The sequence below is a fragment of the Pararhodobacter sp. SW119 genome (genome assembly GCF_017811755.1).
Taxonomy (GTDB): domain Bacteria; phylum Pseudomonadota; class Alphaproteobacteria; order Rhodobacterales; family Rhodobacteraceae; genus Pararhodobacter.
Map to the genome: position 1 here is coordinate 1 of NZ_JADDJF010000029.1, position 40,433 is coordinate 40,433.

41 protein-coding genes and 1 riboswitch are annotated in these 40,433 nt (G+C 67.7%); of the genes, 24 read left to right on the top strand and 17 right to left on the bottom strand.

Annotated elements, in window-relative coordinates:
- Positions 1–683 (bottom strand): IS1 family transposase (locus IM708_RS14555; RefSeq protein WP_348524980.1); only part of this gene is annotated, 683 nt, incomplete at its 3' end.
- Positions 684–821: 138 nt separating this feature from the next.
- Here IM708_RS14555 and IM708_RS14560 point away from each other — a divergent pair.
- The 3 genes from IM708_RS14560 to IM708_RS14570 all read left to right on the top strand — a co-directional run bounded on the left by IM708_RS14560 (position 822) and on the right by IM708_RS14570 (position 1,966).
- On the top strand, positions 822–1,190 hold the full coding sequence (locus IM708_RS14560; RefSeq protein ID WP_280860673.1) for a type II toxin-antitoxin system RelE/ParE family toxin: 369 nt from the start codon (positions 822–824) through the stop codon (positions 1,188–1,190).
- Positions 1,153–1,686, top strand: a complete 534-nt coding sequence (locus IM708_RS14565; RefSeq protein WP_209427308.1) for a helix-turn-helix transcriptional regulator — start codon at positions 1,153–1,155, stop codon at positions 1,684–1,686. Before IM708_RS14560 ends, IM708_RS14565 begins: the two co-directional genes overlap by 38 nt.
- A 61-nt stretch (positions 1,687–1,747) precedes the next feature.
- Positions 1,748–1,966: a hypothetical protein gene (locus IM708_RS14570; RefSeq protein ID WP_209427309.1), complete on the top strand. Its 219-nt coding sequence runs from the start codon at positions 1,748–1,750 to the stop codon at positions 1,964–1,966.
- Here IM708_RS14570 and IM708_RS14575 read toward each other — a convergent pair.
- The 3 genes from IM708_RS14575 to IM708_RS14585 form a co-directional block, all read right to left on the bottom strand.
- The gene (locus IM708_RS14575; protein WP_209427310.1) at positions 1,935–2,123 is read right to left on the bottom strand and encodes a histone H1; all 189 of its coding nucleotides are present in this window, start codon (positions 2,121–2,123) and stop codon (positions 1,935–1,937) included. The genes IM708_RS14570 and IM708_RS14575 overlap by 32 nt on opposite strands.
- Complete coding sequence (locus tag IM708_RS14580; RefSeq protein WP_209427311.1) at positions 2,116–2,376, bottom strand: hypothetical protein; 261 nt, start codon at positions 2,374–2,376, stop codon at positions 2,116–2,118. The genes IM708_RS14575 and IM708_RS14580 overlap by 8 nt, the downstream gene beginning before the upstream one ends.
- A 75-nt stretch (positions 2,377–2,451) precedes the next feature.
- Positions 2,452–2,787, bottom strand: coding sequence for a glycosyltransferase (locus IM708_RS14585; RefSeq protein WP_245243208.1), 336 nt, complete (start codon positions 2,785–2,787; stop codon positions 2,452–2,454).
- 416 nt (positions 2,788–3,203) lie between these two features.
- Here IM708_RS14585 and IM708_RS14590 point away from each other — a divergent pair, with 416 nt between their 5' ends.
- Positions 3,204–3,938, top strand: coding sequence for a WecB/TagA/CpsF family glycosyltransferase (locus IM708_RS14590; RefSeq protein ID WP_245243209.1), 735 nt, complete (start codon positions 3,204–3,206; stop codon positions 3,936–3,938).
- A gap of 64 nt (positions 3,939–4,002) precedes the next feature.
- Here the strand turns inward: IM708_RS14590 and IM708_RS14595 are convergent, their stop codons facing one another.
- Complete coding sequence (locus tag IM708_RS14595; RefSeq protein ID WP_209427313.1) at positions 4,003–4,932, bottom strand: MBL fold metallo-hydrolase; 930 nt, start codon at positions 4,930–4,932, stop codon at positions 4,003–4,005.
- Positions 4,933–4,975: 43 nt separating this feature from the next.
- Between IM708_RS14595 and IM708_RS14600 the strand changes: the two genes are divergently transcribed.
- Positions 4,976–6,301 carry an ATP-binding protein gene (locus IM708_RS14600; RefSeq protein ID WP_209427314.1) on the top strand — a complete coding sequence of 442 codons (1,326 nt, stop codon included), beginning with the start codon at positions 4,976–4,978 and terminating at the stop codon, positions 6,299–6,301.
- Positions 6,302–6,397: 96 nt separating this feature from the next.
- Here IM708_RS14600 and IM708_RS14605 read toward each other — a convergent pair whose 3' ends face one another.
- A complete protein-coding gene (locus IM708_RS14605) occupies positions 6,398–7,243 on the bottom strand; it encodes a MoxR family ATPase (RefSeq protein ID WP_209427315.1) in 846 nt (281 codons plus the stop codon).
- A gap of 221 nt (positions 7,244–7,464) precedes the next feature.
- On the opposite strand from IM708_RS14605, the gene IM708_RS14610 reads away from it, so the two are divergent.
- Both IM708_RS14610 and IM708_RS14615 read left to right on the top strand, forming a co-directional pair.
- Complete coding sequence (locus IM708_RS14610) at positions 7,465–7,920, top strand: hypothetical protein (protein WP_209427316.1); 456 nt, start codon at positions 7,465–7,467, stop codon at positions 7,918–7,920.
- Between the two features lie 155 nt (positions 7,921–8,075).
- Positions 8,076–8,591, top strand: coding sequence for a DinB family protein (locus IM708_RS14615; protein ID WP_209427317.1), 516 nt, complete (start codon positions 8,076–8,078; stop codon positions 8,589–8,591).
- 8 nt (positions 8,592–8,599) lie between these two features.
- On the opposite strand, the gene IM708_RS14620 is transcribed toward IM708_RS14615, so the two are convergent.
- Positions 8,600–9,178 (bottom strand): gamma-glutamylcyclotransferase family protein, encoded by a 579-nt coding sequence (locus tag IM708_RS14620; RefSeq protein ID WP_245243210.1) that lies wholly within the window; start codon positions 9,176–9,178, stop codon positions 8,600–8,602.
- Positions 9,179–9,260: 82 nt separating this feature from the next.
- Positions 9,261–9,356, top strand: a riboswitch (glycine riboswitch).
- Positions 9,357–9,507: 151 nt separating this feature from the next.
- Between IM708_RS14620 and gcvT the strand changes: the two genes are divergently transcribed.
- Genes gcvT through gcvP form a run of 3 tightly spaced genes read left to right on the top strand, consistent with a single transcriptional unit; the run spans position 9,508 to position 13,878 of the window.
- The gene (gcvT, locus tag IM708_RS14625) at positions 9,508–10,614 is read left to right on the top strand and encodes a glycine cleavage system aminomethyltransferase GcvT (RefSeq protein ID WP_209427318.1); all 1,107 of its coding nucleotides are present in this window, start codon (positions 9,508–9,510) and stop codon (positions 10,612–10,614) included.
- An 8-nt stretch (positions 10,615–10,622) separates the two neighbouring features.
- Entirely contained in the window at positions 10,623–10,982 is a 360-nt protein-coding gene (gene gcvH, locus IM708_RS14630; RefSeq protein ID WP_209427319.1) for a glycine cleavage system protein GcvH, read from the top strand.
- 25 nt (positions 10,983–11,007) lie between these two features.
- Positions 11,008–13,878 carry an aminomethyl-transferring glycine dehydrogenase gene (gene gcvP / locus IM708_RS14635; RefSeq protein WP_209427320.1) on the top strand — a complete coding sequence of 957 codons (2,871 nt, stop codon included), beginning with the start codon at positions 11,008–11,010 and terminating at the stop codon, positions 13,876–13,878.
- A 96-nt stretch (positions 13,879–13,974) separates the two neighbouring features.
- Here the strand turns inward: gcvP and IM708_RS14640 are convergent, their stop codons facing one another.
- Positions 13,975–14,484, bottom strand: a complete 510-nt coding sequence (locus IM708_RS14640) for a GNAT family N-acetyltransferase (RefSeq protein WP_209427321.1) — start codon at positions 14,482–14,484, stop codon at positions 13,975–13,977.
- Between the two features lie 386 nt (positions 14,485–14,870).
- Here IM708_RS14640 and IM708_RS14645 point away from each other — a divergent pair, with 386 nt between their 5' ends.
- The 4 genes from IM708_RS14645 (at position 14,871) to IM708_RS14660 (ending at position 20,246) form a co-directional block, all read left to right on the top strand.
- The gene (locus tag IM708_RS14645; RefSeq protein ID WP_209427322.1) at positions 14,871–17,783 is read left to right on the top strand and encodes a valine--tRNA ligase; all 2,913 of its coding nucleotides are present in this window, start codon (positions 14,871–14,873) and stop codon (positions 17,781–17,783) included.
- 178 nt (positions 17,784–17,961) lie between these two features.
- The gene (gene clpS, locus IM708_RS14650) at positions 17,962–18,291 is read left to right on the top strand and encodes an ATP-dependent Clp protease adapter ClpS (RefSeq protein ID WP_209427343.1); all 330 of its coding nucleotides are present in this window, start codon (positions 17,962–17,964) and stop codon (positions 18,289–18,291) included.
- Between the two features lie 21 nt (positions 18,292–18,312).
- Positions 18,313–19,416 (top strand): class I SAM-dependent methyltransferase, encoded by a 1,104-nt coding sequence (locus tag IM708_RS14655; protein WP_209427323.1) that lies wholly within the window; start codon positions 18,313–18,315, stop codon positions 19,414–19,416.
- A gap of 17 nt (positions 19,417–19,433) precedes the next feature.
- Positions 19,434–20,246, top strand: a complete 813-nt coding sequence (locus IM708_RS14660) for an SDR family oxidoreductase (protein WP_209427324.1) — start codon at positions 19,434–19,436, stop codon at positions 20,244–20,246.
- A 40-nt stretch (positions 20,247–20,286) separates the two neighbouring features.
- On the opposite strand, the gene IM708_RS14665 is transcribed toward IM708_RS14660, so the two are convergent.
- Together IM708_RS14665 and IM708_RS14670 are read right to left on the bottom strand one after the other, a co-directional pair.
- Entirely contained in the window at positions 20,287–20,661 is a 375-nt protein-coding gene (locus IM708_RS14665) for a diacylglycerol kinase (protein WP_209427325.1), read from the bottom strand.
- A gap of 342 nt (positions 20,662–21,003) precedes the next feature.
- The gene (locus IM708_RS14670; protein WP_209427326.1) at positions 21,004–21,255 is read right to left on the bottom strand and encodes an accessory factor UbiK family protein; all 252 of its coding nucleotides are present in this window, start codon (positions 21,253–21,255) and stop codon (positions 21,004–21,006) included.
- A 108-nt stretch (positions 21,256–21,363) separates the two neighbouring features.
- Between IM708_RS14670 and lgt the strand changes: the two genes are divergently transcribed.
- From lgt to pgeF, 3 genes are read left to right on the top strand one after another with little or no spacing between them, the layout of a single operon-like run.
- Complete coding sequence (lgt, locus tag IM708_RS14675; protein ID WP_209427327.1) at positions 21,364–22,248, top strand: prolipoprotein diacylglyceryl transferase; 885 nt, start codon at positions 21,364–21,366, stop codon at positions 22,246–22,248.
- On the top strand, positions 22,245–23,354 hold the full coding sequence (locus IM708_RS14680) for an SAM-dependent methyltransferase (RefSeq protein WP_209427328.1): 1,110 nt from the start codon (positions 22,245–22,247) through the stop codon (positions 23,352–23,354). The genes lgt and IM708_RS14680 overlap by 4 nt, the downstream gene beginning before the upstream one ends.
- The gene (gene pgeF / locus IM708_RS14685; protein ID WP_209427329.1) at positions 23,351–24,118 is read left to right on the top strand and encodes a peptidoglycan editing factor PgeF; all 768 of its coding nucleotides are present in this window, start codon (positions 23,351–23,353) and stop codon (positions 24,116–24,118) included. Before IM708_RS14680 ends, pgeF begins: the two co-directional genes overlap by 4 nt.
- 19 nt (positions 24,119–24,137) lie before the next feature.
- Here the strand turns inward: pgeF and IM708_RS14690 are convergent, their stop codons facing one another.
- The 5 genes from IM708_RS14690 to IM708_RS14710 form a co-directional block, all read right to left on the bottom strand.
- Positions 24,138–24,908: an FCD domain-containing protein gene (locus IM708_RS14690; RefSeq protein WP_245243212.1), complete on the bottom strand. Its 771-nt coding sequence runs from the start codon at positions 24,906–24,908 to the stop codon at positions 24,138–24,140.
- Positions 24,883–25,830, bottom strand: coding sequence for an oligopeptide/dipeptide ABC transporter ATP-binding protein (locus IM708_RS14695; RefSeq protein WP_209427330.1), 948 nt, complete (start codon positions 25,828–25,830; stop codon positions 24,883–24,885). Before IM708_RS14695 ends, IM708_RS14690 begins: the two co-directional genes overlap by 26 nt.
- 193 nt (positions 25,831–26,023) lie before the next feature.
- Positions 26,024–27,916 (bottom strand): dipeptide/oligopeptide/nickel ABC transporter permease/ATP-binding protein, encoded by a 1,893-nt coding sequence (locus tag IM708_RS14700; RefSeq protein WP_209427331.1) that lies wholly within the window; start codon positions 27,914–27,916, stop codon positions 26,024–26,026.
- On the bottom strand, positions 27,913–28,860 hold the full coding sequence (locus IM708_RS14705) for an ABC transporter permease (protein ID WP_209427332.1): 948 nt from the start codon (positions 28,858–28,860) through the stop codon (positions 27,913–27,915). Before IM708_RS14705 ends, IM708_RS14700 begins: the two co-directional genes overlap by 4 nt.
- 102 nt (positions 28,861–28,962) lie before the next feature.
- The gene (locus IM708_RS14710) at positions 28,963–30,561 is read right to left on the bottom strand and encodes an ABC transporter substrate-binding protein (protein WP_209427333.1); all 1,599 of its coding nucleotides are present in this window, start codon (positions 30,559–30,561) and stop codon (positions 28,963–28,965) included.
- Between the two features lie 111 nt (positions 30,562–30,672).
- Here IM708_RS14710 and IM708_RS14715 point away from each other — a divergent pair, with 111 nt between their 5' ends.
- The 6 genes from IM708_RS14715 to IM708_RS14740 all read left to right on the top strand — a co-directional run bounded on the left by IM708_RS14715 (position 30,673) and on the right by IM708_RS14740 (position 36,097).
- Positions 30,673–31,341, top strand: a complete 669-nt coding sequence (locus IM708_RS14715) for a DUF1028 domain-containing protein (protein WP_209427345.1) — start codon at positions 30,673–30,675, stop codon at positions 31,339–31,341.
- On the top strand, positions 31,338–32,570 hold the full coding sequence (locus IM708_RS14720) for a M20 family metallo-hydrolase (protein WP_209427334.1): 1,233 nt from the start codon (positions 31,338–31,340) through the stop codon (positions 32,568–32,570). The genes IM708_RS14715 and IM708_RS14720 overlap by 4 nt, the downstream gene beginning before the upstream one ends.
- A gap of 70 nt (positions 32,571–32,640) precedes the next feature.
- Positions 32,641–32,970, top strand: a complete 330-nt coding sequence (locus IM708_RS14725) for an SMR family transporter (RefSeq protein WP_209427335.1) — start codon at positions 32,641–32,643, stop codon at positions 32,968–32,970.
- A gap of 24 nt (positions 32,971–32,994) precedes the next feature.
- Positions 32,995–33,591 (top strand): hypothetical protein, encoded by a 597-nt coding sequence (locus tag IM708_RS14730; RefSeq protein ID WP_209427336.1) that lies wholly within the window; start codon positions 32,995–32,997, stop codon positions 33,589–33,591.
- 106 nt (positions 33,592–33,697) lie between these two features.
- Positions 33,698–35,521 (top strand): translational GTPase TypA, encoded by a 1,824-nt coding sequence (typA, locus tag IM708_RS14735; RefSeq protein WP_209427337.1) that lies wholly within the window; start codon positions 33,698–33,700, stop codon positions 35,519–35,521.
- A gap of 168 nt (positions 35,522–35,689) precedes the next feature.
- Positions 35,690–36,097, top strand: a complete 408-nt coding sequence (locus IM708_RS14740) for a DUF4168 domain-containing protein (RefSeq protein ID WP_209427338.1) — start codon at positions 35,690–35,692, stop codon at positions 36,095–36,097.
- Between the two features lie 75 nt (positions 36,098–36,172).
- On the opposite strand, the gene IM708_RS14745 is transcribed toward IM708_RS14740, so the two are convergent.
- Positions 36,173–36,463, bottom strand: a complete 291-nt coding sequence (locus IM708_RS14745) for a DUF1330 domain-containing protein (protein ID WP_209427339.1) — start codon at positions 36,461–36,463, stop codon at positions 36,173–36,175.
- Positions 36,464–36,465: 2 nt separating this feature from the next.
- On the bottom strand, positions 36,466–39,117 hold the full coding sequence (gene alaS / locus IM708_RS14750) for an alanine--tRNA ligase (protein ID WP_209427340.1): 2,652 nt from the start codon (positions 39,115–39,117) through the stop codon (positions 36,466–36,468).
- A 263-nt stretch (positions 39,118–39,380) separates the two neighbouring features.
- On the opposite strand from alaS, the gene IM708_RS14755 reads away from it, so the two are divergent.
- Positions 39,381–40,256, top strand: a complete 876-nt coding sequence (locus tag IM708_RS14755; protein WP_209427341.1) for a lysophospholipid acyltransferase family protein — start codon at positions 39,381–39,383, stop codon at positions 40,254–40,256.
- Positions 40,257–40,433 lie beyond the last annotated feature (177 nt).

The following is a 40,433-nucleotide window of genomic DNA, read 5'->3' on the forward strand; positions in this document are numbered from 1 at the left end:
TCCAGCTTCTTGCTGAAGCCGTTGGTCAGGCGCGTGAAGCGACGCATGCCCATCGTCAGGTTCTGACGCTCGACGTGCGACGTGCTGACCAGTTCCTTGACCGGCTGGCCGCTGATCAGCTCCTTTCGCGCGCCAACGCACTCGGCGGGGCTGTACTTGCGCTCGTGACCCTTCCGGCCCGTCGCTTCGCCATACAGCTTCACCAGCATGGCATAATCGATATCGTCGCCAAACGCGCCCTCGACGGCTTCCAGATACGCCTTGTGCCCGTCCGTGGTTAGCTGGACGCGGGTCGCCAGGCGGTCGCGCAGATCGTCCATGAACTCAATCGCGGTCGCGCTGGTGCGGTCGCCAACTTCGAAGGACAGGATCATCTTGCTATCGCGCTCGATAGCGGTCCACGTCCACACGTCGCCAGCACCATCCGGTGCCGCTTTGGCCGTCGCGACGTTCTTGTCCTTGGCGTAGCAGAAGGACCAGATTTCGTCGCACTGGACGTGGTTCGCTTTGACGTTGCGCACCGTCTCGTCGTGATAGGCGGCGCAAGCCTCACCCGCTTCCACCAGCATTTTCGTCACGGTGTTGATCGAAACACCAACGGTGCGGGACACTGCGCGCATGGACATGCCTTCGATCAGCATGGACAGGATCATGACGCGCTTATGCAGGGGCAATTTGTTCACATCATAAAATTATGATAAACCGAGGTGCGCGTCAACAGGAAAATGTTCAGTTTGAACATTTACTTTTATGTGATGAAATTTCTGCTAGACTCACCATGACGCGTTGCAGTCAGATGCGGCATGAGGCATTGGCGTGTCATGAAGTACGTAAGGCGGAACGGCAGATGCCCCGTAGACGAATGGAGGGAGTCGCTCAGTGAGCGGGACGAGGCTAAGATTACAGCGGTGGTGATGAAGATCGAGAGTCATGAGGTCATACCACGCGATACCGTAAAGAAGTACCTAGGGGCGAAAGAGCCTGAACTTCACGAAATGAAGGTACGCGGCGACAAGAAGCAGCTTCGCCCGCTTTGCGTAAAGGACACGCAAAGAAAACTCGTTGTGCTGCTGTTTGGCGCTGAAAAGACGTCAAAAAATCTTGCCCGCGGTGACATCACCAAAGCAGAAAACCTGCTTCGAGAGATGAGAGATGGAAATGGGTCACTCAAGGACTATCACGAAGATTAAATCGATCTGGCGCAAACTGGAGTCGAAAACCTTTCGCGACGTATTCGCCGCTGAAACCACGTCAAATACCCTTGCATCACAACTGTATGTTTTTCGCACCCAGCGCGGAATGACTCAAGCAGATCTGGCCGATCTTGCTGGAATGAGGCAATCTAGGATTTCAAATTTGGAGCAGGACTGTCACAATGTCACGTTAACGACGCTGCGCCGTCTTGCTTCTGCCCTTGACGTCGCACTGCTGGTGAAGTTTGTGCCTTTCAGCGAGCTTCTTGATGAGTCGACGCGGCAGAACCTAGACAAAAAAATCCTATCTTTCCATGAAGATAGCCCCAAATTCAACTCCATGCCTGTCGGCTTCTTCTCGTCCACATCAGCGTCAGCAAGCAATATCGCCACACGCGCTGTTACTGCATCGACAGGCGCGAGCCATTCGACGCAACTGCCGCAACTTTCGCTTGGAACTAATGAGGTCCGGTATGGCAAAAACCTCCACTAGAAGCCCCGACTTTCGGTTTGTCCCGGCGGATTCTATTAGCCTTACGCTCAATGACAACTCAGTGAAAATCGTTTTCGGTGTTGAAGAACAACAGGGCGAAACCACGGAAAGCATCGGGGTCTTTCTTACGCCGAAGACATTGGCGATCTTGCACTACATAATCGGACGATCTCTAGCGAAGCTTGAGGAAGGCTCAGGATTGAAACTTGAAATTCCCGAAGAAAAGCTCCGCCAGATTGACGCCGGCTTTAACTCTTCTCCGGAGGAAGGTGGGGACTGATCCGCTTCCCGCCCTTGCGCCCCATCTCCTGTGCGGCCTTGTCCTTGCCGTCGTCCTGCGGCTTGTCCTCGACCTCGCCCGTGGCAATCTTGCCGACCAGGACGGCCAGCCCGATGGCGTCTGCGGGGCGCTTTTCGCCCTTGGGGCCTTTAGGCATGTCCCGCCTCCGCCAAGAGATCCACCTTCGCCTGATCGATCTTGTCCGACCCGATGCCGCTATACCCCTCAATGGCCTCCCTCCGTAGGCCTTCATCGGCCTTGGCGCTAACCTTATAGGCATTCATATGGCTCCACTCATGCTCCACGAAAAACTCACGGCGCTCAGTATCGTAGCAGAGGTGCCACCAATCCTCTCGCTCCTGCAGAGATCCTTTGATCCGTTTGCCTATCTGCTTTTTCAGGACAGCCATGTTCCCTCCTATGCTTTCCGCTAAGCATATAGGAAGCCGGGCACGAACGCGACACCCCGTCAACCCCGCCAAATTTCAAACTGAGACACTACCCAACCGTGGTTCCGCTTCCATCCGCGAAACCAACGCCTCGAAATATCCATCAGGAAGATCCAGGTCGAGGTCGAGCTTGCACAGATAGTCGAAATCCGAAAGCGATACGCGCTCCAGACCGTCATAAAAGGCCTCGATCACGCCGGGCCCGACAGCGCGGCGTCCGCGATCAACGCGCGTGATCACCCGGATCCAGTCGTGCTCTTGCGCGTATTCAGCCAGAATCTTCGGTGTCGCGTCGGTCGAGCCGTCATCGACGATAATCCACCGTGCCGGCCGGAGGCTTTGTGCTATCACGCTGTTTAGCGTGCGGCGCATATAGTCTGCCTAGTTCCGGCAAGGCGAGACAAGAAGATAGCGCGGCCTCATGCGCGCCACCGCCATGCCTCATCGCGCCTCGAACATCCCTGGCTAAAGCCTGCGGAATGGACGAACATGGAACTCGTGAATATCGTCGCTTCACCGCAAGCGCGTGCGTTTGCGTTTGCGTAAAGGTTCGGCCTTAAGCAGTTAAGCATGATGCGGCTGAACCCCTCGCAGTACTTGTTCTGGCTTCGAAACACGGTGAAAATTCCCCACGCCTCCGTTCTCTTGCGTGCATTCAGCGTGTAGCACAAGGGGCTGGCCGGCAGAATGGGTTGCATTGGTGGACAAACCGTTTGCTCTGGTTCATGACATAATGCGCTCGCAAAGCATTCGAGGGATATGACGCGGAAATGGTGCAGGATTGCGCGATGCTGGCCTTGGTGAACACAGCCACACGGGCAGAGTTGCTTGACGCGCTCGAAGCGCGGCTGGCGCGCGGCGAGGGATTCTCCGTCGCGACGCTCAATCTTGATCATCTGGTGAAGCTTCGTGCCGACGCTGCTTTTCGCGCGGCTTATGCGCGACATTCGCATGTGGTCGCTGACGGGTGGCCTGTGGTGGTTCTGCGCCGGCTTGCAGGTCGTCCCGTGGATCTGGTGCCGGGGTCGGATCTGGTGGGACCGCTGATGGCGCATGCCGCCCGCCATGGGATACCCGTGGGATTTCTGGGCTCGACGGAGGCGGCGCTGACGCGGGCGGCCGACCGGCTTCAGGCCGAGTATCCCGGCCTGAAGGTCGTGGCGCGGATCTCGCCTCCCTTCGGCCTCGACCCCAACAGCAAGGAGGCCGGCGAGGCGCTGCAACAACTCGCCCGGTCCGGCGCGCGCGTGTGTCTGATCGCGCTCGGGGCGCCGCGGCAGGAGGTTCTTGCCGCGCGCGCCGTCGAAAGCCTGCCGCGGTGCGGTTTCATTTCGGTGGGTGCCGGGCTCGACTTCATCGCCGGCAGCCAGCGCCGTGCGCCGCTCTGGATGCGTCGTGTCGGACTGGAATGGCTCTGGCGCATGCTTTCCGATCCGCGTCGGCTGACCGGGCGCTATATCCGCTGCGCCATGATCCTGCCCGGCCTGACCCAGGCCGCCCTGCGCATGCGACGCCACGCCTGAGGCCGATGCGGCGGCTGGTCGCGACGCGATTTCACGCTGCCAGTCGATTCCCGCCGCAAGCCCCTCATGCCGCGGGAATCAGACTGATCCGGGCTTTGAGGCCAAGCGCGCCCTCAACCGCGGCAAGGCCGCGCGCCTCGAGGTCGATCAGATGCGCCAGGACATTGCGCTCTGCCGCGGGCAGAAGCAGCGGGTCGATATCGACATAAACGCGCTGCGCGATCGCCTTCACCGAATCCGCGCCGGCGGCAATCGCGGCCCGGATCGCGGATTCGCGCGACTTGCGATGCGCGTAAAGCTCGGAGATCCGCGTCTGGCCGTTGGCCACCGGGGCGCCGTGACCGGGGAAGAGCGATACCTGGCCATAGTTGCGTAGGTTCCTCAGGCTCTGCATGAAATCCGTCAGGTCGCCATCGGGCGGCGAGACGAGGCTGGGCGCCCATCCCATGACATGGTCGCCGGAAAAAAGCGCCTCGCCCCAGAGAAAGCACATATGATTGCCGAAATGGCCGGGCGTGTGCAGCGCGCGCAGCGGACGGCCAGCGACCTCCAGCGTCTCTTCATGCTGCAGGCGCCGATCTGGCACGAAGTCGCTGTCGACGCCTTCGCCGCCACCGATCTCCTGGCTGGCGAGCATCTTCATCCGCTCCGAACGTCCGGCGCGGGCATCGCCCATGGCCAGCACCGGCGCGCCGGTCGCCGCCGCCAGAAGCCGCGCGCCCGGCGAATGGTCCAGATGGGCATGGGTGACCAGGATCTGCGCGACCGCCTCGGCGGGCGCGAGCGCGGCGAGCAAGGCGGCGATATGGCGCGGGTCGGCGGGGCCCGGGTCGATCACCGTTACCGCGTCCTTGCCCAGGATCCAGGTATTGGTTCCCCAATGCGTCATGGGCGAGCCATTGGGCGCCAGCAGCAGGCGCAGGTCCTCGGCCAGCGCGACCGGTTTTCCGGGGCTGGGCGCGGTGTGGAGTTGGGCGGCAGCGGCATGGGGCATGCGGGGACTCGTCTTCGATGGCACCGGGTTCTAGACTAAACACATGCTGGGACGCTTACTCAAACCGATTTTTCCACGCGGACTTTACGGGCGCGCGGCGCTGATCCTTCTGGTGCCGGTCGTGAGCATCCTCACGCTGGTGGCGATCCTCTTCATCCAGCGCCATTACGAGCGTGTTACCCAGCAGATGACGTCAAATTTCGCCATCGTCGCGGAACACCTGCGCGCGCAGGTCGACGCCGCGCCGGACCCCGAGTCCGCCGAAGCCGTCCTCGGCGAACTGGGCGCGGCGTTGCGACTGGAGACTTCGCGCGCCGACCGCCTGCCGGCGACCGCGTTCGATTCGATCGCCGCGCATGATATTCTCAGCCGTCTCGTCCTGCAGGAACTGTCGCGCCGCCTTTCGGGGATTGCGGCGCAGGGTTTCGTCGGGTCCAACGTCGTGGTCTGGCTTGAGGGCGTGCACGGGTTCTACGGCTTGCGCTTCAGTCCCGGTCGGGTCGCGGCGCGCAATCCGCACCAGTTGCTGGTGGTGGTGCTTATCGCCGGGCTGATGATGAGCGTGGTGGCCTTCCTGTTCCTGAAGAACCAGGTTCGGCCGATCCTGCGGCTGGCGCGCGCCGCCGAGGCTTTCGGCCGCGGGCAGAGCCTGCCCTACCGGCCCACCGGCGCGACCGAGGTGCGCGCGGCGGGGCAGGCGTTCATCGAGATGCGCCAGCGGATCGAGAACCATATCGAGCAGCGCACGCTTCTGCTGTCGGGGGTCAGCCACGACCTGCGCACGCCGCTGACGCGCATGCGGCTTGCGCTCACGATGATGGAGGACGAGCCCGAGGCGCAGGCGCTGCTGGCCGATGTGCGCGAGATGGAGGGGCTGATCGACAGGTTCCTCGATTTTGCGCGGGGCGAGATGGCCGAGGCGGCCGTGCCGACGGACCTGCGCGCGCTGGCGGCGGCGCGGGTGCACGAGGCGCGGCGCGCGGGGCAGGACATCACGCTGCGCGACGGGCCGGACCTGCCGCCGATCCGGCTGCGCCCGGATCTGATGGCGCGGGCGCTCGACAATCTGATCGGAAATGCGGCGCGCTATGGCACGCGTGCCGAGATCGATGTCCTGCAGGAACCGGGCCAGCAGGTCCTGACGGTCGAGGATGACGGGCCGGGCATCGCACCGGACGATCGCGCCGCCGCGCTCAGGCCCTTCGTCCGGCTTGATCCGGCGCGCAACGCGGTGCGGGGCGCTGGTGTCGGGCTGGGCCTTGCGATTGCGGCCGACGCGGTGCGGCTGCACGGCGGCCGCCTGGAACTGGGACAGGGGACCCGGCCCGGCCTGGGCGGGCTGGCCGTCCGGGTGGTGCTGCCGGCGTGATCTGACGGATGGTCTGCATGCGGACCATCTGACAAAGCACTAATTTAAAAAGACAATTTGTTGCCGTTAACCGCAATGAAACTTCTGGCGAAGGGCTCAGCGCCCCTGTTGGCGCCGTGCCATGAAGGCGAGGCGCTCGAACAGATGCACGTCCTGTTCGTTCTTCAGAAGCGCGCCGTGGAGCTTTGGCAGCGCGTTGACCCCCTCGCGCTTCAGGTCCTCGGGGCCCAGATCCTCGGCCAGCAGCAGTTTCAGCCAGTCCAGCATTTCGCTGGTCGAGGGTTTTTTCTTCAGCCCCGGCGTTTCGCGCAACTCGAAGAACTGCGTCAGCGCCGAGCGCAGAAGCTGGTCCTTGATCTCGGGGAAATGGACCCGGACGATCTGGCTCAGCACCTCGGGGTCGGGGAAGCGGATGAAGTGGAAAAAGCACCGCCGCAGGAAGGCGTCGGGCAATTCCTTCTCGTTGTTCGAGGTGATGATGACGATCGGCCGGTGGGTGGCGCGGATCGTCTCGCCGGTCTCGTAGACGAAGAATTCCATCCGGTCGAGTTCCTGCAGCAGGTCGTTCGGGAACTCGATGTCGGCCTTGTCGATTTCGTCGATCAGCAGCACGACCTTCTTGTCCGAATCGAAGGCCTGCCACAGCTTGCCCTTGCGGATGTAGTTCTTCACGTCGTGCACGCGGTCGTCGCCCAGCTGGCTGTCGCGTAGCCGGCTGACGGCGTCGTATTCGTAAAGGCCCTGGTGCGCGCGGGTGGTCGACTTGATGTTCCACTCGATGATCTCGAGGCCGAGCGCGGTGGACACCTCGCGCGCCAGTTCGGTCTTGCCCGTGCCGGGTTCGCCCTTGACCAGAAGCGGGCGTTCCAGCGTGACCGCGGCATTGACCGCCATCGTCAGGTCGTCCGTGGCGATATAGGTCTCGGTCGAGGCAAAGCGCATGCGGCGGCATCCTGTCTGGCCCCCGGTCGGGGCGGTTTCCCGGGCGTTTTCTAGACCCATGGGCGGGCAGGCGCAATGCGCCGGGGTGGCGCGTCGGATCGGCGGGCCAGGGCCTGCGCTGGGCCTGGATCGCGCGCCACCCGCCTTAACCGAGGTGCGTCGTCACGGTTGTCTCGGCCCCGGCGGACCGCTAATCTTATGCGCATCGAGTGGAGAACGGCATGTCCAAGGCGATGAGCGAGCGCGAGATCGAGGATGTGCTGGATTCCGTGCGTCGGCTTGTCGCGCAGGAGGAACGCCGCAGCCGCGTGCCGCCGCTGGTCCTGACGCCGCAGATGCGCATCGAGGCCGAGGGGGATGTGCCCGCCGACGCCTCGGCGCGCGCGCCCGACATCACAGACGCGTCTGAACCGGAGCCGACGCCCGACGCCCCGCCCGCCGGCGCGCAGGCCGAGCCCGACGAACTCGCCGACGCGCCGCCCGAAAACCTGCCGCAGACCGGCCACGCCGGGCAGACGCTGCTGATGACGCTGGACGATGCCGCGATGCAGGAAATGGTCGCGCAGATCGTCCGCGACGAGTTGCAGGGCAAGCTGGGCGAGCGGATCACGCTGGCCGTCCGCAAGCTGGTCCGCAACGAGATCGCCCGCGCCATGGACGAGCAGCGCCGCAAGTGAGCGCCGGCGCGGCCGGCGTTCTTGTCCGGTGTTGACGGACGGGTGCGCCGCCCCGGTGCTTCCCGCCTCGTCGAAGCCGGCACCGCCGATCGCCGCCTTGCCTGCGGATGCGGGACGGGGTTTCATCCCAACCCTGCCGTCATGAGGGACCCGACATGCCCGACAAGGACTACACGCTGCGCATGGCCAGATATAACCTCTGGCAGAATGAAAACCTGCTGGCGGCGGCCGATGGCCTGCCGGCCGCCGAGCGTCAAAAGGATCGCGGGGCGTTCTTCGGCTCGATCCAGAAAACGCTGTCTCATGTCCTTTGGGGCGACATGCTCTGGATGAGCCGGTTCGCGGGCACGCCGGCGCCGGCAGCGGGCGGGGCGCAATCGACCGAGTTGGCTCGGGCATGGGACGAATTTATGGCCGAGCGAAAGGGCTTCGATCAGCGAATCCTGGCCTGGGCGCATGACGTCCCACCGGACTGGTTCGACGGCGATCTGAGCTGGTATTCGGGCATGCTGGGCCGCGAATTGACGGGCCCGCGCAAAATGCTGGTCGTGCATTTCTTCAACCATCAGACCCATCATCGCGGGCAGGTCCATGCCATGCTGACGGCGGCCGGGGCGCGGCCCGACGACACCGACCTGCTGTTCATGCCCGAGCGGTATCTTGACCTCTAGCGGGGCGATCAGCCCAGAATCGTGACCCCCAGGCGCGCCATTTCGGCATCGACCATCACGGTTTCCGCGGCGCTGAGGCGCTGCGCGCGCGGATAAAGCGGCGCGGCGCGGTCGTTGCGCACCGGCGTGTCCCAGCCGTCGGTCGTGTCCATGAAGCGGCGCACGCCGTCCAGGCCGAATTCCAGCAGGTAGCCCTGCAGCACCACGTCGACATAGGACAGTAGGATCGCGCCCTCGGGCGCGACCTCGGCCTGCGCGGGCACGGCGTAGATCTGCGTCTCGATCCCGGTGATCGCCTCGACGCTCAGCCCGTCGGTCAGGGCCAAGCGGTCGTAGCCTTCCTCGCGCGCATCCAGCGCGATCCAGTCGGCGCCGGGGACCGCGGCGATCAGGCCCTCGATCTCGGACCTGGGGCAGGGGACGGCGGTCAGGAACGGCCCGTCGCGCAGCGCCGTGTGCCGCCAGGCGCGCCGCCAGCCCTTCAGCCGGGCGCGATGGGCCGGCGCGTAGGCATGCGTGGCGCGATTCACCAGGCTGCCGTAGCCGAAGAAATATGGATCGCGGGTCATCGGGTCACCATCGCTCATGGTGTCCTTCTGCCGCAGGCCCGCCCGGCGTGCAAGGTCACGCGCCCCCTTGTCTGGGGCCAAGGCGCGCGCTATCCCTGAAGCGTCGGATACGGGAGAATCCGGTGGGCCACACCCGCCGGTGCCGAAGGAGCAACCGCCCCGGTAAACTCTCAGGCCCAGGGACCGTTCCGGCAAAGGACTCTGGAGAGTGGCGCAGCCGCGCCCGCCGAAGGGATAACGATCTCAGGCGCCCGGACGGGCAGGGACAGAGGGGGCACCAGGGGGCGCGGGCGCGCCCGGTCAAGGGTGCCGGCGCAGGCCCGAAAGGATGAAGGAGACAGGCGGCGATGACCGACCTGAAGCGGACATGCCTTCACGGGCTGCACCTGTCGCTGGGGGCCAAGATGGTGCCCTTCGCCGGCTACGAGATGCCCGTGCAATACCCGATGGGCGTGATGGGCGAGCATCAGCACACCCGCGCGCAGGCGGGGCTGTTCGACGTCAGCCACATGGGCCAGATCATCCTGGGCGCGCGCGGCGCGCCCGAGGCGCTGGAGACGCTGGTGCCGGTCGATGTGCTGGGCCTGGCGGAGGGGCGGCAGCGATACGCGCTTTTCACCAATGACGCGGGCGGCATCCTCGACGACCTGATGATCGCCAATCGCGGCGATCACCTGTTCCTGGTGGTCAACGCCGCCTGCAAGGCCGCCGACACCGAACACCTGATGGCGCATGTGCCGGGGGTGGAGCCGGTGACCGACCGCGCGCTCCTGGCGCTGCAGGGCCCGGCGGCCGAGGCGGCGCTGGCCCGGCTGGTGCCGCGCGTGTCCGAGATGCGCTTCATGGATGTCGGCACCCATGTCTGGACCGATGTCGAGCTGTGGATCTCGCGCTCGGGCTACACCGGCGAGGACGGGTTCGAGATTTCGATCCCCGAGGAGCGGGCCGAGACTTTCGCCCGCGCGCTGCTCGACATGGACGAGGTAGCGCCGATCGGCCTGGGCGCGCGCGATTCGCTGCGGCTGGAGGCCGGGCTGTGCCTTTATGGCCACGACATCGACACCACCACCACGCCGGTCGAGGCCGGGCTGAACTGGGCCATCCAGAAGGTCCGTCGCAAGGGCGGCGACCGCGAGGGCGGGTTCCCGGGGGCGGACCGCATCCTGTCCGAACTGGTCGGCGGCGCCGCGCGCCGCCGCGTCGGCCTGCGCCCCGAGGGCCGCGCGCCGATGCGCGAGGGCACCGCGCTTTTCGCCGCCGAGGATGCCGCCGAGCCGGTCGGCGCCGTCACCTCGGGCGGGTTTGGCCCTTCGGTCGGGGCGCCCATCGCAATGGGCTATGTCCCCCCCGGACAAGCCGCCCCCGACACGCTGCTTTTCGGCGAGGTGCGCGGCAAGCGCCTGCCGGCGCGCGTCACGCCGCTTCCGTTCCAACCCACCACCTACCGCAAATGAGGCTTGCGATGAAATTCACCGAAGAACACGAATGGCTGCGCGTCGAGGGCGATCTGGTCGTCGTCGGCATCACCGAACACGCCGCCGAGCAACTGGGCGATGTCGTCTTCGTCGAACTGCCCGAGGTCGAAGCGCAATTCGCCAAGGGCGACGAGGTCTGCGTGATCGAAAGCGTCAAGGCCGCCTCTGACATCCTCGCGCCGGTCGAGGGCGAGATCGTCGAGGTCAACGAGGCGCTGTCCGAGAACCCCGGCCTGGTGAACGAGGACGCGCAGGGCGATGCCTGGTTTTTCAAGATGAAGATCGACGATCTGAGCGTGCTCGACACCTTCATGTCCGAGGACGAGTACAAGGACTTCATCGCCTGAGACGCGACGCGCGCAGGAGCCGCAGATGAGCTACACGCCCACCACCTACGATCCCTACGATTTCGCCAACCGCCGCCACATCGGCCCGTCGCCCGCCGAAATGGCGGCGATGCTGAAGGCCGTGGGCGCGCCCAGCCTGGAGGCGCTGATCGACGAAACGGTGCCGCCCGCGATCCGGCAGGAAAAGCCGCTGACCTGGGCGCCGCTGTCCGAGGGCGCGCTTCTGGAGAAGATGCGCCAGGTCAGCGCGAAGAACGTGGTGATGACCTCGCTCATCGGGCAGGGGTACTACGGCACGATCACGCCGCCGGCGATCCAGCGCAACATCTTGGAAAACCCCGCTTGGTACACCGCCTACACGCCTTACCAGCCCGAGATCGCGCAGGGCCGGCTGGAGGCGCTGCTGAACTACCAGACGATGGTTGCGGACCTGACCGGCCTGCCCATCGCCAATGCCTCGCTTCTGGACGAATCGACCGCTTGCGCCGAGGCGATGGTGATGGCCCAGCGGGTGGCCAAGTCCAAGGCGCGCGGTTTCTTCGTTGATGAGAACTGCCATCCGCAGAACATCGAGGTGATCAAGACCCGCGCCGCCCCCCTGGGAATCGAGGTGATCGTCGGCGCGCCCGAAACGCTGGAGCCCGAGGCGGTTTTCGGCGCCATCTTCCAGTATCCGGGCACCTACGGGCATGTGCGGGACTTCACCGGCCAGATCGCCGCGCTGCACGCGGCCCGGTCGGTGGCGATCATGGCGACCGACTTGCTGGCGCTCTGCATGCTGAAGGAGCCCGGCGCGATGGGCGCCGACATCGCGGTCGGGTCCAGCCAGCGCTTCGGCGTGCCGCTGGGCTATGGCGGCCCGCACGCGGCCTTCATCTCCTGCCGCGACGACCACAAGCGCTCCATGCCCGGCCGGATCGTCGGCGTGTCGATCGATTCGCGTGGCAACCAGGCTTACCGGCTTGCCCTGCAGACGCGCGAGCAGCATATCCGCCGCGAAAAGGCCACCTCGAACGTCTGCACGGCGCAGGCGCTTCTGGCGGTCATGGCCTCGATGTACGCGGTCTTTCACGGGCCGCAAGGCCTGCGCGCGATCGCCGAGCGCGTGCATTTCATGACCGAGCGGCTGTTCCGCGCCCTGCGCGCGGCGGGCGCGAAGGTCGAAACCAAGGCCTTCTTCGACACGATCACCATCGACGTGGGCGTGGGGCAGGCGGGGATCCTCGCGGCGGCGCGGATGCAGGGGCTGAACTTCCGCAAGGTCGGCGCCACCCATGTCGGCATCGCGCTGGACGAGACGACGGACGAGGCGGTGCTGGTGCGCGTGCTCAAGGCCTTCGGCATCGACGGCGTGCCACCGCACCGCGTGCGCTTGGGCTTTCCGGCCGATCTGATCCGGCAGTCGGACTACCTGACGCATCCGATCTTTCACATGAACCGCGCCGAATCCGAGATGATGCGCTACATGCGCAAGCTGTCGGACCGCGACCTGGCGCTGGACCGGGCGATGATCCCGCTGGGATCCTGCACGATGAAGCTGAACGCCGCGGCCGAGATGATGCCGATCACCTGGCCCGAATTCTCCAAGCTTCACCCGTTCTGCCCGCCCGACCAGGCGCAGGGCTACGGCGAGGTGATCGCGGACCTGTCGGCCAAGCTGTGCGAGATCACCGGCTACGACGCGATGTCGATGCAGCCCAATTCCGGCGCGCAGGGCGAATATGCGGGCCTTCTGACAATCCAGGCCTATCACCGCGCGCGCGGGGAGGGGGAGCGCGACATCTGCCTGATCCCGATGTCGGCGCATGGCACCAACCCGGCCAGCGCGCAGATGTGCGGCATGAAGGTCGTGGTGGTGAAATCCGCGCCCAACGGCGACATCGACCTCGACGATTTCCGCGACAAGGCCCAGGCCGCGGGCGACAAGCTGGCCGCCTGCATGATCACCTATCCCAGCACCCACGGCGTTTTCGAGGAGACGGTGCGCGAGGTCTGCCAGATCACCCATGACCACGGCGGGCAGGTCTATATCGACGGCGCGAACATGAACGCCATGGTCGGCCTCGTGAAACCCGGCGAGATCGGCGGCGACGTGAGCCACCTCAACCTGCACAAGACGTTCGCCATCCCGCATGGCGGCGGCGGCCCCGGCATGGGCCCCATCGGCGTGCGCGCGCATCTGGCGCCCTACCTGCCCGGCCACCCCGAGACGGGTGCTGCCGAGGGGATGGGGCCGCGCAACGAGGGGCAGGCCGGCGCGGTCGCCTCGGCGCCCTACGGCTCGGCCTCGATCCTGCTGATTTCCTGGGCCTATTGCCTGATGATGGGCGGGTCGGGCCTGACCCAGGCGACGCGCGTCGCGATCCTGAGCGCGAACTACCTCGCGGCACGCCTGTCGGGCGCCTACAAGGTGCTCTTCATGGGCAACCGGGGGCGGGTCGCGCATGAATGCATCCTCGACACACGGCCCTTCGCCGAGGCGGGCGTGAGCGTCGACGACATAGCCAAGCGTCTGATCGACAACGGCTTTCACGCCCCGACGATGAGCTGGCCGGTCTCCGGCACGCTGATGGTGGAGCCGACCGAGTCCGAGACCAAGGCTGAGTTGGACCGCTTCATCGATGCGATGCTGGCCATCCGCGACGAGATCACCGCAGTCGAGAAGGGCGAGATCTCGGCGGAGGACAGCCCGCTCAGGCACGCGCCGCACACGGTCGAGGATCTGGTCGCCGACTGGAACCGGAAATACAGCCGCGAATCCGGCTGCTTCCCGCCCGGCGCCTTCCGCGTGGACAAGTACTGGCCCCCCGTGGGCCGCGTCGACAACGTCCACGGCGACCGCAACCTGATCTGCACCTGCCCGCCGCTGGAGGACTACGCCGAGGCCGCGGAATAGGGGCGCAGGGGCGCGCTCAAGCCCCCTGCCAGATGCGCTGTCGGTCGCGCCGCGCGCGGCGCGACCGTTGGCGCTGAAATCGCCGGTACACGCCCCTTATCGATGGAGCGGAACATGCCGATAGACCAGATCGCCCGGATCCTGCGGGCGAGCATGCGCATCCAGCGTGGCACCGAGCCGTTCAGCGAGGCGGATGGAGCGAGAGTTCTCTCGGCCGATGTAACTCACCAGCGTGTCCAGTTTGCGTTCCCGAAAGGCCCAGTCGCGCAGCGCGATAGCGGCCTCATATGCGTATCCCTTGCCTTCGGCCTCGCTCTGTAACTGCCACCCAAGCTCCGGCTCCGGGAAACGCGGGCCTTGATTGATCTCGATCTGCCCAATGCATTGTTGGGTCGCTCGAAGCTCGATCGACAGGTTGCCGACGCCGAAAAGCTGCCAAAGCGCGATCCCATGGCAAAAGGCGCCCCATGCGTATTCGATAGAAAACGGTCCGCCCATGTGCCTGGCACGATCCGACGTCATCACCTCCGCGAAACTGGGCCAGTCCGCGAGTATGGGCTCCCGTAGGAGAAGACGTTCGGTCCTGATGATCGGGGCGGTTTTCATGACAACCAAACGCTTCGGGCGTGCACAGACCAGATTGCCAGCGGGTTCGCATCTTGGCCAGTCGCTATGTCGGCTCCGCCACCTTCGGCGCGCGCCATCCTCTCGCAGATTTTTTGCGAGTGAGGGGGTTTGAATTCGCTTGCATTGGCCCGGGCCAGGGCGCGATGCCATCCGGCTCGCCCACCGAAAATCCTATAATCGGGTTAGTTTTTCAAAATATATATAACGTTCGCAGAGGGTTGCACGATTGCTCGCTGGCGAGCACGCCCCCACTACCCAGCGCAGCCGCGCCAAGGCCGGAAACCGGCGGCCCCGCGCGCGTCGCGGGCCTTTTCCTTTCGGCCGCGTGTGGTTAAACACCGCTCCGAAGCCAGAGGACCTTACGCATGAGCATGGAAAAGACCTTTGACGCGGCCGAGGCCGAGGCACGCATTGCGGCGGCCTGGGAAGCGGCGGGCGCCTTCCGCGCGGGGGCCGGCAAGCGGCGGGACGAAAGCTTCTGCATCATGATCCCACCACCGAACGTGACCGGCAGCCTGCACATGGGCCATGCCTTCAACAACACCCTGCAGGACATCCTGACCCGCTGGCACCGGATGCGCGGGTTCGACACGCTCTGGCAGCCGGGTCAGGACCACGCCGGGATCGCCACCCAGATGGTGGTGGAGCGCGAACTGGCCAAGACCAACCGCCGCCGCACCGATTTCACCCGCCCCGAGTTCGAGAAACTGGTCTGGGAGCAGAAGAAGACATCCGGCGGCACGATCATCGGGCAGTTGAAGCGGCTGGGCTGCTCCCTCGACTGGTCGCGCAATGCCTTCACCATGTCCGGCGCGCCGAACGCGCCGGCGGGCGAGGAGGGCAATTTCCACGACGCCGTGATCAAGGTCTTCGTGGAACTCTACAATCAGGGCGTGATCTATCGCGGCAAGCGGCTGGTCAACTGGGACCCGCATTTCGAAACCGCGATCAGCGATTTGGAGGTCGAGCAGGTCGAGGTCGACGGCCACATGTGGCGCCTGCGCTATCCGCTAGCCGACGGGCTGACCTATGAGCATCCGGTCGCCTTTGACGCCGACGGCAAAGCCACGGAATTCGAGACGCGCGACTACCTGGTGGTGGCGACGACCCGGCCCGAGACGATGCTGGGCGACACCGGCATCGCGGTCCACCCCGACGACGCGCGCTACAAGCATCTGGTGGGGCGCGACGCGATCCTGCCGCTGGTCGGGCGGCGGCTGAAGATCGTGGCGGATTCGTATGCCGACCCCGCGAAGGGCACCGGCGCGGTCAAGATGACGCCGGCGCATGACTTCAACGACTGGGCGGTCGGCCAACGGCAGGGGCTGGCGGCGGTCAACGTGATGACCCCGCGTGCGGCGATGTGGCTGCGCGACAATCCCGAGTTTGCCGAGGGTTGCGCCGCCGAGGGGCTGGCCCGCGTGATCGAGGCCCTCGACGGCGCGGACCGCTACGAGGCGCGCGACTGGATCGTGCAGGCCGCGAGCGACGAGGGTTGGCTGGACGGGATCGACGCCGACCGGCACATGGTCCCGCACGGGGATCGGTCGAAAGTGGCGATCGAGCCCTATCTGACCGACCAGTGGTTCGTGGAGTCCGAAAAGATCGTCGGCCCGGCGCTGGACGCGGTGCGCGAAGGCCGCACGAAGATCCTGCCGGAGCAGCACGAGAAGGTCTATTTCCACTGGCTGGAGAATATCGAGCCCTGGTGCATCAGCCGGCAGCTCTGGTGGGGGCACCAGATCCCGGTCTGGTATGGGCCGGATCGTCAGCCCGATGGGCAAATGATGATTCCCGCGCGTGACGTCGGAAGCGGTTCTCGCTTTTGCTTTCCCGATGAAGCGTCCGCAATAGCGGCAGCACGAGAGTTCTATGGAGAAGAAGTCATTGTCGTTCAGGATGCGAAAGCGGCCTTTGAGCTTGGCTTGGATCGGCTGGAAGGCAAGCGCGCGGCAGTTCCCATCTGGCGCGACCCCGATGTCCTCGACACCTGGTTCTCCTCAGGCCTCTGGCCCATCGGCACGCTGGGCTGGCCGGAGGACACGCCGGAACTGAAGCGCTATTTCCCGACTGATGTGCTGGTCACTGGTTTTGATATCATCTTCTTCTGGGTCGCGCGGATGATGATGATGCAACTTGCCGTCGTCGAAAAGGAGCCCTTCCACACCGTCTATGTCCACGCCCTGGTGCGGGACGAGAAGGGGCGGAAGATGTCGAAGTCGCTGGGCAACGTCATCGACCCGATGGACCTGATCGAGGAATTCGGCGCCGATGCGGTGCGCTTCACGCTGACCTCGATGGCGGCGATGGGGCGCGACCTGAAGCTGTCGAAGGACCGGATCGCCGGGTATCGCAACTTCACCACGAAGCTCTGGAACGCGACCCGCTTTGCCGAGATGAACGGCGTCTTCGCCCCCGACGTGCCCGCCCCCGGCCCCCTGTCGCCCCCGGCCACCCAGACCGCCAACCGCTGGATCGTCGGCGAAACCGCCCGCGCCCTGGCCGAGGTGGACGCCGCGCTGACCGCCTACCGCTTCAACGACGCGGCGAACGCGCTTTACGCCTTCGTCTGGGGCCGGGTCTGCGACTGGTACGTGGAATTCGCCAAGCCGCTGCTGGCCGGCGAGCATGGCGCCGAGACGCGCGCGACGATGCGCTGGGTGCTGGACCAGTGCCTGATCCTGCTGCACCCCTTCATGCCCTACGTGACCGAGGAGTTGTGGGCGCTGACCGGGGATCGGGCGCAGATGCTGGTCCTCGCCCCCTGGCCGGAATACGACGCCGACCTCGCGGATGCCGCCGCCGACCGAGAGATGGGCTGGGTCATCGGCGTGATCGAGGCGATCCGCTCGGCCCGGGCGCAGCTGCACGTGCCGGTGGGCCTGAAGCTGCCGATCCTGGCGCTGGACCAGGAGGGCCCCGCGCAGGACGCCTACGCGCGCAACGCCGCGCTGATCCGCCGACTGGCGCGGGTCGAGAAGTTGCAGCCCGCCACCGCCCTGCCCAAGGGCGCGTTGACCATCGCGGTCGAGGGCGCGACCTACGCCCTGCCGCTGGAAGGCGTGATCGACATCGCCGCCGAATCGGCGCGCCTGGCCAAGGCGCACGAGAAGCTGGAGAAGGAGATCGCCGCGCTGGACGGCCGGCTGTCCAACCCGCGCTTTCTGGAAAAGGCCGCACCCGACGTCGTCACTGACGCGCGCGAACAACTGGCCGAGAAGCGCGACGAGGCCGCGCGGCTGACCGAGGCGCTGGGCCGTCTGGCCGCGCTGGTATGAAACCGGCCGGTCGCGGCACCCGGAAACCCCGGCCGGCGGGGCCCTGACCCCGCGTAAGGCGGGGGGCGAGGCAGGACGCCGCGCGCAGTCAGGGTTTTCACTCGGCCCGCGGCGTCTATATACTGCGGGAAAGCGAATCTGATCGCGAGGATTTCTGTTCATGGCGTGGCGCCCCCAGATGACCGAACGCCGGGACGACCCGGGCGACGAAAGTTCGGTCGCCACCCGGACCAAGACCAAGACGCGCACGCAGCGCCCGCCGCTCTACAAGGTGCTGTTGCTCAATGACGACTACACGCCGATGGAATTCGTCGTGCACGTGCTCGAACGATTCTTCGGGATGAGCCATGCGCAGGCGTTCGAGATCATGCTGACCGTGCACAAGCGCGGGCTGGCCGTGGTCGGCGTCTTTTCGTTCGAAGTGGCAGAAACCAAGGTCGCGCAGGTGATGGATTTCGCCCGCCGCCACCAGCACCCGCTGCAGTGCACGCTGGAAAAAGAGGAGTAGGGCGCGCCCGCGTCCGCCCCCATGTCCGCCCCCCTGCCAGACCCGGCCCCGCGCGCCCTGCGCCTTTCCCTGGCGTTCGAGGGCGGCCTCGCGCTGCCTGAAACCGGCGTGATCGCCGTGCTGCATCCCCGCGCCGGCGAGGATATCTCGCCCCTGCCGCAGGACCGCGTGCGCGTGGTGACCCCGCATGCGCCGGACCACGCGGCCTTTTCAGCGCAGGGCTACGCCTGCACGCGCGATCAAGGCCCCCCCGTCGCCGATACCGTCCCCGACGCTGCTGCCGCCGACCCCGCTGCCGCCGTGCTGGTCTGCCTGCCGCGCAACCGGGAGGAGGCGCGCGATCTGGTCGCACGGGCCGCGGCGATGGCCGCCCACACCGGTGGGCCAGTGATCCTCGACGGGCAGAAGACCGACGGGATCGAGGCGCTGCTGCGCGCCCTCAGGGACCGCGTCGCGCTGTCCGAACCCCTCTCCAAGGGGCACGGCAAGATTGCCTGGTTTGCCGCTACCGACGCCGCGGCGCTGGCCGACTGGCGCGCCGCGCAGCGTGCCGTGACAGACGAAAGCGGCCGCCGCTTCGTCACGCAGCCCGGCATATTCTCGTCGGACGGGGCCGATCCGGGCTCGGCCCTGCTGCTGGCGTCGCTGCCCGCCGGGCTGAAGGGCCGGGCGGTCGACCTGGGCGCGGGCTGGGGCTGGCTCTCGACCGGGCTGCTGGCGCAGTCGCCGAAGATCTCCGAGCTGCACCTCGTCGAATCCGACGCCCGCGCGCTGGCCTGCGCGCGGGAAAACGTTGCCGACCCGCGCGCCGTCTTCCACTGGGCCGACGCGACGCACCCGCTGCCGGGGCTCTCGGCCGATCTGATCGTCTCCAACCCGCCTTTCCACCAGGGCCGCGCCGGCCAGCCGGGGCTAGGGCAGGCGTTCCTGCGCGCCGCCGCGGCGATGCTGGCGCCGTCCGGGCAGCTCTGGCTGGTCGCCAACCGGCACCTGCCCTACGAGGCGACACTGGCGCAGGCCTTCACCACCCACCGCGAGGTCGCGGCCGAAGCGGGCTTCAAGGTCCTGCTGGCCGAACGCCCGCGCCGCGCCACTGCGCCCCAACGCGCCCGTCGCGCCACCTGAACCAAAGGGTTTCCCCCATGACCGCCACCCTCTCCGGCAAGACAGCGATCGTCACCGGTGCCGCCGCCGGCATCGGGCACGCCATCGCGCGCCACTTTCTGGACGCCGGCGCCAATGTCGTGCTCGCCGACATGAGCGACAAGCGCCTGAAAGCCGGCTGCGACGACCTCAGCGACCATGAGAACGCGCTGCTCTTCTCGGGCGATCTGCGCGAACGTCTGACGGTGGCGAATCTGCTGTCGGCCAGCATCGACGCCTTTGGGCGGATCGACGTGCTGGTCAATGCCGCGCGCGCCTTCATGACCACCGACCCACTCGACCCCGCCGACGAATCGGTGGACGAGGCGCTGGCGCAGAACCTGATGGTCGCGCTGCGCGTGTCGCAGGCCGTGGCGCGACGGATGATCACCCAGGCCGAGGCCGAGGACGAGAGCCACCGCCGCGGCCCCGCCGGCTCCATCGTCAACTTCAGCGCCATCGCCGCGCACCGCGCCCAGCCCGAGCTTCTGGGCTATTCGATCAGCACCGCGGCCGCCGAACAGATGACCCGCTCGCTGGCCGTGTCGCTGGCCCCGCACCACATCCGGGTGAACGCGCTGGCCATCGGCTCGGTGATGAGTGCGAGCCTGAAGGACCGGATGGCCGACCATCCCGACTACCGCGACCGGATCATCAAGGGCACGCCCCTGCGCCGCATCGGCACGGCGTCCGAGGTGGCTGCGGCCGCGCAGTTCCTCGCCTCCGATGCCGCTTCCTTCATCACCGGGCAGGTGCTGGTCGTCGACGGCGGGCGCACGCTGATCGACCCGGTCCAGACCCCGGCGCACTAGGCGCCGCAGCCGGGCTCGGGTTCCGCTGGGGCGGGGCGGGTCAGCCGACCGCCAGCCGCCAAAGCACGACGATCCACGCTACCCCCGCGGCAATCGCTGTCAGCGCCACACCGGCGCTGCCGCAATCCTTGGCCATCGCCGCCAGCGGGTGGCGCGCGGTCGAGATGTAGTTGATCGCCGTCTCGATCGCGGTGTTGAGCAGCTCGGCGGCCAGAATCAGGATCCCCAGCGCCAGGATCAGCGCCCGCTCGCCCGGGGTCAGCGGCAGCGTCAGCGCCAGCGCCGCCGAGATCAGGTTCGCCGCCGTCCATTGCCTGAGCGATTTCTGCGTGGCCCAGGCCGCGCGCCAGCCCGCCCAGGACCAGACCACGGTCAGCGCGATGCGCCGCACCTCGGCGCCCAGCCAACCCAGCATCGCCCCCTCCCTCGATCGTCGGCACAAGGCTAGATCAAGCCGCCGAATGGGGGAATTGGCAATCGCACTTCCGGCCGCTGCCGAAGGCGCGGTCCCGCGGGTGAAGGGCGCTGGCGTCGGATGCCCGGCAAACGATCCGGTGCAATTGGGCGCCGGCCGGCTTCTTCCCCCGGCCTTGCGGCATCGGGGGCCAAAAGTTTCGTTGCGGTTAACGGCGCTGATTGTCTACGGGGAATCAATAACCTGAAAGAACGTGCGCATGCGCACGGTCCCGCTTGCGACGCGCAGCGGAAGCTGCCGGCAGTGAAGGGCGGAAAAACCGACCGCGTCCGTCACGGCCTGTCAGTCGGCCTTGCTCTTGCCTTCCAGCGCCTCGATCCGCGCCTTCAGGGCGGTGTTTTCCTCGCGCGCCTTCTGCGCCATCGCGCGCACCGCGTCGAATTCCTCGCGCGTGACGAAGTCGCGGTCCGCCAGCCAGCGGTCCATCATCGACTTCAGCGCCGTCTCGGCCTCGGCGCGCGCGCCCTGCGCCACGCCCATCGCATTCGTCGCCAGCTTGGACAGATCGTCAAAGAACTTGTTTCCGGGCTGCATTCTCGCGCTCCTTGGGTTTTGGCCAATATGTGTGCGGGCGGGCCGTTGCACAAGGTTGACTTCGTACCCCCCGCGCGGGAAAGACGGGCCGCACTGGCCGGAGCCCGCATGTACGCCATCCCCTTCCCGCCGCTCTCGCCCGAGATCTTCGAGATTGACCTCGGCGGTTTTTCCTTTGCTCTGCGCTGGTACGCGCTGGCCTATCTGGCGGGCTTCCTGATCGGCTGGCGGCTGATCGTGGCGGCGCTGCGGCGTCCCGCGCTCTGGCCCGGCGGTACCGCGCCGATGGCCCCCGCGGCGGTCGAGAACCTGCTCGCCTGGATCATCGTCGGCGTCATCCTCGGCGGGCGGCTGGGGTTTGTCCTCTTCTACCAGCCCGGCCATTACCTCGCGAACCCCACCGACATCCTGCGCGTGTGGGAGGGGGGGATGTCCTTTCACGGCGGGCTTCTGGGCGCGGCGGCGGCCGGGTTCCTGTTCGCGCGCCGGCAAGGCATTGCCCCCCCGGCGATTTCCGACGCGATGGCGATGGTCGTGCCTGTCGGTCTGGGGCTCGGCCGCATTTCCAACTTCATCAACGCCGAACTCTGGGGCCGCCCGACGGACATGCCCTGGGGCGTCCTTTTCCCCGGCCACGGTGCGATCTGCCCGCTCGACTGGACCGGCCCCTGCGCGCGCCACCCGACCCAGCTTTACGAGGCCGCGCTCGAAGGGCTGCTGCTGGGCCTGATCGTCTGGTATCTGGTCAGCCGCCGCGACGCCCTGCGCTTTCCCTGGGCGATCACCGGCACCTTCTTCGCCGTCTACGGCGCGGCTCGGTTCCTGGTGGAATTCTGGCGCGTGCCCGACCCGCAATTCCTCGCCCGCCACCCGCAGGGGCACGTGCTGTCGCTGGGCGAATTCGGCGTGACCATGGGCCAACTTCTCAGCCTGCCGATGTTGCTGGCGGGGCTGGCGCTGATCGCCTTTGCGCGGGCGCGCGGGCGACAATGACGCCGCTGGCCGACCGCCTTGCGGCGCGCATCGCCGCCACCGGGCCGATGACCCTGGCCGAGTATATGCTGGAATGCCTGCTCGACCCGCAGCAGGGCTACTACGCCACGCGCGACCCGCTGGGCGCGGCCGGCGATTTCACCACCGCACCCGAGATCAGCCAGATTTTCGGCGAACTGGCGGGCCTCAGCCTCGCGCAAAGCTGGCTGGACCAGGGGGCACCCGCGCCCTTCGCGCTGGCCGAACTGGGACCGGGGCGCGGCACGCTGATGGCCGATATCTGGCGCGCCGCGACGATCGTGCCGGGCTTCCACGCCGCCGCGCATATTCATCTGGTCGAGGCCTCGGACCCCCTGCGCGCCGCGCAGGCGCGCGCGCTGCGCGGCCTTCCCGTCATCTGGCACGCCCGCGCCGACGATCTGCCCGACGCCCCGCTCTGGCTGATCGCCAACGAATTTTTCGACGCCCTGCCGATCCGCCAGTTCCAGCGCGCGGGTCCGGCCTGGCGCGAACGCGTCGTCGGCCTGCAGGGCGGACGGCTGGCCATCGGCCTGACCGATCCCGCGCCGCGCCCCGACCTGGCCGACCGGCTGACCGACACACCCGAGAGCGGCATTGTCGAGTTGCGCCCCGCCGCCGAGCCGGTCATGGCCGCGATCGAGGCGCGGATTGCCACCCGCGGCGGCGCCGCCGTCCTGATCGACTACGGCGACTGGGGCAGCCGCGGTGACACGTTCCAGGCGCTGCGCGGCCATGCCTTTGCCGACCCCTTCGCCGATCCGGGGCAGGCCGACCTGACCGCGCATGTCGATTTCGCCGCGCTCGCCCGCGCCGCGCCCGCCCTGCACGCCAGCTGCCTGACCCCGCAGGGCGTCTGGCTCGACCGCCTGGGAATCAGGCAGCGCACCGCGCGGCTGGGGCACAGCTTGCAGGGCAGCGCCCGCGCGGCGCATGATGCCGCGACTCATCGCTTGACCGACGGGGCGGAAATGGGAAACCTGTTCAAGGTCCTCGCCCTGGTTCAGGTCGGCGCACCGATGCCACCCGGCCTGGAACCGGGGCCGGAGCCGGACCGGGTCCGAGAAACGCAGAAAGCGGGCGGATGACACTGGAAATCCTCATCTCCGACACGCTCACCCCCTTGCGGCACGGGTTCTTCACCCGGCGCGGGGGGGCGTCCTCGGGGGTTTTCCAGGGGCTCAACTGCGGCAACGGCTCGTCCGACCAGACCGATGTGGTGTCGATCAACCGCGCGCGCGTGGCGCAGGCGCTCGACGTGCCGCCCGCCGCGCTGGTCAGCGCGAATCAGGTGCATTCGGCCGATGTCCTGACCGTCGAGGACATTGTCGACGGCACCGCCGGCACGCTGGGGCGGGGCGATGCGCTGGTCACCGCGTCGCCGGGGGTCGCGCTCAGCGTGCTGACCGCCGACTGCATGCCGGTGCTGCTGGCCGACCACGACGCCGGTGTGATCGGCGCGGTCCATGCCGGCTGGCGCGGCGCGCTGGCCGGCGTGCTGGAAGCCACGCTCGACGCGATGGAGGATCTGGGCGCCGCGCGCGACGACATCGCCGCCGTCATCGGCCCCTGCATCAGCCAGCGCGCCTATGAGGTCGGGCCGGAATTCCTGGAAACCTTTTTGGCCGAGGAAGCCGGCTATGACCGCTTCTTCACCGCCGGGCCGGGTGATCGCTACCTGTTCGACCTGCCGGGCTTCGGACTGAAACGCCTGCGCGATGCCGGCGTCGGCCATGCCGAATGGACGCGCCACTGCACCCATTCGCAACCCGACCTCTTCTATTCCTACCGCCGCGCGATGCAGATGGGCCAGGCCGACTACGGCCGCCTGATCTCGGCCATCCGGCTCTGATCCGCGCCGCACGCGTGCCTCAGCGCCGGTTTCCCTCGGGCAGGAAGCGGCGGGTGACGGCGGCCTCGCGGGTGTGCATCAGGCCGTGCGCGGTGGCCATGTGCGCCGCCATCAGCGCCCGCGCCCGCGGCCCGTCGCCGTCGCGCAGCGCCTCGATCAACCGTCGCTGGTAGGCCAGGCCCGAGGTCCACAACTCCGGGTCGGTGGGGCTATGCAGGCCACGCGTCACCGTCACCTCGCTCAGGAGTTCGGCCAGAAAGCGGATCACGAAGCGCAGCAGCGGGTTTTCGGACAGCGCTGCCAGTTCGGCGTGGAACCGCAGCGAGGCCGCATGCCGCGCCGCCTCACCCTCGGCGCTGGCGGCGGGAGGGGCGCTTTCGGCCAGCGTTCCCTCCAGCTCGGCCAGTTGCGCCGGGCTCAGACGCCCGGCCAGGCTTTCGGCCAGTTCCGGCTCCAGCGCGCTGCGCAACTGGTAGATGTCGTCGATCGTCGGGTTGGCGAAGTAGACGTAGTTGCCCAGTAGCGCCGCCGCCCGCCCCTCGGACACCTGGTGGACGAAGACGCCGCCGCCCGGCCCGGTGCGCGACTTGACCAGCCCCTGCGCCTCCAGCAGCCGGATCGCCTCGCGGATGGTGCCCTTGGCCATGGCGAAGCGGCGGATCAGCTCGGTTTCCGAGGGCAGCCGGTGGCCGGGCTGCAAGCCCTCGTCCATGACCCACTGCTTGATCGCCTCGGCCACCTTCTGCGGGCGCGACAGCCGGGTTTCAGAGCGGATGGTGGCAGGCGGCAAGCTGGTCTCCCTCGATCGGGCGCAGCTCCGGCCGCTCTACCCGGCAGCGGTCGCTGGCGCGCGGGCAGCGGCTGGCGAAGGCGCAACCGGGCGGCGGGTTTATCGGGTCCGGCAGTTCCCCCTGCGCGCCGCCGCCAATGGCGCGGCCGACCTGCGGCGCGCTGTCGGCCAGAAGCTGCGTGTAGGGGTGGCGCGGCCGGGCAAAGACCCGCGCCGCCGGCCCGCTTTCGACCACCGCGCCGAAATAGAGCACCATGATCCGGTCGCTCACCGCTTCGACCACCGCCAGGTCGTGGCTGATGAAGAGGTAGGTCAGCCCGAATTCCGCCTTCAGGTCCGCCAGCAGGTTCAGCACCTGCGCCTGCACGCTGACATCCAGCGCCGAGACCGGCTCATCGAGGATCAGGATGCGCGCCGCAGCCGCCAGCGCCCGTGCGATGCCGATCCGCTGCGCCTGCCCGCCGGAAAACTCGTGCGGATAACGCTCGAGGAATTCGGGCCGCAGGTTCACCGCCGCGAAGATCTCGTCGATGCGCGCGCGGCGCGCGGCGCGGTCCAGCCCGTGCAGATGGATCAGCGGCACCTCTAGGATCTGACGGATGGTCTTGCGCGGGTTCAGGCTGCTGACCGGGTCCTGAAAGACATACTGGATGCGCCGCCCGAAGGCCGCGGGGTCGGCGCGGTCCACGCCTTCGCCCTCAATCTCGATCCGTCCGGCGGTCGGCGGTTGCAGCCCCACCAGCATCCGCGCCAGCGTGGATTTGCCGCAACCCGACTCGCCCACGATCCCCAGCGTCTCGCCCGTCGCTACCTCGAAACTGGTCGGATGCACCGCGCGCAGCACCGCCCGCGGCCGGCCGAAGAGCGATTTCCCCGCGGGGAAATCGCAGGCCAGCCCCTCGGTCCGCAACGCGACGGTCACGACCCAACCTCCGCGCGCGTCGCGGGCCGGTCCGCACCAAAGGCCCGCGCGCATTTCCCCGCGGGGAAATCACGCCCCCCCAGAAGCCCCAATTTCCCCGCGGGGAAATTGGTGACCGCATGCCGGCTGATTTCCCCGCGGGGAAGTCGCGGCGGGGCCGTCCGGACCGCAACCCTCGTGCGGCGCGCGTGTCTCATGGCGCGGCCTCCAGTTCGGTTTCGGGCAGATGCGTTTCGGGGTAGAGGCAGCGCACGCGCCGCACGCCGCCCTCTAGCGGGATTTCGCCTTGCCGGCATTCGGGCTGCGCCTTGTCGCAGCGCGGGGCAAAGGCGCAGCCCGGCGGCAGGTCGTCGACATTGGGCGGCAGGCCCGAGATCGCCTCCAGCCGCCGCCGGCCGGTGCCCAGTTCCGGCACGCAGGCGATCAGCCGCGCAGTATAGGGATGGGCGGGCGCGTCCAGCACCTCTTGCGTCGGCCCCTCCTCGACGATGCGGCCGGCGTACATCACCGCCACCCGGTCGCAGAGCTGCGCCACGACGCCGAAATCATGCGTGATGAAAAGGATCGCCAGCCCCCTGTCACGGCGCAGATCATCCAGAAGCTTCAGGATCTGCGCCTGCACGGTGACGTCCAGCGCGGTCGTCGGCTCATCCGCAATCAGCACGTCGGGGTCGTTGGACAGCGCCATGGCGATGCCGACGCGCTGGCGCATCCCGCCCGACAACTGGTGCGGATAGGCCCCGATCCGCGCCCGTGGGTTGGGGATCTGCACATCCACCAGCAGCTTTATCGCGCGTTCGCCGGCCTCGGCCCGGCTGACGGCGTGGTGGACCCGGATCGCCTCGGCCAGCTGGTCGCCGACACGGTAGAGCGGGTGCAGCGTCGAGAGCGGGTCCTGAAAGATGTAGGCGACGCGGTTGCCGCGCAGGTCGCGCAACCGGCCATAAGGCGCGCCGACCAGATCCTCACCCGCCAGCCGCACCGCGCCCCCAGTGATCACCCCGGGGGGCGAGGCGACCAGCCCCATGACCGACAGCGCCGTCACCGACTTGCCCGAACCCGACTCGCCGATCAGCCCCAGACATTCGCCGGGCCGGATCGCTAGCGTCACCCCGCCGACGGCATGGGCCGTGCGCCTGCCCAGCCGGAAATCGGTGCGCAGATCGTCGATCGTCAGCAACCCCTCGGTGCGCGCCGGCGGGGCGGGCGCCTTGCGGTCGACCAGCGTCGCCGCCATCGGCCGCGCCAGCGCGCCCGAGCGCAAGCGCGGGTCGAGCGCGTCGCGCACCCCGTCGCCCAGCAGGTTGATCGACATCACGATCAGCAGGATCATGACCCCCGGCACGATCGAGGTATGCGGCGCGGTGATCAGCGCGCCCCGCGCCTCGCCCAGCATGGAGCCGAGATCGGCCTGCGGCGGCTGGCTGCCGAGGCCGAGGAATGACAGGCCCGCGGTCTCCAGGATCATCCAGCCCACCGTCGTCGACATGGCAATGACGATGACCGGCACGACATTCGGCAGCACCTCGGTCAGGATGATGCGCAGGGGCCCCAGCCCCGACAGCCGCGCCGCATCGACGAATTCGCGATGCGAGATGCTGACCGTGACGCCGCGGATGTTGCGCGCGAAAAAGGGAATGTTGACCACGGCGACGGCGATCAGCGCGTTCATCAACCCCGGACCCAGCGCCGCGACGATGGCCAGCGCCAGCAGGATGTAGGGAAATGCCATCAGCATGTCGACGCCGCGCATGGTGACGTTGTCGGTCCGCCCGCCGGCATAGCCCGCGACGATGCCGATGGCGGCGCCGATCACCGCGGCGATCAGCGCCGCGGCAAAGCCCACGGCAAGGCTCAGGCGCGTGCCGTGCAGGAGTCGCGACAGAAGGTCCCGCCCCAAATGGTCGGTGCCCAAGAGGTGCCCCTCGGCCAACGGGCGCAGGAATCGGTTGGCGGTGTTGGTGACATTCGGCGGATGCAGCGGCAGAAGCGGCGTGACCAGCGCCATCACCACGATGATACCAAGCACCACCGCGCCGAACCCGGCCAGCCGATTGCGGAAGAGAAGGCGTAGGAAAAGGCTCATGTCTTGATCCGCGGGTCGAGCCAGGCCTGCACCACGTCGACGACAATGTTGAAGCCCACGTAGCAGGCCGCGACGAAGACCACGCCCCCCTGCACCAGCAGGATGTCGCGCTTGAGGATCGCATCGACCAGCATCCGGCCGATGCCTGGCCACTGGAAGACGATCTCGATATAGACCGCGCCGGACAGGACGAACCCGGCCTGCAGGCCCAGCACCGGGATGATCGACACCATCGCCGCGCGCAGCGCATGGCCCCAGATCACGCGGCGCTCGGGCACGCCCTTGGCGCGCGCGGTGCGCACGAAATCCAGGCGCAGCACCTCCAGCATGGCGGCGCGCGACAGCCGCGCGACGACGCCGGTGGCGACCAGCGACAGCGCGATGGCGGGCATGGCCAGATGCCGGATCAGGTCAGCCAGATCGCCGCCGCCGAACATCGAATACATGCCCGAGACCGGAAACCAGCGCAGCTTCACGGCGAAAAGCAGGATCATCATCATGCCCAGAAAGAACGACGGCACTGAGATGCCCAGGATCACCGCCGCCGTGATCGCCTTGTCGGCAAACCGGTACTGCCGCGCCGCCGAGACCACCCCCGCGACGATCCCGATGATCGCACACAACATGAAGGCCGTCCCCGCCAGCACTAGCGTCGCGCCGAACCGGTCCAGGATCTCGTCCAGCACCGGGCGGTTGAGCGCGAAGGAGCGTCCGAAATCGCCCTGCAGCAGGTTACCGACCCACACGAAATACTGCTGCCAGAGCGGGCGGTCGAGCCCGAGATGCCGGTTCAGCCGATCGACATTCTCAGGGGTGGCGTAGGACCCCAGGATCGCGGTCGCGGGATCGCCAGGAATCAGCGCCATGATCAGGAAGACGATCACCGTGATCCCCAGCAGCACCGGGATCGCCGAGACCAGCCGCTTCAGGATGTATCCACCCATCGCCCCCTCCAGACCCCCCTGAGGCTTTCATCTGTCCGCAAATATCCTCGGGGGTGAATTGGCGCAGCCAAGAGGGGGGCAGACAGCCCCCCTTTCGACGCCTCAGTTCTTCACCACGTCCTTCAGCAGCAGAAAGAACGACGGCTCCAGTTGAAAGTTCTCGACCCGGTCGCTGGTCACCGCGTTCTGCACCCAGTTGGCGACGAAGACCCAGGGCGCGTCCTCGTGGACGATCTCCTGCATCTCGCGGTAGAGCCGCGCGCGCTCGTCCTGATCGGTGGCGACCCGCGCGGCCTCCAGCAACGCGTCGACCTCGGGGTTGGAATAGTAGCCCGAGTTGAACCCGCCTTCGTCGGGCCAGGCCGCGGTGCGCAGGGCGAGGAAGGGCAGGGTGTCGGGGTCGTTGGTCATCCAGGCCATCTGCGCCATGTCCGCGCGCCCCTCCAGCCCTGGATTGACGCGGCCGAGGAAGGTGTTCCACTCGTAAGTCTCAATGGTGACGTCGAAGCCCACTTCGGCCAGGTCGGCCTGGATCGCGGTGCCCATCGGGATCGGATCGAGCATGCCCGAGCCGCCTTCGGTGACGTAGAAGGTCAGCGCCGCGCCCTCGGCGCCGGCTTCGGCCAGCAGTTCGCGGGCGCGGTCAGGGTCGTGAGGATAGGGTTCCAGATCCTCGTTGTAGGCCCAGGCGAACGCAGGTGGGGTGGGGCCCGCGGCGACGGTCGCGGTGCCTTCCAGCACGTCGTTGACCAGCGCCTCCTTGTTGACCGCGTAGTTCGCCGCCTGGCGCACGCGGACGTCCGCGAAGGGGCCTTCCTTGGCATTCAGGATCAGGAACCAGACGTGCGGGCCGGCCTGTTCGGCGATCTCGAAGCCCGCGCCCTGGAACTGCGACAGCGCCACCGGCGGCACCTCGACCATGATGTCGATGCCGCCGGCGAGCATCTCGGCGGTGCGGGTGTTGGCGTCGGTGATGGGGCGGAAGATCACCGCCTCGGCCGCCGCCGGGCCGTCCCAGTAGTCAGGGTTGCGCACCACGGTGACCCGTTCGTTCGAGCGCCATTCCTCGAACCTGAAGGGCCCGGTGCCCGAGGGGTTGCGGCCGAAGTCCTGCCCGTGCTCCTGCACCGCGGCGGGCGAGACGATCAGCCCGGTCGGATAGGCGAGGTTCGACAGGAACGGCGCGTAGGGTTCGTTGAGCGTGAAGCGGACGGTGCGGTCGTCCACCGCCTCGACCGTGTCGATGGCCGAGAAGAAGAACGACAGCGGAAAGGGGCCGGTGTCGTGCTGGGGGTGATCCTCGTCCAGCATACGCTCGAAGTTCCAGACCACGGCCTCGGCGTCGAAGGTGCTGCCGTCATGGAAACTCACGCCCTCGCGCAGGGTGAAGGTGTATTCGGTGCCGTCCTCGCTGATCTCCCAGCTTTCCGCCAGAGCCGGTTCGACCTCCAGCGTGCCGGGGGCGTAGCGTACCAGCCCGTCGTAGAGGTTCATCAGGATGCGGAAGTCGTTGACGGCGGTCACCGCGTGCGGGTCCAGTGCCTGCGGCTCGGCGATCTGGCCGATGACCAGCACGCCCGGCGGCGTCTGCGCCAGCGACGGCGCGACCAGCGCCGAGGAGGCGAGGAAGGCGGCGGTCAGCGCGCCGGCGGCGCGACGGGTCAGCGGGCGGGTCAGGAATGACGGCAGGAATGACGGCATGGCGATGGCTCCCGGTTGATCTCGCTTCCGGCAATTTATCATGATAATTTCCGATCTGGAAAGGATTCGTTGTCCGCGCATCCGCAAACAGGGGGGAAACAGCCCGTGACGATGTCGATTCTTGCGCGCGACCCGCGGACCGGGTTGCTGGGCGGCGCCGCCATGACCGGCAACCTGTGCGTCGGCGCCTGGGTGCTGTGGGGCGATTCGCGCACCGGCATCGCCGCGACGCAGGGCGAGAAACCCTCGACCATTTGGGCGGACGAGGCGTTCGACCTGCTGCGCGCTGACCAGGACGCGCAGCATGTCGTCGATCAGGTGACTGCGGGCGATCACGGAAGCGCGTGGCGGCAGATGAGCCTACTGTGCCGGTCCGGCACGACGGGGCTGTTCACCGGCGAGGAGAACCGCGACTGGAAGGGGGCCCTGGTCGAGGACGATCTGATCGTGGCCGGCAACACACTGAGCGGCCGCGCGGTGGTCGAGGCGGCGCGCGATGCCTTCCTGGGCACCACCGGGCTGATGGTCGACCGCTTGCTGGCCGGGCTGCGGGCGGCGGCGGCGGCGGGCGGCGACAGCCGCGGGATCATGTCGGCCTCGCTTCTGGCGATCAGCGACGACGAGCCGCCGCTGGACGTGCGCATCGACTGGTCCGAAACCCCGATCGAGGCGCTGTCGGCGCTGATCGAGCGCGCGCGCCGGCCCGATTACGCGCGCTGGGTGTCGGGCCTGCCGGTCCGCACCGACCCCGAACGCCATCAGGAAGGAGCGCCCTCATGAACGAGACCGCGGAATTTGGCCGCGCGGCGGTCGACTGGATCGACCGGCTGGCGGCGGTGTCCGAACCCGGCCCGGGCGTCACCCGGATGCCGTTTTCCGACGAACACCGGCGGGTGCTGCCGCTGGTGCAGGAGATGATGGAAGACGCCGGGCTTTCGGTCAGCATGGACGCGGCCGGCACGCTGATCGGCCGGCGCAAGGGGCCGGCGGGGGCGCCGGTGCTGTTGCTGGGCTCGCACCAGGACAGCGTACGCCAGGGTGGCGCCTACGACGGGGCGATGGGGGTGGTGCTGCCGGCGTTGGCGCTGAAGGCGATTCGCGGGGAGGAACTGCCCTTTGCCATCGAGCTTCTGTGCTTTGCCGACGAGGAGGGCGCGCGCTTTCCCACCGCGCTGATGGGGCCGCGGGCGCTGGCCGGAACCTTCGACATGGCCTCGCTCGAGCTGAAGGACCCCGACGGGATCAGCCTGCGCCGGGCGATGACCGATTTCGGCCTCGAGCCCGAGGAGCTGCCGGGACTGAAGCGCGACCCCGCTGGCATCATCGGCTGGATCGAATGCCATATCGAACAGGGCCCGGTTCTGGAGGCCGAGGGCGAGGCGCTGGGCGTGGTCACCGCAATCTGCGGGATCGAGCGGCACGCAGTGCGGCTGACCGGGCAGGCGGCGCATGCCGGCACCGTGCCGATGGCGCTGCGCCGCGACACCCTGGCCGGCGCCGCCGAACTGGTCGCGGCGGTCGAGGCGCGGGCGCGGGGGACGGACGGGCTGCTCGCCACCGTCGGCGCGCTGCGCGTGCAGCCGGGGGTGGTCAACGCGGTACCCGGCGCTGTGGACATGACGGTCGAGATCCGCGCGCCCGAGGATGCGGTGCGCGAGGCAGCCGGCACCGCCCTGACCGACGCGGCGCGGCGCATCGCCGATGCGCGCGGGCTGGAGGTGGAAATGACGCGCACCTATGCGCAGGCGGCGACGCCCTGCGACGCCGGTCTGCAGGACGCGCTGGAGGCGGCGATCCGTGCCAGCGGGGGGGAGGGGCGGCGCCTCGCCTCGGGGGCCACGCATGACAGTTCGGCCATGGCGGACCTGTGCCCGGTGGCGATGATGTTCCTGGCCTGCCGCGACGGCGTCAGCCACAACCCGGCCGAATACTGCCCGCCCGAGGTGATGGGCCAGGCCGTCGCCGCCTACACGACCCTGCTGTCGCGGATGGGCGCCGAGGGGCGCTGAAGGCGGCTGCGCCCGCTTGCCCCGGCGCGGGAAAGGTGCGAAGCGGGGCATCTGCCGCGGGGGGGTTTTCATGCACTGGTTCTTTCTGGGCGCCGCCATCCTGTTCGAAACCATCGGCACGACCGCGTTGCAGGCCAGCCAGCAATTCTCGCGCCTGGGGCCGTCGATCCTGGTCGTCGTCGCCTATGGCGTGTCGTTCTACCTGCTGGCGCTGGTGCTGAAATACATCCCGGTCGGCGTGGCCTATGCGGTCTGGTCGGGCTTGGGCATCTGCTTCATCGCGGCGATCGGCTATTTCGTCTTCGGCCAGCGGCTGGACCTGCCGGCGGTGATCGGTATCCTGATGATCATTGCCGGCATCCTGGTGATCAACCTGTTCTCCAATTCCGCGATGCACTGAGATGGGTGGGTCCCGGGCCGTGCGATGAGCTTCGATCCCGCGCTGATCCTGTCCTGCCTGCGCGAGGTCTGGGTCTGGCGGCTGGGCGACAACCACCTGCTGGGTTGGTCGCTGACCGCGGGCTACGGCGCGGCGGCGGTGCTGGCCGGCGTCGTCGCGGCGCGGGCGCCGTTTCCGGGCGACACGCGGCTGCGCGAGCGGGTCTTCTGGGTGCTGGTGACGCTGTTCCTGCTGTTCCTGATGGTGAACAAGCAACTGAACCTGCAGACCACCTTCACCGGCACCGGCCGCTGTGTGGCGCGGGCCGAGGGTTGGTATCGCGCCCGGCGCGGCGTGCAGGAGCAATTCATCCTGGCCATGGTGTGGGTACTGGGCACGCTGGGTCTGATCGTGCTGTGGTGGCTCCGCCGCGCACTGGTGCGCAACCTCTTCGCGGTCGCCGGCGGGGCGGTGCTGGCGGGGTTCATCGTCATCCGCGCGGCAAGCATGCACCAGATGGACAGCGCGCTACGTACCGAGTTCCTGTCGCTGCGCGCCCACCGCTGGATCGAGGTCGCGGGAATCACGCTGATGCTGATCGGGGCGGTGCTGGCGTTGCGGAGGGCACGCCGGCGGCGCTGACCCGCGGCACGCACCGCCGCGAAAAGCCGGATGCGCGCGCGCGGCAGCGCTGGTCAAGTCCCGCGGGACTTGTTATCGCGGCGCCGCAGCATCAAGGATCCGGTACATGGAACTTCGCAACATCGCGATCATCGCGCATGTCGACCACGGCAAGACGACGCTTGTCGATGAGCTTCTGAAGCAATCGGGCGTCTATCGCGCCGGGCAGGCGGTGACCGAACGGGCGATGGATTCGAACGACATCGAGCGCGAGCGCGGGATCACCATCCTCGCCAAGGCGACCTCGGTCGAGTGGAAGGGCGGGCGCATCAACATCGTCGACACGCCGGGCCATGCCGATTTCGGCGGCGAGGTGGAGCGCATCCTGAGCATGGTGGACGGCGTCTGCCTGCTGGTCGATGCCGCCGAAGGGCCGATGCCGCAGACGAAGTTCGTCACCGCCAAGGCGCTGGCGCTGGGGCTGAGGCCGATCGTGGTGCTCAACAAGGTCGACAAGCCCGCCGCAGAGCCCGACCGCGCGCTGAACGAGGTGTTCGACCTGTTCGCCAACCTGGGCGCCGATGACGACCAGCTGGATTTCCCGGTGCTTTACGCCAGCGGGATCAATGGCTGGGCGGATGCCGAACTGGACGGGCCGCGGCAGGACATGTCGGCGCTCTTTGACCTGATCGTTCAGCATGTGCCCGCGCCTGCGCAGATCGCCCGCCGCGACGAGCCGTTCCGCATGCTGGCGACCACGCTGTCGGCCGATCCGTTCCTGGGGCGCATCCTGACCGGGCGAGTCGAATCGGGGGTTTGCCGGGTGGGCGAGACGCTGAAGGCGCTGTCGCGCACCGGTGAGCGGCTGGAACAATTCCGCGTGAGCAAGATCCTGGCCTTTCGCGGGCTGGCGCATTCGGCGATCGAGGTAGCCGAGGCGGGCGATATCGTGACGCTGGCCGGCATGGCCAAGGCGACCGTCGCCGACACGCTCTGCGCGACCGAGGTCGACGTCCCGCTGCCCGCCCAACCGATCGACCCGCCGACGATCAGCGTGACCTTCGGCATCAACGACAGCCCGCTGGCCGGCCGCGACGGTTCCAAGGTGCAAAGCCGCGTGATCCGCGAACGGCTGCTGCGCGAGGCGGAACTGAACGTCGCCATCCGCGTCGAGGACACGCCGGGGGGCGAGTCCTTCGTCGTCTCGGGCCGGGGCGAGTTGCAGATGGGCGTCCTGATCGAGAACATGCGCCGCGAGGGGTTCGAACTGTCGATCAGCCGGCCGCGGGTGATCCTGCGCGAAGAGGGTGGGCAGGTGCTGGAGCCGATTGAGGAAGCCACGATCGATGTCGACGACGAATACACCGGCGCCGTGATCGAAAAGCTGACCGGCCCGCGCAAGGGCGAACTGGTCGAGATGAAGCCCGCCGGCGTCGGCAAGACCCGGATCGTCGCGCATGTGCCGTCGCGCGGGCTGATCGGCTATCACGGCGAGTTTTTGACCGACACGCGCGGATCGGGTGTGCTGAACCGGGTCTTCCACGATTGGGCGCCGCACAAGGGTCCGATCCAGGGCCGCCGGCAGGGGGTGCTGATCTCGATGGAGAACGGTGTTTCGGTTGCCTATGCGCTGTGGAACCTGGAGGAACGCGGGCGGATGTTCATCGGCGCGCAGGAGCAGATCTACGAGGGCATGATCATCGGCGAGCATTCGCGCGAGAACGACCTGGAGGTCAATCCGCTGAAGGGCAAGAAGCTGACCAACGTGCGCGCCTCGGGCACGGACGAGGCGGTGCGGCTGACGCCGCCGGTGATCATGTCGCTGGAGCAGGCCATCGCCTACATAGACGACGATGAACTAGTCGAGGTCACGCCGAAGTCGATCCGGCTGCGCAAGCGCTACCTGGACCCGCACGAGCGCAAGCGCAACGCGAAGGCGCGCGTGCAGTAAGCGGTTCCGAACGGCCGCGGCCAGCGTCAACCGCACCCCGGCTGGGTCGGCGGAAAACCGATCAGCGGAGGGGCGCTTGCGCGGTTTGCGATGCGCCGGCCCGATCCCTAGGTGATTTGGCAACCGCGTGGGATATCCCCGCGACGGAGGCAACCGAAGGAGCAGACCATGCTGAAGAGAAACCGCCTTGCCGCCACGATGACGGCCGTGAGTTTGGCCCTGGCCGCGCCGCTGGCGCTGCCCGCCATGGCGCAGAACGCGCCGCAGACGGCGCCGCAGGAAGCCCCGGCCGCGCCGATGATGACGGTCGACGAAGCGCAACTGGACGCCTTTGTCGCGGCGCTTCGGACGGTCGACCAGATGGAACAGGAATATACTGAGACCCTGCAGCAGGCCGAGACCGATGAACAGCGCCAGGAGATCGTGAGCGAGGCTAACACCGCCATGGCCGAGGCGATCGAGAACACGCCGGGCATGACGCTGGACGACTATGTGTCGATCCTGCAGGCGGCGCAGGCGGACCCGGCGCTTTCGGCGCGGATCATGGAACGGCTTGAAGCCGACAGCGCGGGCTGATTTCTGACGCCAGTTTCTGGTGACGAACGCGCGCTGCGCAGAGCGGCCGGCCCGAAAGGGCCGGCCGTTTTCCGTTCATGCGTTTTCCTCGACCACGATCAGGTCGCGCTCGGCAGCACCGCGCGCATGTTCCAGCGCGGCCTGGTATTCGGGTGAGTTGTAGCAGTCGACTGCGGCCTCGACCGAGGGGAAGCGGGCGACGACATGGCGCTTGCGCTCGGCCCCTTCGAGCGTGACGTAGCGCGTGGCGCGGGCGAGGAATTCGCCGCCGTGGCGGGCGATGGCGTCGGTCGCCAGCGCCGCGTAGTGGCCGTAGGCCTCGGGGTCGGTGACCGCGACATGGGCGATCCAGAGGGCTTTGGGCATTCTCAGGCTCCTTCGATGACGGATTCAGCGGCGCGGATCGCGGCTTCGGCGCCGCCGATATCGGCGCCGCCGCCCTGCGCCAGGTCGGGCCGGCCGCCGCCGCCCTTGCCGCCCAGTTCGACGACTGCAGCGCGCAGGATGGCCACCGCCGACAGACGCCCGGTCAGATCGCCGGTGACGCCGGCGGCGACCGCCGGCTTGGCGCCGGTATCGGCGATCAGCAGCACCGCGCCCGATCCCAGCCGCGCCTTGGTCTCGTCGATCAGCGCCGGCAGATCCTTGCCGGTCACGCCACTAACCACCTGGGCGATGAACTTCACGCCCGCGATCTCGCGCGTTTCAGCCGCGGTCTGCGGCCCGCCCATCGCCAGTTCGCGCTTCAGTTGCGCGACCTCGTTGGCCAGCGCCCGGCGTTCGTCCGCAAGCGCACGCACACGATCGACCACGTCCGAGAGCGGCGTCTTCAGTAGCGCAGCGACCTCGGTCAGGCGGGCCTCCTGCGCGCGCAGGTGCGCGAGCGCGGCCTGGCCGGTCAGCGCCTCGATCCGCCGGACGCCGGCCGAGGAGGCGCTGTCGCCCAGCAGCACGAAGGCGCCGATCTCGCCGGTGCGGGCGACATGCGTACCGCCGCAAAGCTCGATCGAATAGGTGGCGCCGTTGGCGCCCTTGCCCGAGGCTGGCAGGCGGCCCATCGAGACCACGCGCACCTCGTCGCCGTATTTCTCGCCAAATAGCGCCTGGGCGCCAAGGGCGCGCGCCTCTTCCGGGGTCATGATGCGCGTCTCGACCGGCGTGTTCTGGCGCACGAAGGCGTTCACCTCGGCCTCGACGCGCGCGAGGTCATCGGGACTGAGCGCGGAGTTGTGGCTGAAATCGAAGCGCAGCCGGTCCTCGGCGTTGAGCGAGCCGCGCTGCGCGACGTGATCGCCCAGATGCTGTCGCAAGGCCTCGTGCAGCAGGTGCGTCGCCGAATGGTTGGCGTGGATCGCGCGGCGGCGGGCATGTCCGACCTCCAGCTTGACCGGCGTGCCGGTCTTCAGCGTGCCCTCGGTCACGGTGGCGAAATGGACGTGCAGCCCCGCCATCTTCTTGGTGTCGCGGATCTGGGCCGCGCCGCCGTCGAAGCGCAGAAAGCCGGCATCGCCCACCTGGCCGCCGGATTCAGCGTAAAACGGCGTCTGGTTCACGATCACCTGCACCTCGCCCGATGCCGTGTCGGCGGGCTTGCCGTCCACGACCAACGCCAGGACCTGACCCTCGGCGGTCTCGGTGTCGTAGCCGAGGAACTCGGTCGCGCCGTAGCGGTCGGCCAGTTCGAACCAGATGGTGGCATCCGCGGCCTCGCCCGAGCCGGCCCAGGCGGCGCGCGCCTTGGCCTTCTGTTCGGCCATTGCGGTGTCGAAGCCGGCAGTGTCGACGGCGCGGCCCTTTTCGCGCAGCGCGTCCTGCGTCAGATCCAGCGGAAAGCCGAAGGTGTCGTAAAGCTTGAAGGCGGCGGCGCCGGGCAGCGGGGCGTCGTCGGAGAGGTGCGCGAGTTCGGCATCCAGAAGCTTCAACCCGCGGTCGAGCGTCTGGCGAAAGCGCGTTTCTTCCAGCCGCAGCGTCTCGGCGATCAGCGACTGAGCGCGCTGCAATTCGGTGTAATGCCCGCCCATCGCGCGCACCAGCGCTGGGACGAGCCGGTACATCACCGGGTCCTGCGCGCCCAGCATATGCGCGTGCCGCATCGCGCGGCGCATGATCCGGCGCAGCACGTAGCCGCGCCCCTCGTTCGACGGCAGGACGCCGTCGGCGATCAGGAACGCGGTCGAACGCAGATGGTCGGCGATCACCCGGTGATGGATTTTGCCCTTGCCGTCGGGGTCCGAACTGGTGGCGTGGGCCGAGGCCTCGATCAGGCTGCGCATGAGGTCGGTATCGTAATTGTCATGCTTGCCCTGAAGCAGCGCGCCGATCCGTTCCAGGCCCATGCCGGTATCGATGGATTGGCGCGGCAGGTCGGTCAGGCGGCCGTCCTCGTGCTGCTCGTTCTGCATGAAAACGAGGTTCCAGATCTCGATGAACCGGTCCCCGTCCTCGTCCACGCTGCCCGGCGGGCCGCCCCAGATCTGGGGGCCATGGTCATAGAAAATTTCGGTGCAGGGGCCGCAGGGGCCGGTGGGGCCCATCCGCCAGAAATTGTCGTCGGTCTTGATGCGGATGATGCGTTCATCCGGCAGACCTGCCACCTTCTTCCAGATCGCCGCAGCCTCGTCGTCGGTGTGATAGACCGTGACCAGAAGGCGGTCGCGGTCGATGCCGAAGTCGCGGGTCAGCAATTCCCAGGCGAAGCGGATCGCGTCGTCCTTGAAATAGTCGCCGAAGCTGAAATTCCCCAGCATTTCGAAGAAGGTATGGTGGCGCGCAGTATAGCCCACATTGTCCAGGTCGTTGTGCTTGCCGCCGGCGCGGACGCATTTCTGGCTGGTCGTGGCGCGGACGTAGTCGCGGTGTTCAAGCCCGGTGAAGACGTTCTTGAACTGCACCATGCCCGAATTGGTGAACATCAGCGTCGGGTCGTTGCGCGGCACGAGCGGGGAGCTGTCGACGACCTCGTGCCCCTGGCGTCGGAAGTATTCGAGAAAGGTCGAGCGGATGTCGTTGAGACTTGCCATGCGCGGTGCGGCCCTTGCGTCAGATGCGGTCTGTGGCGGTTCTACTGGAGTTTGCGCCCGGCGTCCAAGGGCCAAATGCACCCGGCCGGCGAGCCCTGGTCCCTCTCTGAAAATCCTTGGATCGCGCACATGCTTCCTACCGACGTTGGGCGCGCTGCGCGCGCGGTTGGCGCAGCAGGGTGCGGCATTCTGGCGGTCCGTTGCCGGGTCCGATGTTCCGCTTTGGTCTTGGTAATCGCGCGCGGAGCGGGCATAGGGGCCCAATGCTTTTTCAGCGCCTCAGATCAACCTGGCATCACGTCGCCTACCTGCCGCTCTTGTCGGCGCTGACCCTGTCGCGGCGGCGCCGGTTCGAGAAGCGCTCGCGCGCGCTGGGATCGGCGGTCGGATGGGTGCTGCGTTGGGTGCCGCCGGCGCGGCGCCGCTTCGACCGGGAGGTGGTGCAGGTCTTTCCGGACATGCCGCACGCCGATCGGGTGCGGCTGGGCGGCGAGATGGGGCGGCGGATGGGTCAGACGCTGTTCGAGATCTATCACTGCGCAGAGTTCCAGACCCGGCTGGAACAGTTCCACGCCGCGGGGCCCGGGTTGATGGCGCTGGATGCGGCGCGGGCGGCGGGCAAGGGCGCGATAATCGTCTCGGGCCATTTCGGGCAATGGGAGGCGGTGCGCGCGGTGCTGACGGCGCGCGGGATGGAAACCGGCGCCGTCTACCGTCGGCAGAAGAACCGGCATTTCCAGCGCCGGCTGCTGGCCGGGATCGAGGCGGGCGGCAAGCCGATCCTGGAGACCGGCACGATCGGCACCAAGGCGCTGGTCCGGCATCTGCGTGCCGGGGGATTCATCGCGATCCTGCTGGACGAGAAATACCCCGAGGGCACGCGGCTGCCGTTCCTGGGGCGGCCGGCGCTGACCTCGCTCGCGGCTGCGCAGCTGGCGCTGAAGTACGACCTTCCGATGGTTCCGGCCTACGGCACGCGTAGGGACGACGGCGGCAGCTTTGATGTGCATTTCGAGGCGGCAATCCCGCATACCGATGCGCAGACGATGATGCAGGCGTTCAACGACAGCCTTTCGGCGCGCATCCGCGCGCATCCCGACCAGTGGTACTGGCTGCTGGGTCGCTGGCAGGGCGCCTGAAGGCGGGGCGGCGGTATCGGCTTCGGCGCTGCGGTGTGCGGCACGCCGTGCTCCGCGCGGACCTACCCAAATACGGGCGCCGAGGGGCTAGGTGCCCGCTCTAGCAGCCGCACGGCTTAGAGTCTGATTCAAAACTTTTGATTGAGGATCAGCGTGTTGCGAGCAGGCGGGTCATGT

Excerpts from the sequence above, each read along its gene's own strand:
- IM708_RS14560 (WP_280860673.1), top strand. The coding sequence starts at position 822 with ATGAAGTACGTAAGGCGGAACGGCAGATGCCCCGTAGACGAATGGAGG.
- IM708_RS14565 (WP_209427308.1), top strand. The coding sequence starts at position 1,153 with ATGGAAATGGGTCACTCAAGGACTATCACGAAGATTAAATCGATCTGG.
- IM708_RS14575 (WP_209427310.1), bottom strand. The coding sequence starts at position 2,123 with ATGCCTAAAGGCCCCAAGGGCGAAAAGCGCCCCGCAGACGCCATCGGG.
- IM708_RS14580 (WP_209427311.1), bottom strand. The coding sequence starts at position 2,376 with ATGGCTGTCCTGAAAAAGCAGATAGGCAAACGGATCAAAGGATCTCTG.
- IM708_RS14585 (WP_245243208.1), bottom strand. The coding sequence starts at position 2,787 with ATGCGCCGCACGCTAAACAGCGTGATAGCACAAAGCCTCCGGCCGGCA.
- IM708_RS14590 (WP_245243209.1), top strand. The coding sequence starts at position 3,204 with ATGCTGGCCTTGGTGAACACAGCCACACGGGCAGAGTTGCTTGACGCG.
- IM708_RS14595 (WP_209427313.1), bottom strand. The coding sequence starts at position 4,932 with ATGCCCCATGCCGCTGCCGCCCAACTCCACACCGCGCCCAGCCCCGGA.
- IM708_RS14600 (WP_209427314.1), top strand. The coding sequence starts at position 4,976 with ATGCTGGGACGCTTACTCAAACCGATTTTTCCACGCGGACTTTACGGG.
- IM708_RS14605 (WP_209427315.1), bottom strand. The coding sequence starts at position 7,243 with ATGCGCTTTGCCTCGACCGAGACCTATATCGCCACGGACGACCTGACG.
- IM708_RS14610 (WP_209427316.1), top strand. The coding sequence starts at position 7,465 with ATGTCCAAGGCGATGAGCGAGCGCGAGATCGAGGATGTGCTGGATTCC.
- IM708_RS14615 (WP_209427317.1), top strand. The coding sequence starts at position 8,076 with ATGCCCGACAAGGACTACACGCTGCGCATGGCCAGATATAACCTCTGG.
- IM708_RS14620 (WP_245243210.1), bottom strand. The coding sequence starts at position 9,178 with ATGAGCGATGGTGACCCGATGACCCGCGATCCATATTTCTTCGGCTAC.
- gcvT (WP_209427318.1), top strand. The coding sequence starts at position 9,508 with ATGACCGACCTGAAGCGGACATGCCTTCACGGGCTGCACCTGTCGCTG.
- gcvH (WP_209427319.1), top strand. The coding sequence starts at position 10,623 with ATGAAATTCACCGAAGAACACGAATGGCTGCGCGTCGAGGGCGATCTG.
- gcvP (WP_209427320.1), top strand. The coding sequence starts at position 11,008 with ATGAGCTACACGCCCACCACCTACGATCCCTACGATTTCGCCAACCGC.
- IM708_RS14640 (WP_209427321.1), bottom strand. The coding sequence starts at position 14,484 with ATGAAAACCGCCCCGATCATCAGGACCGAACGTCTTCTCCTACGGGAG.
- IM708_RS14645 (WP_209427322.1), top strand. The coding sequence starts at position 14,871 with ATGAGCATGGAAAAGACCTTTGACGCGGCCGAGGCCGAGGCACGCATT.
- clpS (WP_209427343.1), top strand. The coding sequence starts at position 17,962 with ATGACCGAACGCCGGGACGACCCGGGCGACGAAAGTTCGGTCGCCACC.
- IM708_RS14655 (WP_209427323.1), top strand. The coding sequence starts at position 18,313 with ATGTCCGCCCCCCTGCCAGACCCGGCCCCGCGCGCCCTGCGCCTTTCC.
- IM708_RS14660 (WP_209427324.1), top strand. The coding sequence starts at position 19,434 with ATGACCGCCACCCTCTCCGGCAAGACAGCGATCGTCACCGGTGCCGCC.
- IM708_RS14665 (WP_209427325.1), bottom strand. The coding sequence starts at position 20,661 with ATGCTGGGTTGGCTGGGCGCCGAGGTGCGGCGCATCGCGCTGACCGTG.
- IM708_RS14670 (WP_209427326.1), bottom strand. The coding sequence starts at position 21,255 with ATGCAGCCCGGAAACAAGTTCTTTGACGATCTGTCCAAGCTGGCGACG.
- lgt (WP_209427327.1), top strand. The coding sequence starts at position 21,364 with ATGTACGCCATCCCCTTCCCGCCGCTCTCGCCCGAGATCTTCGAGATT.
- IM708_RS14680 (WP_209427328.1), top strand. The coding sequence starts at position 22,245 with ATGACGCCGCTGGCCGACCGCCTTGCGGCGCGCATCGCCGCCACCGGG.
- pgeF (WP_209427329.1), top strand. The coding sequence starts at position 23,351 with ATGACACTGGAAATCCTCATCTCCGACACGCTCACCCCCTTGCGGCAC.
- IM708_RS14700 (WP_209427331.1), bottom strand. The coding sequence starts at position 27,916 with ATGAGCCTTTTCCTACGCCTTCTCTTCCGCAATCGGCTGGCCGGGTTC.
- IM708_RS14705 (WP_209427332.1), bottom strand. The coding sequence starts at position 28,860 with ATGGGTGGATACATCCTGAAGCGGCTGGTCTCGGCGATCCCGGTGCTG.
- IM708_RS14710 (WP_209427333.1), bottom strand. The coding sequence starts at position 30,561 with ATGCCGTCATTCCTGCCGTCATTCCTGACCCGCCCGCTGACCCGTCGC.
- IM708_RS14715 (WP_209427345.1), top strand. The coding sequence starts at position 30,673 with ATGTCGATTCTTGCGCGCGACCCGCGGACCGGGTTGCTGGGCGGCGCC.
- IM708_RS14720 (WP_209427334.1), top strand. The coding sequence starts at position 31,338 with ATGAACGAGACCGCGGAATTTGGCCGCGCGGCGGTCGACTGGATCGAC.
- IM708_RS14725 (WP_209427335.1), top strand. The coding sequence starts at position 32,641 with ATGCACTGGTTCTTTCTGGGCGCCGCCATCCTGTTCGAAACCATCGGC.
- IM708_RS14730 (WP_209427336.1), top strand. The coding sequence starts at position 32,995 with ATGAGCTTCGATCCCGCGCTGATCCTGTCCTGCCTGCGCGAGGTCTGG.
- typA (WP_209427337.1), top strand. The coding sequence starts at position 33,698 with ATGGAACTTCGCAACATCGCGATCATCGCGCATGTCGACCACGGCAAG.
- IM708_RS14740 (WP_209427338.1), top strand. The coding sequence starts at position 35,690 with ATGCTGAAGAGAAACCGCCTTGCCGCCACGATGACGGCCGTGAGTTTG.
- IM708_RS14745 (WP_209427339.1), bottom strand. The coding sequence starts at position 36,463 with ATGCCCAAAGCCCTCTGGATCGCCCATGTCGCGGTCACCGACCCCGAG.
- alaS (WP_209427340.1), bottom strand. The coding sequence starts at position 39,117 with ATGGCAAGTCTCAACGACATCCGCTCGACCTTTCTCGAATACTTCCGA.
- IM708_RS14755 (WP_209427341.1), top strand. The coding sequence starts at position 39,381 with ATGCTTTTTCAGCGCCTCAGATCAACCTGGCATCACGTCGCCTACCTG.